Annotated in this window: 39 protein-coding genes; 32 read left to right on the top strand and 7 right to left on the bottom strand. The window is 33.2% G+C overall.

The annotated features are described in order from the left end of the window. The 6 genes from PBV87_RS05290 to PBV87_RS05265 all read left to right on the top strand — a co-directional run. Positions 1 to 1,690: YhgE/Pip family protein (locus PBV87_RS05290; protein ID WP_271011404.1), on the top strand; the 1,690-nt coding region annotated here is incomplete at its 5' end. A 157-nt stretch (positions 1,691 to 1,847) separates the two neighbouring features. Beyond that, positions 1,848 to 3,578, top strand: a complete 1,731-nt coding sequence (locus tag PBV87_RS05285) for an FUSC family protein (protein WP_271011403.1) — start codon at positions 1,848 to 1,850, stop codon at positions 3,576 to 3,578. Between the two features lie 127 nt (positions 3,579 to 3,705). Beyond that, complete coding sequence (locus PBV87_RS05280; protein WP_271011402.1) at positions 3,706 to 4,377, top strand: sortase; 672 nt, start codon at positions 3,706 to 3,708, stop codon at positions 4,375 to 4,377. A 120-nt stretch (positions 4,378 to 4,497) separates the two neighbouring features. Continuing rightward, the gene (locus tag PBV87_RS05275; protein ID WP_271011401.1) at positions 4,498 to 6,252 is read left to right on the top strand and encodes a metallophosphoesterase; all 1,755 of its coding nucleotides are present in this window, start codon (positions 4,498 to 4,500) and stop codon (positions 6,250 to 6,252) included. Positions 6,253 to 6,306: 54 nt separating this feature from the next. After that, positions 6,307 to 7,443, top strand: a complete 1,137-nt coding sequence (locus PBV87_RS05270) for a YibE/F family protein (protein ID WP_271011400.1) — start codon at positions 6,307 to 6,309, stop codon at positions 7,441 to 7,443. Positions 7,444 to 7,757: 314 nt separating this feature from the next. Further along, positions 7,758 to 9,353, top strand: a complete 1,596-nt coding sequence (locus PBV87_RS05265) for a GGDEF domain-containing protein (RefSeq protein ID WP_271011399.1) — start codon at positions 7,758 to 7,760, stop codon at positions 9,351 to 9,353. A 79-nt stretch (positions 9,354 to 9,432) separates the two neighbouring features. On the opposite strand, the gene PBV87_RS05260 is transcribed toward PBV87_RS05265, so the two are convergent. Beyond that, complete coding sequence (locus tag PBV87_RS05260) at positions 9,433 to 10,125, bottom strand: Crp/Fnr family transcriptional regulator (RefSeq protein ID WP_271011398.1); 693 nt, start codon at positions 10,123 to 10,125, stop codon at positions 9,433 to 9,435. A gap of 161 nt (positions 10,126 to 10,286) precedes the next feature. Between PBV87_RS05260 and PBV87_RS05255 the strand changes: the two genes are divergently transcribed. Then, positions 10,287 to 11,732 carry an SLC13 family permease gene (locus PBV87_RS05255; RefSeq protein WP_271011397.1) on the top strand — a complete coding sequence of 482 codons (1,446 nt, stop codon included), beginning with the start codon at positions 10,287 to 10,289 and terminating at the stop codon, positions 11,730 to 11,732. A 99-nt stretch (positions 11,733 to 11,831) separates the two neighbouring features. On the opposite strand, the gene PBV87_RS05250 is transcribed toward PBV87_RS05255, so the two are convergent. Further along, entirely contained in the window at positions 11,832 to 12,497 is a 666-nt protein-coding gene (locus PBV87_RS05250; RefSeq protein ID WP_053984464.1) for a GntR family transcriptional regulator, read from the bottom strand. Positions 12,498 to 12,682: 185 nt separating this feature from the next. On the opposite strand from PBV87_RS05250, the gene PBV87_RS05245 reads away from it, so the two are divergent. The 6 genes from PBV87_RS05245 to PBV87_RS05220 all read left to right on the top strand — a co-directional run bounded on the left by PBV87_RS05245 (position 12,683) and on the right by PBV87_RS05220 (position 19,827). After that, positions 12,683 to 13,807 carry an ABC transporter ATP-binding protein gene (locus PBV87_RS05245; RefSeq protein ID WP_271011396.1) on the top strand — a complete coding sequence of 375 codons (1,125 nt, stop codon included), beginning with the start codon at positions 12,683 to 12,685 and terminating at the stop codon, positions 13,805 to 13,807. Continuing rightward, positions 13,808 to 15,385 (top strand): ABC transporter permease/substrate-binding protein, encoded by a 1,578-nt coding sequence (locus PBV87_RS05240; protein ID WP_271011395.1) that lies wholly within the window; start codon positions 13,808 to 13,810, stop codon positions 15,383 to 15,385. It abuts the gene before it with no gap. A 458-nt stretch (positions 15,386 to 15,843) separates the two neighbouring features. Then, entirely contained in the window at positions 15,844 to 16,062 is a 219-nt protein-coding gene (locus PBV87_RS05235) for a DUF5348 domain-containing protein (protein ID WP_053984461.1), read from the top strand. Positions 16,063 to 16,202: 140 nt separating this feature from the next. Beyond that, positions 16,203 to 16,871 carry a sigma factor gene (locus PBV87_RS05230; RefSeq protein WP_271011394.1) on the top strand — a complete coding sequence of 223 codons (669 nt, stop codon included), beginning with the start codon at positions 16,203 to 16,205 and terminating at the stop codon, positions 16,869 to 16,871. Between the two features lie 7 nt (positions 16,872 to 16,878). Continuing rightward, the gene (locus PBV87_RS05225; RefSeq protein ID WP_271011393.1) at positions 16,879 to 18,087 is read left to right on the top strand and encodes an anti-sigma factor domain-containing protein; all 1,209 of its coding nucleotides are present in this window, start codon (positions 16,879 to 16,881) and stop codon (positions 18,085 to 18,087) included. 114 nt (positions 18,088 to 18,201) lie between these two features. After that, on the top strand, positions 18,202 to 19,827 hold the full coding sequence (locus PBV87_RS05220; protein WP_271011392.1) for a CehA/McbA family metallohydrolase domain-containing protein: 1,626 nt from the start codon (positions 18,202 to 18,204) through the stop codon (positions 19,825 to 19,827). Positions 19,828 to 19,896: 69 nt separating this feature from the next. Here the strand turns inward: PBV87_RS05220 and PBV87_RS05215 are convergent, their stop codons facing one another. Beyond that, positions 19,897 to 21,057 (bottom strand): sensor histidine kinase, encoded by a 1,161-nt coding sequence (locus PBV87_RS05215; protein ID WP_271011391.1) that lies wholly within the window; start codon positions 21,055 to 21,057, stop codon positions 19,897 to 19,899. A gap of 176 nt (positions 21,058 to 21,233) precedes the next feature. Between PBV87_RS05215 and PBV87_RS05210 the strand changes: the two genes are divergently transcribed. From PBV87_RS05210 to PBV87_RS05200, 3 genes are all read left to right on the top strand, one after another. Then, on the top strand, positions 21,234 to 21,413 hold the full coding sequence (locus PBV87_RS05210) for a (2Fe-2S)-binding protein (RefSeq protein ID WP_053984456.1): 180 nt from the start codon (positions 21,234 to 21,236) through the stop codon (positions 21,411 to 21,413). 198 nt (positions 21,414 to 21,611) lie between these two features. Then, the gene (locus tag PBV87_RS05205; RefSeq protein ID WP_271011390.1) at positions 21,612 to 23,378 is read left to right on the top strand and encodes a helicase-related protein; all 1,767 of its coding nucleotides are present in this window, start codon (positions 21,612 to 21,614) and stop codon (positions 23,376 to 23,378) included. A 110-nt stretch (positions 23,379 to 23,488) separates the two neighbouring features. Beyond that, positions 23,489 to 24,316, top strand: a complete 828-nt coding sequence (locus PBV87_RS05200; RefSeq protein WP_053984454.1) for a hypothetical protein — start codon at positions 23,489 to 23,491, stop codon at positions 24,314 to 24,316. 173 nt (positions 24,317 to 24,489) lie between these two features. On the opposite strand, the gene PBV87_RS05195 is transcribed toward PBV87_RS05200, so the two are convergent. Next, complete coding sequence (locus tag PBV87_RS05195) at positions 24,490 to 26,910, bottom strand: glycoside hydrolase family 94 protein (protein ID WP_271011389.1); 2,421 nt, start codon at positions 26,908 to 26,910, stop codon at positions 24,490 to 24,492. 233 nt (positions 26,911 to 27,143) lie between these two features. Between PBV87_RS05195 and PBV87_RS05190 the strand changes: the two genes are divergently transcribed. The 7 genes from PBV87_RS05190 (at position 27,144) to PBV87_RS05160 (ending at position 35,758) form a co-directional block, all read left to right on the top strand. After that, positions 27,144 to 28,151: a LacI family DNA-binding transcriptional regulator gene (locus PBV87_RS05190; RefSeq protein ID WP_271011388.1), complete on the top strand. Its 1,008-nt coding sequence runs from the start codon at positions 27,144 to 27,146 to the stop codon at positions 28,149 to 28,151. Positions 28,152 to 28,187: 36 nt separating this feature from the next. Continuing rightward, complete coding sequence (locus PBV87_RS05185) at positions 28,188 to 29,624, top strand: type 2 periplasmic-binding domain-containing protein (protein ID WP_271011387.1); 1,437 nt, start codon at positions 28,188 to 28,190, stop codon at positions 29,622 to 29,624. 61 nt (positions 29,625 to 29,685) lie between these two features. Next, complete coding sequence (locus tag PBV87_RS05180; protein ID WP_271011386.1) at positions 29,686 to 30,663, top strand: carbohydrate ABC transporter permease; 978 nt, start codon at positions 29,686 to 29,688, stop codon at positions 30,661 to 30,663. Next, complete coding sequence (locus tag PBV87_RS05175; RefSeq protein ID WP_053984449.1) at positions 30,660 to 31,526, top strand: carbohydrate ABC transporter permease; 867 nt, start codon at positions 30,660 to 30,662, stop codon at positions 31,524 to 31,526. Before PBV87_RS05180 ends, PBV87_RS05175 begins: the two co-directional genes overlap by 4 nt. 146 nt (positions 31,527 to 31,672) lie before the next feature. Beyond that, positions 31,673 to 32,020: a hypothetical protein gene (locus PBV87_RS05170; RefSeq protein WP_271011385.1), complete on the top strand. Its 348-nt coding sequence runs from the start codon at positions 31,673 to 31,675 to the stop codon at positions 32,018 to 32,020. Positions 32,021 to 32,889: 869 nt separating this feature from the next. After that, positions 32,890 to 34,599, top strand: coding sequence for a family 20 glycosylhydrolase (locus PBV87_RS05165; RefSeq protein ID WP_271011384.1), 1,710 nt, complete (start codon positions 32,890 to 32,892; stop codon positions 34,597 to 34,599). Between the two features lie 52 nt (positions 34,600 to 34,651). Beyond that, entirely contained in the window at positions 34,652 to 35,758 is a 1,107-nt protein-coding gene (locus PBV87_RS05160; protein WP_271011383.1) for an aminopeptidase, read from the top strand. A 118-nt stretch (positions 35,759 to 35,876) separates the two neighbouring features. Here PBV87_RS05160 and PBV87_RS05155 read toward each other — a convergent pair whose 3' ends face one another. After that, positions 35,877 to 36,692 (bottom strand): alpha/beta hydrolase, encoded by an 816-nt coding sequence (locus PBV87_RS05155; RefSeq protein WP_053984445.1) that lies wholly within the window; start codon positions 36,690 to 36,692, stop codon positions 35,877 to 35,879. Between the two features lie 309 nt (positions 36,693 to 37,001). Here PBV87_RS05155 and PBV87_RS05150 point away from each other — a divergent pair, with 309 nt between their 5' ends. The 3 genes from PBV87_RS05150 (at position 37,002) to PBV87_RS05140 (ending at position 41,284) form a co-directional block, all read left to right on the top strand. Beyond that, positions 37,002 to 38,075: a C45 family autoproteolytic acyltransferase/hydolase gene (locus PBV87_RS05150; RefSeq protein WP_271011382.1), complete on the top strand. Its 1,074-nt coding sequence runs from the start codon at positions 37,002 to 37,004 to the stop codon at positions 38,073 to 38,075. Between the two features lie 241 nt (positions 38,076 to 38,316). Continuing rightward, positions 38,317 to 39,636, top strand: coding sequence for an alkyl/aryl-sulfatase (locus tag PBV87_RS05145; RefSeq protein ID WP_271011381.1), 1,320 nt, complete (start codon positions 38,317 to 38,319; stop codon positions 39,634 to 39,636). Between the two features lie 121 nt (positions 39,637 to 39,757). Then, a complete protein-coding gene (locus PBV87_RS05140) occupies positions 39,758 to 41,284 on the top strand; it encodes a sulfatase-like hydrolase/transferase (protein ID WP_053984442.1) in 1,527 nt (508 codons plus the stop codon). A gap of 410 nt (positions 41,285 to 41,694) precedes the next feature. Here PBV87_RS05140 and gltS read toward each other — a convergent pair whose 3' ends face one another. Further along, a complete protein-coding gene (gene gltS / locus PBV87_RS05135) occupies positions 41,695 to 42,897 on the bottom strand; it encodes a sodium/glutamate symporter (protein ID WP_053986311.1) in 1,203 nt (400 codons plus the stop codon). A gap of 118 nt (positions 42,898 to 43,015) precedes the next feature. Continuing rightward, complete coding sequence (locus tag PBV87_RS05130; protein WP_271011380.1) at positions 43,016 to 44,854, bottom strand: glycoside hydrolase family 20 zincin-like fold domain-containing protein; 1,839 nt, start codon at positions 44,852 to 44,854, stop codon at positions 43,016 to 43,018. Positions 44,855 to 45,034: 180 nt separating this feature from the next. Between PBV87_RS05130 and PBV87_RS05125 the strand changes: the two genes are divergently transcribed. The 6 genes from PBV87_RS05125 (at position 45,035) to PBV87_RS05100 (ending at position 49,058) form a co-directional block, all read left to right on the top strand. Beyond that, the gene (locus tag PBV87_RS05125) at positions 45,035 to 45,286 is read left to right on the top strand and encodes a hypothetical protein (protein ID WP_271011379.1); all 252 of its coding nucleotides are present in this window, start codon (positions 45,035 to 45,037) and stop codon (positions 45,284 to 45,286) included. Positions 45,287 to 45,358: 72 nt separating this feature from the next. Beyond that, complete coding sequence (locus PBV87_RS05120) at positions 45,359 to 46,276, top strand: ParA family protein (RefSeq protein WP_271011378.1); 918 nt, start codon at positions 45,359 to 45,361, stop codon at positions 46,274 to 46,276. Continuing rightward, complete coding sequence (locus PBV87_RS05115; RefSeq protein WP_271011377.1) at positions 46,267 to 46,674, top strand: hypothetical protein; 408 nt, start codon at positions 46,267 to 46,269, stop codon at positions 46,672 to 46,674. Before PBV87_RS05120 ends, PBV87_RS05115 begins: the two co-directional genes overlap by 10 nt. A gap of 246 nt (positions 46,675 to 46,920) precedes the next feature. Beyond that, the gene (locus PBV87_RS05110; protein WP_271011376.1) at positions 46,921 to 47,610 is read left to right on the top strand and encodes a response regulator transcription factor; all 690 of its coding nucleotides are present in this window, start codon (positions 46,921 to 46,923) and stop codon (positions 47,608 to 47,610) included. Next, a complete protein-coding gene (locus PBV87_RS05105) occupies positions 47,603 to 48,646 on the top strand; it encodes a HAMP domain-containing sensor histidine kinase (protein WP_271011375.1) in 1,044 nt (347 codons plus the stop codon). The genes PBV87_RS05110 and PBV87_RS05105 overlap by 8 nt, the downstream gene beginning before the upstream one ends. Positions 48,647 to 48,737: 91 nt before the next feature. Further along, positions 48,738 to 49,058 (top strand): hypothetical protein, encoded by a 321-nt coding sequence (locus tag PBV87_RS05100; RefSeq protein ID WP_271011374.1) that lies wholly within the window; start codon positions 48,738 to 48,740, stop codon positions 49,056 to 49,058. Positions 49,059 to 49,181 lie beyond the last annotated feature (123 nt).

Genomic DNA, 49,181 nt, shown 5'->3' with positions numbered 1-49,181 from the left:
AGACAGTAATACCGGAGGAGGCAGTAATACTGGAGAAGACAGTAATACTGTAGGAGATAGCAATACAGATAGTGATAACAATGTAAGTGGCGATTTGGTAGATGGTGTCAATGAAAGTTTAGCTTTAGTACGTGAAGCTAAAGAAGATATAAGTAATAATGAAGAATTTTTAGGTGATACGAGATATGCTTTAGATGATATGGAAAGAAGCCTAAATGCAATAAATGCAGCTCCCAATAACCCAGATCGAGTAGAAGAAAACCTAAATAATCTAAGAGCTGAAAGTAGAAATTTAAGTAATACAATAGGGAATCTTCGCGTGCAGTTAAATATGTTAACTGACAATATTACAGGTAAGTTAACAGCAGCAGAACAACTTATGCGTGAAGTAGGAGCGGGTACAAATGGCATCAAAAATATTGTAGTCAGTGTATCTGAAGGTGCTCAAGTTAAAATAGATAAAATGCTTGTAAATATTGACAAGGTACAAGATAAAGTAGAAGAAATTTCAAAGAAAATGACAAAAGCTTCTCATAAAGAGTCTGAAAAGATTCAAGATAAGTTAGGAACTACAAGTAAGAACTTAGCTGAGTTAGAACGACGACTTGGTGAACTAGGAAATGTTATAGAAGATAAAGTGGTATTAGAAGAAATGTTACAAAATATTTCTCAGCTTACTTATAATATTCAAGCTTCCTTAGAACACACTATTGACTTATTAGATTCAGATTTAATTGCTAAGCTTAAAGAGCAAATAAACAGTGTCTCTGGATTTGTAGGAGATGTGACTGTATTACTTGATAATGTTAGAAATGAATTAGATTACTTAAGAGACTTTGGTACCCGTTTACAAGATAAGAGTGAAGTATTTGTTGATGATATTAATGAAGTTAAGGGACATATACCAAATGTTGAAGATAGCATTAATAAAATAGTAGATAAGTTAAAAGAACTTGATGAAAAGGTAGATATTAGAGAATTAATCAATGAACTTACAGGAGATAACAGTAATAAGAGTGATTTCTTAGCAGCGCCTGTTATTCTTAATACACATAAGCTTTATCCAATGGCAAACTATGGTGCAAGTATGACACCATTCTATACAACACTTTGCCTATGGGTAGGTGCATTATTACTTTGTGCACTATTAAGTACAAAAGCGAAAAATGCAGATTTTGAATATACACCGGTACAAGAATACTTTGGGAAATATCTCTTATTCACTACATTAGCCATACTACAAGGCTTTATTGCAGGTCTTGGTGATATAGTGGTACTAGGGGTAGAGGCACAGCATCCAGTATTATTTGTATGCTTGGCTATGTTCTATAGTATGGTGTTTACAGCTATTGTGTATACACTTGTGTCTCTCTTTGGAAATGTTGGTAAAGCAATAGGCGTTATTTTATTAGTATTACAGATTGCAGGATCTGGAGGTACATTCCCTATCCAAGTTACACCAGAATTCTTCCAAAGAATTCATGACCTCTTACCATTTACGTATGGTATTAGTGGGATGAGGGAAGCTGTTGCAGGCGTTTACTCCCCTACACTTGTAGCAGATATGATTGTACTTGCATTTTTCTTTGTTTTATCCTTATTTATGGGTGCATTATTAAAGAAAAAAGCCAACGCTTTCTTACAGCGATTCTCTAAACAATTAGGAAAATCAGGTGTAATAGAACATTAGAATAAGTAACTAATAAACCCTCATAGCTAGAAAAACTAGGTATGGGGGTTTTTAAACTAGAGGTTTAATGATAGATTAAAAAGTTTTTTATAACGAATAAGCTATATGTTTTCAAACCACACTAAGGAGTAAAATACAAAAAGTGGGAAGGAACAAGATGTTACAACAGTGGAAAGTAAAAGAAAAGATTAATTATAGAGATGTTTTTAGAAAAGGCACTGTGGGTCTAATCATTACTTTTATAGCAGGTCTTTTGTTTGGAAAAGAAAATATGATGATTGCTTTCGTCATTGTACTAGGTGCTAACATCTATGAAAAAGAAAACTTACGTGTTAAGACCGTACAAAAGATTTTGCGTCTGCTTGTACGAGATGTAATTATTGTATGTATGGCCTTTATAGCAAGCCAAAATATGTGGTGGGGTATTCCACTTAACCTAATAGCTATATTTATCATTATCTTTAGTTTAGTATCACCATATGATCAAATTTCTTATAAAACTTTTATGATGCTTTATGTCTTTTGCCAATATAGTTATATTACTTTAAGCGAACTTCCTGGTCGACTTTTTTTAGTTGTTTTCGCAATGGGATGTGTACTTATAAGTAGCCTTGTTTACCAATTGCGTAATAAGGCTCTTTTAGATTCTAATATTGGTAAGGGATGGGAGATGATTGATGAACAACTTCACAATATTTTAGAAAGACGTTTTGACCATGCATTAAGTGTAGCCTGTAGAACGGCAATGAATGAGGTTGCCCATACAATCTATAGAACAGGTTACAGGCGCTACTTTACAACTCAGCAAGGAAAAATACAGTTTCATTTTTATATGAATATTAGTTATTTTAATGTTCTATTAGAAAGTATTGATAGAGAGTACGCTAGAGGAGAGTTTGGAAAGAGGCAACTTTTAGCATTAATCAGTATTACAGAAACTATTAATAGATATTTTAAGTATGAGATTAAAAGAGATGAAATTATACAAGTACTTAAGAATGCTGTAGAGCTAGGGCCAATTCATTATGGCTTTGGAGCAGAAGTTATGGAAATTTTAGAAGCCTTATATAAGAACTTTGTAGAGTTAGATGAAATAGATTATAAAAAGAAAAATACAGTATATGGAGAATGGGAAAGAACGAGTCTAAATCAACTCTATGACGACTTCCAAAATGCACTTAATCCTAAGAGTATGCGTGTTAACTTTGCAGTACGACTTGCTATTATCTTGACCATTACGTTATTACTCGCACATCAATTAGGATTTTATAAAATTATTTGGGCAATTATCCCTATTATGTCTACAACAAGGCCTTACTATGAGGATACTATGCAACGTAAGTCGGATAGGGTGAAAAGTAATTTACTTGCCTGCCTTATCGTTGGAGTGATTATTAATATTGTTGATATCGAATGGATATCAGCACTTCTAGTTGTATTAGGGTTTTATGGGGTATACACATTTAAGGACTATTATCGTATGTCTTTCTTCTTAACAGTTATTTCGATGTGTCTATCCTCTTTCGGTACAGGTATAAATAGTCTAATCTTTTATAGATTAATCTATTTATTGGTAGGAATAGGGATTGTTGAACTTAGTGCAAGGGTTAAACCTTTCAAATTGAAAGATGGTATCAATGAACTGGTTGAGAAAATAGATAGACTTAATACTAAGTTAGAAAAAGAAGCACTTAGAAGCCTAAAGCATGAAGAAAACACTCATATTATCCGAGAAACAATCATTCATTCTGCCCTTCTTGGTCAACATTTATCTATACACAATAAAGTTTATAAGGATGAAAAGATAACAAAGTTAGTAGAAGACAATGCAGAATTTGTGATTAGATTAGGTCATCAGCTTTTAACACAAAGTGAAAGTAGAAGATAAGATAAAATGATATGGAGTATAGTCTAGAGTAAGAATAGAGCTATACTCTGTATTTTTGTATAGTTTTCTGATATAGTATAAAATTAGATATAATTAGAGTAAGGAATAGGTAAAGGAAATAAAGAATATGAATACAGGTAAGAAGTTATTAGGGATAGGATGCATTGCAGTGTTGATGGTATGTGGTTCTAGAAATTTAGAAACCAGGCAACAAAAAGTAGCTGCACAAGCACTTATAGACAATGAAGTAGAAAAAGATAATATAGTAGAGGTAGTGGAGCCTGTTGAACAAGAGTTAGAGGCTGAAGAGCTAGTAGCTTTTACGTTACCTTATGATCAACTTTTTATCACACCAACAAGGCAGGCATATGAAACAGAAACGATGCAATTGAAAATTCCTGTATTGGAGATAGATGAACCTGTCTATGATAAAACAGATGAGGATACATTAAAGAATGGTCCATGCTTATATGAATATGCACAATTGCCAAGTGAAGAAGGAGCAAATGTAAGTATTGCTTCACATCGTATTAAAAAAAGAGGAGGCTTTCTAGATATTGATCAGTTGAAGGAAGGGGATCTTCTATATCTTATATATGAGAATACAATTTATAAATACATATATGATACAACCCAAATGGTAGAAGAAAATGACTGGAGCGTTGTTTATCGTAAAGAAGGTCTATGTGTTACATTAACAAGTTGTGAGCCAGCGTTTAATCCAACTCATCGAATAGTAGTAACAGCGAAGTTATTAGAGACGTTACCTTATGATACAGAATATGTTTTTGAATATTAAAATTATGTTAAATGAGTTAAGGGTCCGTTAATTGCCTTGAAGTAAACACTGGGATGATTATAATAGGTTTTAGATAAAACGTATTATACAGATAAAGTGGTGCAAATACCGGGAGGCAATATGAGAAACTTAAAAACTAGAAAAAGACTAATCGCGTTCGCTTTAGTAACAGCAATGCTTGGAGGTGGAGCGGTTAATACATTTGCAGCAAGCAATGATGCTTGGACAGAAGCAACACAAACAGAAGCAGCTAAAAATGGTGCATGGGAACAATGGTGTAATGAATGGGAAAATATTAAAAATGATTGGACGCAAATGTCTTTAACACCAGGGAAAAATGAAACAGAACTTAACTTTGGTTGGTACAGCAAAATTGGGGATGCACAACTAAAGATTAAAATAGGTCAAAAAGCAGACTTAAGTGATGCAAAAGAGTTAAAGGTTACTACAACTTCAGCAGTTGAAGGGCATGAATCAAATAAAGCAATAGCAAAAGATTTAAAACCAAATTCAACTTACTACTATAGTTATACAAAAAATGGTGTATGGACAGAAGCTATTTCTTATAAAGCTCAAAATCCACAACAATTTAGCTTTATCTATGTAGGGGATCCACAAATTGGTTCTTCAAGTGGAAATGCAGCAACAGGCAGTGAAGAAGAACAAGGTCAAGATTTAGCAACAAGAAATGATAGCTTCAACTGGAGTAATACAATTAATAGTGCTTTAGCAATTCGTCCAAATGCAAGTTTTGTCCTATCAGCTGGGGATCAAATCCAAACAAGAGATAAGAAAAACAAAGATCCTCTTTACACAGGAAATGAAATTGAATATGCAGGTTACTTAAGTGCAGATGCTCTTAAATCTCTTCCAGTAGCAACAACTGTAGGGAACCATGACGCATTAAGCAGTAACTATACATATCACTTCAACAATCCAAATGCAAGTGATTTAGGCTTTACTCATGCAGGTGGAGATTACTACTTCTCTTACGGGGAAGCACTTTTTATTAATCTTAATACAAACAACTTAAATGTTGCAGAGCATCAAGCTTTTATTGAACAAGCTGTTAAAGAAAGTTCAGATACATCATGGCGTATTGTAACACTTCACCAAGATATTTATGGTTCTGGCGAACATTCGAATGAGCCAGAAATCGTTAACCTTCGTTATAGCTTAATTCCAATCTTTGAAGCCAATAATATTGATGTGGTTTTAACAGGGCATGACCATACGTATTCAAGAACTTTCCTTTTAGAAGGTGGGAAGTTAGATCAAAGTACTATGATTACAGAAGATGAATTTGATGCATACTTTGAAGGCGAAGTTGCTATTGATGATAAATACACTAACTATTTAGCAAGTGTTGAAGATGCTAAAGCGGTAAATGTAACGAATGCAAGTGGAGAAGTAGTGGATCCACAGGGAATTTTATATATGACTGCAAACTCATCAACAGGTAGTAAATACTATGGATTAGTAGAAAAGCAACAAGCATATGTAGCGGCTAGATGGCAAGAAAATGTGCCAACATTCTCTATTGTAGATATTACAAAAGACCGTTTTACAATTGATACTTACCGTACAGATACAATGGAAAAGATTGATAATACATTCTCCATTGTAAAAACACAAGCATCTAAAAAGGCAATAGCAACAGACAATAAGGCGAACAATGTATCAACAGTAAGTGGTACTGTAGCAGAGACAGCGGCGGCTGGTAATGAAGTTATATTTGTAGAAAAAGCTGAAGATGAAAAATTACCACAAACAGGTTATAGAGTAAGTGATTTATTACTTAGCTTAGTATCTATCCTTGGAATAGGTGCATTAGGTGTAATCTTTGTAAATAAAAAGAAAAGTGTAAGCAAATAAAGCATAAAATAAAACATGAAGGGGATGTTGCGAAACATTCCCTTTGTTTATGGGATGGACGAAGGAGATAGGATGAAGTATAGACAGTGGATTGTAGGTGTATTGATTATTATATTTGCTCTTTTTTTATATCAATTTAATCAAGCTGAAAAGGTAGAGTTATCTAATACATCAGGAAGAACATTTGAAAAGGCAAAGGTTGTTGAGGTTGTAAAAGATAATTTACAAGAAGATGGCTCCAGAATGGGGCAACAAATTGTAAAGCTTAAACTTCTAACAGGGGATAAAAAGGGAGATATTGTAGAAGCCACAAGTTTTTCAGGTTACTTATATGGCGCAGACTGTACAGTAGGCTTACGTGTTATTGCACAAGTAAGTGTATATCAAGATATAGTAGTGGCTTCAGTCTATAATTATGATAGAGAAAATATGCTGTATTTGATTGTGGTATTATTCATAGGAAGTATTTGGATTATTGGAGGACGCAGAGGGCTGAACTCTGTAATGGGATTAATTTTTACTTTTATATGTATTATTTTTCTTTATATACCTATGTTATATAAAGGTTATTCACCATTTTGGTCAGCGGTTATCGTTGTTATTTTAACCACAATAGTCAGCCTGTACTTAATAGGAGGTACAACGTATAAAACTTTATCGGCAATATTAGGAACGATAGGAGGTGTAGTAATAGCAGGCGTATTTGCTACACTCTTTGGAGCACTGACCCATATTTCAGGTAATAATGTAGGGGATATTGAAGAATTGGTGTTTATCAGTAGTGTGACAGATTTACAGGTATCAGGATTATTGTTTTCAGGTATACTTATTTCTTCTTTAGGCGCTGTTATGGATGTAAGTATGTCTATTGCTTCGACTATACAAGAGATTTATATTCAAAATCCTATATTAGATAGGAAAGAACTTTTTAAATCAGGGATGCGTGTAGGAAGAGATATGATGGGAACCATGTCTAATACACTTATCCTTGCCTTTACAGGTGGCTCTATTAATACATTGATCTTTATTTATGCCTATAGTATGCAGTATCACCAAGTAATGAATATGTACGATATAGGTATTGAAATCTTACAAGGAGTCACAGGAAGTTTGGGTGTTATTCTAACAGTACCAATGGTATCCTTAATTGCAGCTTGTTTGATTCCAAAAGAAAAACAAGAGAGTATCTAAATAAAAGTAGCAAGGTGGATCACAAATAAGTGATGGACCTTGCTACTTTTTTATATAACATTTTTATTTAAGATGTATTTGTTATATAGGTAGTATTAGAGCTACTTGATTTTTATCCATTCTATAGACCTTCTTTCTATGAAAGATACATTACTTAACTACAATAATATAAATATAGAGATGAAGTGATAGGACTTTGGATTTATAGAAGATTATTTTAAAAGATAATAATTATTATGGACTATTTACTCATTAAGGTATATAATTTTTTATTGCGATTAACGATAGGCAATTCCACCTAGGGAGAACAATAAATGAATAAAAAATATCTTAAATATATAGGTATCAATATTATAATATTAGCAATTATTGTAGGCGCTTTTGAAGTTAAAATAAGGATAAATCAATTCCAAGATGAGAAGATTTTGGCTAAGGAGACAGCATATTTGTCACTAGCTACAAAAGAGGAAAGAGTTCAAGAAAGAGAACGATTAATTGGCTTACTAAATGAATTAGTCTATATAGGTGAAGAGAGTAAGGCTAGGCTTTTAAATCAAATATCTCTGATTTATTTTCAAGACTATGAATATAATATAGGCTTAGAATATGCAGTGCAATCACTTAAAGTATCAGAGCATAATAAAGATAAGTTTAGGATAGCTAAAAGTCTTATAGATATAGCCAATGTATGTGCTGAACTTGGAGGGACAGAATTTGCGGAAAATCTTATTGTACAAGCGTTAGAAATGCCGATTACAGACCCAATTAAAGATGCAAGAGTGAAAGAGTATGGTTATATTAATTTAGCAGATATTTATTCTAAAGTTAATAGAAGTGATGAAGCTATTGAATGTATCAATAAATCCTATGAGTTTGTAAATAGGAATGACAATGAATATGAAATGAAAATGTTGATAAGAAAAATAGTAACATCAAGAGCACTTTTTTATCAGGAGAAGGTAGAAGAAACAAAGAGAATCTTAGATGAAATACAACTTGACATAGAAAAGAATACAGATATTTCCAATTTGCTTATACCTTACTTAGGGATGAGAATTAAAGTTGACTTATATGAAGGTTATTTAGATGAAGCGTTGGATATGGGATATAGGCTTTTTGAAATTTGTGAACAAGAAGGAGCTACAGATATTCAAATTAATCATATGACACATATTATAGAACAAATTCACTCGCTTTATGTAGAAGAAGATCAAGAAGAGACAAAAGAAATATTAGATAATCTAGAAAAGATATTGCTTAGAAAATATGATGAACTTATAAAAAGCAAAAATGAAAAAACAGTAAAGTTTATTCTAAGTAGATATGAAGATAATTTTAGATACTTAGAATATGCAGATAGACTGCGTACTAACATGTTTAAAAATATTATTATAGGTATTGTAGCGGTTGTTGCAACAGGTATTATAGGGGTTATTCTTAAACGTTTAGCTAGACAAAATGCAAGAGATAGTTTAACGCAAATTTATAATAGAGGTAAATTTGATGAAACCTACAAGAAAATGTTAGATAAGAAGGGCTTGATAGGTATTTTGGTTATTGATATTGATTATTTTAAAATGATTAATGATAACTATGGACATGCCTATGGCGATCATGTCTTAAAGACAGTTGCACAGCTGTTAGAAAAAAACTTGATACCTGGAACACAAGTCTTTAGATATGGTGGAGAGGAATTTTGTATATTAAGTAGAAATGTGGATCACAATAAAATAATACAACTAGGGCATGAGTTAAGAGAGAAAGTAGAAGCCCTCAGATGGGATCAATCATTAAATGTAACCATAAGTATAGGTATTAGTTTTAATGATAAAGCGCAAAATTTATTTAAAAGTGCAGATGAAAAAATGTATCAATCCAAACAAAAGGGTAGAAATCGTGTAACGTATTAAGAGTATAAAATAATTAGAAAGCCCCCTATATTTTCGATTAAAATATAGGGGGCTTTTTTTATAACAGGAGGTCTTAGAGTTATAATATAATATTTTCAGAACCTTGATTAGCAGGACTTGCCATAGTAGTCAATGTTTTTATATCTTCAATAATTGTATTATGACCGGATTTTGTAATAAGGCCAAGTTGTTTGAAGTTAGCCATAATACGCGAAACAGTAACATAATGAACGCCCAGGTATTTAGCCATTTCTACATAAGTAAAGTGTTTATCGACGATATAAGCGCCGTTTTTATAAATAGCTAACTCAATGAGAAGATGGGCAAGACGCTCAGTTGTATCACATTCTTTAGAAGAATGTAGATGGTTGAGGATAGAGAGATAATGATTAGATAAGGAAAAATTAAAATAGCGAGCAATTTCTATATTAGAATCCATAAGCTCAGCAACTTTATTGAAACTCAATCTAGAAATAGTGCAATCTGTTTTAGCATAGACATGATAATTAACAGTATGGTGAATAGGTTGGTCTTGTTTGCTTTCAACAGCATGAAAACGTACACATCCGATAATATCACCTTCTTGAAAGTAATAATAAATAATTTCTTTACCACATTTGGTATAGCGAATGAGTGCACAGATACCATCTAGAAGACAATAAACAGAATTAGTACCATAGCTTTCTGTTGTAAAGCAATGTCCTTTAGGGATTTCCATAATTGTACCGCTTGAATAAAGTTGCTTAAAGCATTCCTTGGATAATGAACTCATGATGTATGCTCCTTAGTTGAAAAATATCGGACTTTATAAATAAATTATATCAAATATAATCTATAAAAGTATAGCATATGCTATATTTCTCTTGTTGTAAGAGTGTTATATTTATAACAAAGAAATGTTATAAATATAACAAACAAGGAAAGGGAAGAAATATGAGCAGTCAAAAGATAAAAAGTACTTATGGTTTACATGTAATAATCAGCGCAATCATTCTTTTAGTATTTTGGTTAATGCCACCTATTGCACCGGTAACGCCATTGGGGATGAGAATTCTAGGGATTTTGTTCAGTGTTATTTATGCATGGATGTTTATTGATACCATATGGCCTAGTTTAATCGGGATTATTTTACTAGGTATATCAGGTTACATGCCAGTTGATAAAGCTATTACTACAGCTTTAGGTAATCCGCTGGTAAATATGATTCTTTATATTATGATTTTAACAGGGGCTATCTCAGAAGCAGGACTTTGTGATTATGTTGCAAAGTGGTTCCTTACACGTAAAATCAATAATGGAAGACCTTGGGTATTTACAACAATGATTTTAGTAGCCTCTTATGTTTTAAGTGTAATGACTCTTGTAACCTCATCATTATTCTTATTGTATCCAATTCTTTATAGTATGTTTGAACAATTCAAACTAAAAAAGGAAGATGCGTACGTAAAGATTTTATTAATAAGTGTAGCAATGGCAGGGACACTTGGGTTTGCAACAACTCCTTATAAAGGAGCTTTGCCAGCCATGTTCAATAACTATGCAAATATAACTGGAACAAGCATCGACTACTTTCCATATATGGTAGTTGCAGTGATTCTTTCGTTGGTCTCTATTTTAGCCATGGTTGTTGTAATTAAATATATTTTAAGACCAGATATTTCAGCTATTAAAAATATTAATTATGAGCAACTTAATAAAGAGCCACTACAACCTCTTACAAAGAAACAAATGATTCTTCTTGGTGCATTAGTTTTCTATATGATATGGGTACTTATGCCATCTATTTTACCACAAGGTGTCGTGCGTGACTTCATGAATAATATGCAAAATGGTATAGCGATTTTACTTGTAGCACTTGGGTGCGCATTAAAAATAGAGGGAGAACCCATTATTCATTTTCAAAAGGTTATCTCTAAGTATGCAGCATGGTCAGTTATACTCATTGTAGCATCAGCTATTTGTATAGGAAATGCATTAACAGCAGAAGGCACGGGAATCATTCCATTACTCGAACAAATTACTCAACCTATTTTTGAAGGCAAGAGTATATTAGTCTTTACAATTTTAATGATTGTGATAAGCTTTGTACTTACAAATCTTTGCAACAACATGGTAATTGGTATGCTTATGATACCAATATTCTATCTCTTTACACAGCAAATGAATACATCAAGTTTACCAATTGCTATTCTTGTATTCTTTATCACGTGTATTGCAATGATTACACCATCAAGTTCACCAGTAGGTGCAATTTTGCATGGGAATAGCCAGTGGCTATCTGCCAAAGATATTTATAAGTATGCGACCGTATTTTGTATAGTTACATTACTTGTAACTATTATTGTAGGTTTACCAGTTGTAAGCCTCATTGTAGGATAATGTATTGAAAAGAGAACATAAAATATTTTAAGTTAGAATAGGATTAAAGACAAAAAGAGTAATAGATGCAATAAAAGGCATCTATTACTCTTTTTGTCTTTAATTACATGTATGTGGACCGAATTTTATAAAAGATTTAGCAACTTCAATATGTGTTTCATCACAGACGATATTAAGAATATCATTTGGTTGGAATACATGAAATGGACCTGGTGAGAGAATACGTTCATTTTGTTTAGTAATAGATACAATAGTAGCATGAGTATATTTGAAAAATTGAGTTTCACTAATGCTTTTACCAATTACAAAATCTTCCTCACTTAATGTTAATTTAATTGTATCAATATGATCACTTAAATCTTCAGGAGCATTTAAAGAGAGGGTGCGTTCGTATTTAAGGGTATATTCTAAAATTGTATTAAGGTGCAAATTAATTTGTAATTCTAACTCATTTTTTTGTTTTTGAAGATCGAGTATCTTTTGATGAAGTAAATTAATATTAATTTGTGTATCATACTTTTCAATAAACATATAAGCCATATCTTTAGACTTAATAACAATTCCACTTTTCTCATTTACTTCTACTACATCCATATCTCTTAAAAGAAAAATAGATTTTCTAATAGTTTCAGGAGATACGCTGTATTTGCTAGACAGGGTAGAACGGCCCTTGATTTTCTCACCTACAGCATAAGTATCATTCAAGATATTATGTGCGATATCAATAGCGATACTAGTATATCTAGGTATATTTGGTTTACTCATAAAAATTCCTCTTTTAAATTATATATATTTATTTATAAGTAGTATAGCATATTTTGTGGAGAATACTATAGGTGACGTATCTAAGAGCGGGAAATGATTTGACAAACTGACAACTTTAGATTAACATTAAATTGTTAAAACTGAAAACTTAACAAAAATATAAAGTTGTAAGAAGGGGGATATGAATGATAGAATTTATAGATGTATGTAAAAAGTACAAAGGAACAACGGTTATTGATGGATTTAATTTAAAAATTGAAAAAGGAAATATTGTTGCATTAATTGGTGAAAGTGGATCAGGAAAAACAACACTTCTTAAGATGATTAACAGATTAATAAAGTTATCTGAAGGACAAATACTCGTTAATGGGACAGATATAGGAACTTGGGATCCAATTGAATTAAGAAGAAAGATAGGATATGTAATTCAGCAACATGGTTTATTTCCACATATGACTATAAAAGAAAATATACAGATTATTCCTCAATTGTTGGGGAAGAGGGGAGAATTTTTAGAAGCTAAAACTAAAGCGTTATTAGAATTAGTAGGATTAGATCCAAAGATATTTATAGATAGATATCCAGCTCAGCTATCGGGAGGCCAGCAACAAAGAGTAGGAGTAGCTAGAGCTTTGATTACGGATCCAGAAATTATTTTAATGGATGAACCATTTTCTGCCCTAGACCCTATGACCAGGTCAGATTTACAAGATCAATTATTAAATATACAAGAAGAATTTAATAAGACAATTGTATTTGTAACTCATGACATGGATGAAGCCATTAAGTTGGCAGACAAAATATGTATTTTAAGAAATGGGAAGATTCTACAGTATGATACACCTGAAAATATATTAAAACATCCTAATGGAGAATATGTTGAGCAATTTATAGGAAAAGGAAAAATATGGAACAATCCAGCGCTTATAAAACCTATTGATGCCGCAATTGCAAATCCAGGTACCATTAGTAAAAAAAGAACAGTTCTACAGGCTATGGAAACTATGAGAGAAAAGAAAATAGATGGATTATTAGTGGTGGATAAAGATAAAGTTCTATTAGGCTATGTAGGTCTAAGTAAAATGAAGAAAATAGAACATGGGCAATTAACTATAGAACAAGTAATGAGTAGTGATGTTCCCACTATAGATGAGAACGGTACGCTAATAGATGTAGTAGATCAGTTTAGTAATACACAATTGGGGTATTTGGCTATTGTTGATGAGGAGGATAGATTGAAAGGACTTATTACAAGAAGTAGTTTGCTGTCACTGCTTGGTTCACAATTTATAGAAAAGGGAGATGAGTAGATGCAAGAATTTATAAATACATTAATTATGAAGAAAGAAGAGCTATTTTTATTATGTATAGAGCATATTCAACTAACAGCTGTTGCAATTATAATGAGTGTACTTATAGGTGTTTGTTTAGGGATTTTTATTACTAAAAATAAAAAAATGGCTAGCATAGTTATAGGAGTAGCGAATCTGATGCAATCTATACCTTCATTGGCGATTTTAGGTTTTCTAATACCCATAGTGGGTATTGGTGCAAAGCCAGCTATTATAATGGTTATTTTATACTCTATCTTACCAATTGTAAAAAATACGTATACTGCATTGATGAATATTAATCCTGATACTATAGAAGCAGCAAAAGGAATTGGAATGACACCTAGACAAATTTTAATAAAAATAAAAATTCCTTTGGCAATGCCAGTTATTATGGCTGGGGTTAGAATTGCATCTGTTACAGCTGTAGGGCTGATGACTATTGCGGCATTTGTTGGTGCAGGTGGTCTTGGTTATTTAGTATTTTCAGGAATTCAAACGGTTAACAATCATTTAATTTTATTAGGAGCTATACCAGCAGCTATTCTAGCATTACTTATGGATTATGTAATTGGAGTAATAGAAAAAAGTGTAACACCTAATGGAATTAAAGGAAGCAATGGAGAGTTGATTATTAAAAATTCAAAGAAAACTCCTAAAACCGTAATAGTAATATTAATAATTATAGGATTAAGTGTAGGAATACTAGGTAAGGTAAATTTTGTAAAAACAACAGGAAAAGATACAATAGTAATAGGTTCTAAAAACTTTACGGAACAACTTATAGTTGGTTCTATGTTAGCTTATCTGATTGAAGAAGAAACGGATTTGAATGTAGAGACTAAATTAAATTTAGGAGGTACCCAGGTAGCATTCGGAGCTCTAAAAAAGGGGGATATAGATCTCTATGTAGATTATACAGGGACGATGCTACTTAATGTATTAGGTGAAGAAAATATTTATAACACACCTGAAGAAATGTATACTAGAGTTAAAGAACAATATAGAGAGAAGTTTGGAATAGAAACTTTACCAACGTTAGGATTTAATAATACTTATACACTTGCAGTTAGACCAGATACTAAGGAAAAATATAATTTAAAAACTATATCAGATTTGAAAGCTATTGAGAAAGAGTTAATAGCAGGAACAACTATTGAATTTGCAAATAGAATAGATGGTTTAATAGGAGTTCAAGAAGTTTATGATTTAAATTTTAAAGAAGTTAAAGCAGTAGATGGTGCTTTAAGATATAGTGCTATTGATAGTGGAGAGAGTGATGTTATAGATGTCTTTAAAACGGATGGGCTAGTTGAAGAGTTTGATTTAGTAGTATTAGAAGATGACAAAAACTTTTTTGCTCCGTATTATGCAGTACCTTTAGTGAGAGAGGATACACTTATAAAATATCCTGAACTTGAAAAAGTCCTAGAGACCTTAACAGGTCAAATTACAGATCAGGATATGATGCAGCTTAACTATAGGGTAGATGTACAAGGAAAGGCACCAGAAAAGGTTGCACATGATTTCTTAGTAGAAAGAGGATATATTAAATAGATAGAAAAAGGACAGTTGTGTAGCGAACTCAATAGATTAGTTCACAACTGCCCTTTTTGCGTTTACACATTCAATTTAGAATAGCATGCTATTTCAATAATAATAGAGCTTTTTATGCTATAATAATTTAAAAATTATTTATAGAGTATATAATGCAAAGATACAAGTTAATAGTTAGATATACAAAAGTGAGAGGAATTCATAGAGGAGAGATTTGTCAAATATAATTATTTGAAAGTGAATAAGCAGTTTTGTTTAAATATGAAAAAGACTAAACATACTGTTTTTAGATAGATAATGAAAGAAGTTAGTGAAAGGACTTTGGCAAGAAGCTAAGAAACCTTGGTGAAAATAGTTCAGACAAGTTGTTATATAAGTTAAGAAATTTAGATATAGCCAAAAGGGCACTCTAGTATTATAATAGCTTTAGCTATTTATACTATAAATGAGGTGACAAAATGAAAGAAGGTATGCTTTTCAGAAATGATCAAGGGTACTTTGGGTTAGATCAAGAGACTTATTGGGTTGGTGGTGAAGATATTACTATTTTTGAAGAAGATGAACAAGAATGGTTAGAAGGAAAAGTTGAGGAAGATGAATTTGGAGAATACTATTTTACAGATGGTTTCTTAGTTATCTACCTATATGAAGGTCTGCCAGCAAGAGCAGACAAATAGAGCAAAGGCCTGAAGTACTCATGGAAGGGTATTTCAGGCTTTTTTATATATTTAAGAAAAAAGAGTACCAAATGACAAAATACGAAATGTATTTTATAGTATAAGGGAGATATTTTATTCTTGAAGAAGTGAGGAAGTTTATGCAGATCAATATTAGTGTACATAATAAAATTTATACTGATGCAGATGATTTGATTGAAGATTATATCCCCTTTATTGTTAAGGTTATATCCTCAATTACACATCGCTATGTATCTATAGAAAATGATGAAGAATTTAGTATTGGATTAAGTTCTTTTTATGAGGCCATTTGTAAATATGATGCTCATAAAGGAGACTTTCTTCCATTTGCTCAATTGGTTATTAGAAGTCGTCTTTTAAATTACTTAAATAGCGAAAAGAAGCATGCAATTTTGGATTCACTAGATACAGAACAAGCTATTAATATAGAACAATTAAAAGTGGAGTATTTAGAGACAACTTTAGATGGTGTAGATCTAGTAGCTGAAGAAGTGCAGGTGCTTACAACAGTTTTACAAGATTTTAAGTTTGATTTAGTTTCATTATGTACAGAAGCGCCTAAGCATGAAAAGACGCGTACGAATGCTATTGATATTAGCGAAAAAGTAAGTAAAGATCAACCTCTTGTAGATTTGATGTACCTAAAAAAACGGCTACCCATAACAAGGATTTCTCTTAAATACAATATTACTCAGAAAATCCTTAAAGGAAGTAAAAAATTTATTATTACGGTGATTATTATTTTTGATAAAAATCTTCGTAATCTAAAATTATGGATAAGAAAGTAGGTGTATTATGTTAAAAAAAGGTGTTATTATGTCTATTTTCTCATCCTATGCGGTTGTTATGGAAAAGGGAGGGCAATTCCATCGTATTCAATTAAAAGAAGATATGCAGGTTGGACAAGGAATCTTTTTTATAGATGAAGATATTATTACTTATACATCTCCGCGTATTTGTAAGCCAAGTACATTAGTCGCATTGGCAGCAGCTTTTCTTCTTGTACTCCTTCCTATTTTTTATACCATTCAGGTTCCAGTTGCAGTTGTATCATTGGATATCAATCCAAGTATTGAGCTTTTAATTAATAAACAAGGAGTAGTTAAGAAAATCATTGATAAAAATCAAGATAGTATGAAGTTAGAATTAAAAGGGTTAAAGGGACAGCCTTTAGAGCGTGCACTTAATACATTAAGTGAGGAGTTGGAACGCAAAGGGTTTAAATCAGTAGAAGACTTTATTCTTGTAAGCTATGCGGACTTAAAAGGCAACTCACTTGATCTAGGTGGACTTCTTTCAGTCTATATGGAAGAAAGCTTTAAAAATGCTCATATTGTTTACTTGCCTAGTGATAAACAAGTGTATACACTTTCACAAAAGGACTCAATAAGTCTAGGGCGCTATAGCGCAGGTATTTTGTTAGAGGAAAAATCAGAAGATGTTGATTTTAGAAATATGGATATACCAAGTCTAATCCAGTACATTGAAGAGATGGATGAGGAGAGTCAGACTGATGACTGGGATGATGAGAGAGATGATGTAGAGCATGATGTAGAAGAAGAAGATGATATAGAAAAAAATGATGTAGTTGATGCAATGAATAATCTTAATCATTTAGGTAATGGAGCAAGTACGAACATAAAAGATAAGATAAATAATCAGAATAAAGACAAGGATAAAGATAAAGAAGATGATGATAAGGAAGATGAAATAAAGGACAAGGATAAAGATAAAGAAGATGATGATAAGGAAGATGAAATAAAGGATAAGGATAAAGATAAAGAAGATAATGATAAGGAAGATGAAATAAAGGACAAGGATAAAGATAAAGAAGATGATGATAAGGAAGATGTAATAAAGGAAAAGGATAAAGATAAAGAAGATAATGACAAGGAAGATGTAATAAAAGACAAAGATAAAGAAGATGATGAGATAGAGGAAAAGGATAAAGATAATGGCAATGAAGAAGAAGAAGGTGATGATAGTAATGAAGAAGATGACTAAACTTTAACTTGTGCTTAACGTAAGTTTAACCTAATTCCTATAAATTCTTAACTTAGATATCATATTATACACCCAGACAAAATAAGACTAGAATGATTTACTGGAGGAATTAATATGACTAAAAATAGAAAGTTTGTTGTAGCAATGTCACTAGCAACAATGATGATTATGCAAGGCGCAGTGTCACTATTTGCAAAAGGTACAGATGGGCAATGGATGAGTGGAGAATATCATCTTCATACAACTCAATCCAAAGATGCAGGCGAGAAGGTTACACTAACAGAACATATACTAGATGCAGCATTTAAGGAGATTGATCTTGAAGCAGAAGGTTGGAGCAAGGCAGCAGCTTGGGAACTTCCAACACAAACAACAGATGCAGAGGGAGCAGCTTTTGATTACTTAGTACTTGCAGATCACTTAAGACCATCTTTTAGAAATCCAGATGGTAGGGCGCAAGATCTTGCATTTTATCAAGGTTTACAGCAACAGATTGCTAAGATCAAGGAACTTCAAGCAACAGGAAAATATGAAGGTAAATTAATCTTTACAGGATTTGAATGGGATATGCTAGGACTTGATCATGCTGCAGTAGGGATTGTTGCAGCGAACGAAGAAGAAATGATAGAGGGGATTAAAGCCTTTGAATATTTCTTTAGTAAAGAAACAAAAGATACTTATTTTACAAGTGAAGATGTAGAAAAATATGGTGAGCGCCATAATGAAAATACAAAAGAAAATACATTTAGAGCAGTACAATGGTTAAAAGATAACTATCCAAACAGCTATGTACTTATTAATCACCCTGCACGTAAAGATGGTGGAGAAGCAGAACTTAAAATAGAGGATATCCGTAAAATGAACGATATTGCGCCAAATATTGTATTTGGTTTTGAAGGTATTTTAGGAAATCAAATGTCTAATGATGGTAGAGGTGAAAGTAAAGAAGTATACGGTGGTGCAGATGGTATGTTAGCTGAAGTAGGTGGTATGTGGGATGCATTACTTGGAGAAGGAAGAAGATTCTTCACTTTTGCTAATTCAGATTTCCATTTTAAAGTGAGAAAAGATCCTACAGGTGGATCATATAGTGGATATTGGCCAGGCGAATACTCAAGAAACTACACATGGGTAGAAGGTGATACAATGAACGACCTTGCAGATGCTTTACGTTCAGGTAAATCATTTTCAGTCACAGGTGACTTAATTGATACTTTAGACTTTACTGCAAAGGGAAAAACAGAAAAAGTGGAGATGGGTAGTACCTTAAAAGTTCAAAAAGGTGAAGAAGTGACTATTACAGTTCGTTTCAAAAGTCCAGAGGTAAACAACTATCAAACTATTTTTGGAACAGATACAGAAACAACCAATAAGGTGGCTGTAGACCATATTGATCTTATTTCCGGTGAAGTAACAGGGAAAGTGAGTCAAAGTAGCAAAGACTACACAAATCCTACCAATGAAACTACAAGAGTCATTCAAACATTTACAAGTGAAGATTGGACTACAGATGAAGAAGGATATAATACGCTTACATTTACAGTAAAAGCTGATAAAGATCGTTATTACAGATTAAGAGGTACCAATTTAGACATAAATGTAGAAGGCCAAACTGATGAAATGGGGAATCCATTAAGAGATGAAGTAAAAGAAAGACCATCTGCAGATTCTATCAACGACCATAACTATTCAGATTTATGGTTCTACAGTAATCCTATTTTTGTTGATGTACAAGGTTAATACATATTGAGCATAATAAAAAGGCAAGATGTGTTTCTAATTAGAAACGCTTCTTGCCTTTTAAAATGTCTAAAAAGTATGATTGGGAACTTGGATCTTGAAAGAAGTACCATTTGTAGAATCACTATTAATAATAAGTTTTCCATCAAGTTCTGCAATACGTGTAGAGATATTACTAAGTCCATAAGATTTGTTGGCAATATGAAAAGTATCTAGATTATCTGGGACAGCAAAACCAATTCCATTATCCATTAAGTTAATATAAATAAAATCATTAGCAGTATAAATACGAAGTATGATTTGTGTAGCTTTGGAGTGTTTTTTTATATTATTAATCAGTTCTTGCATTATGCGATAGAGTGTTTTTTGCATATTAAGTGAAATCATATTGGAGTCAATATTATAGAAAAAACTGATGTTCATAGTTTCAATATCTAAAATAGAATAAATCATATTTTCTAATGCATCTTTAAAATCCATCTTCTCTAGAGGGGCAGGATTTAAGTCAAAAAGAATTTGGCGTACTTCTATAAGTGTTTGAGATAAATCTCTTTTTAAATTAGAAAGGAATTTTAGGCCTTGGTGCAAATCTTTGGTTATTACTGATTCACATATATCTATGTGCATTTTTGCACTAGCAATTTGTTGAGCGGGTCCATCATGTAAATCTCTTGCAATACGAAGTTTTTCGTTTTCGATACAAGTAATAAAGGAGATATATTGCTTAAAAGATCCATCTATACTATATTGATTATCAGTCTTATTTTCTTCATTAATAGTGATTAAGCTTGTCTGTAAATAAGATAGAGAAGCCATTAGTTGTCTTGCAACATTTTCGGCATTTTCAATAGTTGAGAGATTACGTTTAATATCTAATTCTAAGGAGTCACGTCGTCTTACTAAAGTGGACTCGGATTCCTCAGCTTTTAGAAGTTGAGCATGAATTTCACTAGCTTGTAGAAAAATAGCATGTAACTTTTTATGACCTTCAATAGAAAAATCTGAAGAAAGTACAGAGAGTTGGTTGCGTAATTGTCGATCTGCAAGTCTAAGTTTTTTTGTATATTGAAATAGGGAGGGGAGTTCTTTTTGTAGAGTAGTAAGTTCTTGTTTTTTTTGTTCATATTCAGTTTTTAAAGTTTCTGAAATAGAAAGAATAGAATTTTTATTTTCCATAAGTGTATCGATAGTTTTTTGTAGTATTTCTAATATATAATCATTATTTATCATTTAGTTCTCCTGATAGCTTGTAAAGGCAAATTTAAAGTGGGAAATATAATAACATGTAGATAAAAGATAGTCAAGAGATATACTATCAAAATTAGCAAATAATAAATATTTAATGTATAATACAATAAATATGTAATAAAATAAAGGAGAAATAAGATACTAATAGGAGGTTTAAAATGGCTAACGTATGTTTATGTAAAGGTGTTTCAGAAGAAACGATTATAAAAGCTATTAAAGAAGGTGCTATAACCTTTGAGGCAGTAGGTGAAAAAACAGGTGCTGGTACAGGTGTTTGTCATGGTGCAAGATGTAAACAAACGATTGAAAGATTAATTGAAGAACATAAACAAAAATAATAAATCAGATGAAAATAAAAAAAGGAGATTACTTAGGTAATCTCTTTTTTTATTGGAATACCTACGTCAATTAAGGAATATGTTTTAAGACAAGCAACTTTTTAAATATTGGGTTTAATTGATAGAACTATTTATAAATAAAAAGCATATATAAGTTTAAAATAATCTTTATAAGGACAATGAACAGGGGTTGTTTTTATGAAAAAGAACAAGCAGGCAGACAAGGAATTTAAAATTCTAAAACAACAATTAGGTCAAATTAAAGAAATTGTGGCATATACAAGAGTTTCTCAGCTTTGGAGCCATGAAGCAGCAGTCCGTAAAAAATTAAAAGTTCTAGGGCAGATGAGGGGCAGTGGTATAAAAGAAATTGATGATATTTATGAAGGTTATAGAGAACTTTTAGATGATCTTTCAGAAAGATTACTACAAGATTATAATGTGAAAAATAAGCAAGATTATAAGCTTGCTGAAATCATAGCAGATAATCCGGAAGGGTATTTGAATTCAGGCATTATTACAATTCTGATGAAGACCCATATTCCTAAAAAAGTTGCAAAAGCTTTTGAAACACATTTTCCAGCCAATCCAAAGGATGAATATGTACTGACACGTACCATTAAGAGAAAAGTATATCTTCATTTAGGAGAGACAAATACAGGTAAAACTTATCATGCTCTACAAAGGCTTATGGAAAGTAAAAAAGGTATTTATCTTGCACCACTTCGTATATTAGCGTTAGAGATTTATGAACGCCTTAATGATGAGGGGGTAAAGTGCAATTTGCTTACTGGTGAAGAAGAGATTGACGTTGAAGGTGCAAATCATATTAGTTCAACAATTGAAAAGCTGCATATAGAAGAACGATATGATGTAGCTGTTATAGATGAGATTCAGATGATAGGAGATGCTCAGCGTGGTGCAGCATGGACAAGAGCATTACTTGGATTACAATGTAAAGAACTGCATGTATGTGGTGCAAAAAATGCTGAAGCAATCCTTGTTAAAATACTAGAAGATTGTCTAGATGATATAGAAATTAAGACTTATGTAAGAAATGTACCCCTTGAAGTGGAAGAACAGTATTTTGATTTGCAAGGGGTTATGCCAGGAGATGCCCTTATTACTTTTTCTAAAAAACGTGTATTAGAACTTGCCAAAAGATATAAAGATCGTGGAATGAAGACCAGTATCATTTATGGAGATTTGCCACCAGAAGTGAGGAAGCTTCAGTATCAAGACTTTATTAGCAAAACAAATCAGCTCTTAGTTTCAACAGATGCTATAGGCATGGGTGTTAATTTACCTATTAGACGCATTGTATTTATGGATATTAAGAAGTTTGACGGTGATGAAGTTAGGTATTTAACTTCTCAGGAGGTCAAACAAATAGCAGGAAGAGCAGGGCGAAAAGGCATTTATGAAGTAGGTTATGTCAGTGCATCATGTGGTAGAAATGCTTTTGTTAAGGAGAGAATACAATGCGAAGATGAACCAATACGAGAGGCTGTTATTGGTCCGAGTGAGGCTTTGCTTAAAATAGAAGAGTTACCACTTAAGGAAAAGTTAGCACTATGGGCAACGAGAGAGGAAAAGTCAAATCTTTATGGTAAGATGGATGTAAGGGATTATTTGATTATATTAGAGTTAGTCAAAAAATATCAACTTAGTGAACGTAAACAGTGGCGGCTTATGAAATTACCTTTTGATGTGGGCAATGAAGCATTATGTGATACTTTCCTTGATTTTGTAGAAGAGTATTTTATTAGAAAGGAGACATCACTTACAAAACCATCAGAGGGCGAAAGAGGCCTTAATTCTTTAGAAACTTATTATCAGAAAGTAAATCTTTATTATTCCTTTTCAAAAAGTTTTAAGCTAGATTTTGATGAAAAATGGGTATACGAAGAGCGTAGACGAATTAGTGAAAAAATTAATCAATTACTAGTAAATATAAGAATATGACTAAAGTCATACGAAGAAGGTGACTTTTAACACTAAAATAAGAAAGCTGATTTCTTTATACTTAACTTATAAATAAATTGATTTTAAATAGAAGTTAAGGGGAGATCAGAATGAAGCAAAATTTAAAGTTTATTGGAAAAGTAACAGCGATACATGTGATCACATACATTTTGTGTGGAATGTTTTTTTCTACAATATTTAATTATGAAGGGTTATTTGAATTAGGTAATGCAAAGTACTTTATGCGACCAGCATATGGGATAGGTGCAGTTATAGGACCTTTGGTACAGATAGTGAGAGGAGCTTTGTTTGGGTGTGTTTTGCTTTTAGTCAAAGATAGTTTTATAGGGAAGAAATATGGTGCTTTAAAATTATGGGCAGTCCTTGCTATTGTAGGTATTATTAATACACCTGGACCTGCGCCTTGTTCCATAGAAGGAATCATTTACACACAACTTCCTCTAGAATTCCACTTAAAAGGAGCACCAGAGATTCTCATACAAACTTTGTTATTTTCTTATTTTGTTACAAGAACTCAAAAGGCTACTAAGAAAAGTTTCGTGTCAGATAAGTATAAAACAGCTTGTCTAGCAATGATGATAACAGGCATAGGCTTTTCTTTATCAGGCATTGTATTAGCGCTTATTTTAAAAGTAGATATTATGGCAGGTATGGAAGATAAAATGGCTTTTGGAGTTATGGGGATCGCTATGATAATAGCTTTTGTTGCAACACAGTGGTATGTTCAAAATCAAAATACTTTTAATAAGGTGATTCATTTAATCATCTGTTATAGTGTATTAGCGATTCTTCCAACAGTATATAATTATATAGTAGATTCACCTTTTAAATCATCACTTGCTTTAGTAATAGGTGTCATTCCGACCATGATTATTGGTATTGTAGTATACAAACGTAATAAAGAGGTTATAAGTTAAAAAATGGAGGTTTATGGGACCTCCGTTTTTGTATTATTGAGCTATTTAATTGGTAGTACTAGTCACTGTGATTTTGGGTTAGTAAGAGAAATGACTGTATCATTGTTAATTATAATTCACCTATTAGAGTCAATACCATCTCCTTTACTACCTTTTCATGTGTAGTAATCAGATTAAACCATAACAGTAACATGACAAAGTTCTTTGCCTTGTGGAAGAGGGAGTATATTACCCTCTATTTTTTTGCCATCAGCAGTTAAACTATACTCACCTACTGGGGAAGTAAGAACTTCTATTTGATAAGTGCAACCTTGGAAATGACGGGTAGCTATATAGCCTTTGAGACATTGAGGGAGGCAAGGAGCAATTTGAAGGCCATCAAAGGTTGGGCGTATACCAAGGATATATTGGCTGACATTGACAAAGGTCCAAGCAGCAGTACCAGTGAGCCAGCTATTTTTTGCCTGCCCTAAATCGTAAGAAGCTATACCCGCTATGGTTTGGCTATACACATAAGGTTCTGTAGCATGGATGTCACTTATTTCTTCTAGGTAAGCGGGACATATTCTCTTGTAAGCATCAAAGGCTTCTTCATTATTACCAACTAAAGTATGGGCGATACTTACCCAAGGATTGTTATGGCAGAAGATAGAACCGTTTTCTTTGTATCCTGGTGGATAGCTTGAGATTTCCCCAAGTTCTTTGTAATACTTTGAGTAGCAAGGTGTAAGGAGTACGATACCATATGGCGTAGCTAAATGTTTTTCTACACTTTCGAGGGCCTTTTTTGCATAGCCATTTTCTAAACCTACACCTGCCATTACACAGAAACCTTGTGGTTCAATGAAAATTTTGCCTTCATCACAGCTGTTACTGCCAACAGGATTAAGGAAAGCATCATATGCTCTTAAGTACCACTCACCATCCCAGCCATAGGTTAAGAGTGCTTGCTCCATTTGACTCACACTATCAAGAACATAGGCTACATCATTAGGTTTGCCAAAGCGTTTACAAAGTTCAGCATATTCTTTGCCGTATTTTACGAACATGGCTCCAATAAAGATACTTTCTGCCTTACCACTTTCAAAGTTGGAGCAAGTTTGGAAGCTTTCTCCAGGTTCTTCAGAAAAACAGTTTAAGTTAAGACAGTCATTCCAATCTGCTCTGCCAATGAGAGGAAGTCCATGTGGGCCTAAGTGGGTAAGGGTATAGGAAATGCTTTTTTCAAGGTGAGTAAATAACGTTTGTTCGCTACCTGGAACATTATTAAAAGGGAGCAGCTCATCTAAGATAGTTTGGTCTCCTGTTTCTTTGATATAGGCACTGGTACAAGCAACAAGCCAGAGGGGATCATCATTGAAACCACTTCCTACATCACTATTCCCACGCTTAGTAAGGGGTTGATATTGATGATAGGTACTGCCATCTTCAAATTGAATAGAAGCAATATCCAGTATTCTTTTCCTTGCGCGAGAAGGGATAAGATGAACGAAACCTAACAAGTCTTGGCAACTATCTCTAAAACCCATACCACGCCCGGTACCACTTTCAAAATAGCTTGCACTACGACTCATATTAAAAGTAACCATGCATTGATATTGGTTCCAGATATTAACCATACGATTAAGTTTTTCATCACTGCTATGAATAGAGAAGTTAGCAAGAAGATTTTCCCAGTAAGTGGCAAGTTCTTGCAGTGCAGTATCTACTTGAGCATCTGTTTCGAAGGCGCTCATAAGAGCTTTTGCAGGTACTTTGTTAATGATACCATCACTTTCCCATTTATTTAATTCTTCGTTTTCAATATAACCTAACATAAAGATAAAGCTTTTACTTTCATAAGGAGATAAAGTTATTTCAATCTGATGACTTGCCATAGGAGACCAACCTATTCCTAAGCTATTGCTACATCCTTGATTAAGAGCTACAGGTGTATCCCAACTATTAAAAGAACCTAAGAAACAGTCACGATTAGTATCAAAACCAGTAATAGGGCTATTCACAGTATAAAAGGCATAGTGATTTCTACGTTCTCTGTACTCTGTTTTATGATAAATAGTACTGCCATCTACTTCAAGCTCTCCAGTATTCAAGTTACGTTGGAAGTTTTGAGCATCATCAATAGTATTCCAAAGGCACCACTCAATCCCACTAAAGAGCTTGAAAGTTTTAGGGGTGTCACTTTGATTCATTAATTTGAGTTGATTAATTTCGCAAGTCTTGCCTAAAGGTACGAAACAAGTTAGTTCAGCTAAGAGATCATTTTTTGTCCCACTTATGATTGTGTATCCAAGCCCATGACGACAGCTATAGGCGTCTAGAGGTGTCTTTGCAGGGAGAAAGCTAGGACTCCAAACCACATCGTTTTCTTTAATATAGTAGTGTCTGCCATCGGTATCTTTTGGTACATTATTATAGCGGTATCTTGTAATACGGCGTAGCTTGGCATCTTTATAGAAACTATAGCCACCACAAGTATTAGAGATTAAGCTAAAGAATCCATCATTACCTAAGTAGTTGATCCAAGGAAGTGGGGTATAGGGAGTAGTGATTACATATTCTTTACGGACATCATCAAAAAAGCCAAATTTCATAACGATCACTCCATTCGATAATAAATTTTACGAAAACGATTGAGTAAAATCAAACGTATTATATTTGTATATATATTAAGAAGAACTGTGTATGAGTACCTAAAAATATTAAATTAGAGATAAAAAATTATTTAAAGTTCATAAAATTGTCATTATAAAAAAGCATACTGCATAAATTATGAGTATAGAAAGTTACTCAAACGATTAAGGAAAGGAGCAAGGAGAGGAGGCGTATGGTATCACTTAAAGATATTGCAAAAGCATGCGGAGTTTCCACATCTTCAGTGAGCAAGGCACTAAATGGGCACAAAGATATTAGTGAGAAAAAGAAAGAAGAGATTATTCAAGTAGCGCGTGATATGGGATATATGCCTAATGCAGCAGCAAGAAGTTTAAAAACTAACCGAACGTATAATCTAGGTGTATTATTTACCGACAAAACACAAAGAGGATTAACTCATGAGTACTTCTCTTGTGTACTTGAAAGTTTTAGAGTAGAAGCAGAAAAGCATGGATATGCTATTACTTTTATTAGCCAAAACATTGGAGGCAAACCAATGAGCTATTATCAACATTGCATGCACCGTGGCTATGACGGCATTGTTATAGCAAGCGTTGACTTTAGGGCGCCAGAGGTGATGGAGCTTATAGAAGGGAATATACCTGTTGTAACCATAGATCATCTTTTTAATGATAGAACCGCTATTCTTTCAGATAATGTAGATGGTATGAAACAACTTGTACAGTATATACACAAGTGTGGACATAGAAAAATTGCATTTATCCATGGAGAAGATACTTCAGTTACTCAAAAAAGGTTAGCAAGTTTTTATAAGACTTGCGAAGAGCTAAAAATGAAGATACCTGATGAATATATATGTGAGGCGATTTATCATGATCCAAAGGCAACAGCAATAAAGACAAAAGAACTTCTAGAACTTGCGATACCTCCTACTTGTATTATTTTTCCTGATGATTTTTCTAGCATTGGTGGTATCAATGTGATCAAGGACGCAGGACTTCGTATACCAGATGATATAAGTATTGTAGGGTATGATGGCATTTACTTATCTAGAGTATTAGAACCGTCACTTACAACCCTCAAACAAAATACAGATGAATTAGGAAGGCTAGCAGCACTTAGATTAATTGAACTGATCGAAAAACCAAAGACAGCAATCCCACAACAAGTCATTGTAAAAGGGGAGTTGCTATTAGGTAACTCAGTGAAAAAGTTATAGCAAGTAAAAGGAAGTTAAATTGAGGAGGGTATTTTAATGAAAAAACATATGTCTTTATTATTAGCACAGGTATTATTATTATCTACTTTAACAGCCTGTTCAGGGCAAACTGCAGATTCTTCAACATCTACTCCTTCAACATTAGATCAGCAAACATCTACAAATAGAGATACTAAGACTACAACTTCAGAGACAACACAACCAGATACGACAGATTCAGAGGAAGGAAAAACACTTGTTATTTATGCATGGAATGAAGAATTCCAAAGTCGTTTCAATGATTACTATGCAAGTAAACTTCCATCAGATATCAATGTTAAATGGGTTATCACGCCAAATCAAAATAATCAGTACCAAAATAAGTTAGATGAAGATTTATTAAAACAAGATGCCGCGACCAAAGATGATAAAATTGATATCTTTTTAGTAGAAGCCGACTACGCACTTAAATATGTAGATACAGAGTATACCTTAGATGTTAAAAAGGATATTGGCTTAACAGATGCTGATCTTGTAGATCAATATACCTATACCCAAAAAATTACAACAGATAGTAATGGTGCATTAAAGGGTGTATCTTGGCAAGCAACACCAGGACTTTTCGTATATCGTCGTTCCATTGCAAAAGATGTATTAGGAACAGATGATCCAGTAGAAGTTCAAGCTGCTTTATCTGATTGGGAGAAATTTGATGCTGTAGCTGAAAAGTCAGCAGCAAAAGGTTATAAGATGTTATCAGGATTTGATGATAGCTATCGTACTTTCTCAAATAATGTTTCAACACCTTGGGTAGGAAGCGATAATGTTATCAATATAGATGATAATTTGATGAAGTGGGTAGACCAAACTAAGACTTATACAGATAAGGGCTATAATAACAAAACCTCATTATGGAACGATGGTTGGGCAAAAGATCAAGGGCCAAGTGGTGATGTATTTGGATTCTTTTATTCAACATGGGGTATTAACTTTACATTGTTAGGTAACTCTCTTGAAACACCAATAGCAGAAGGTGGAAAAGAAGAAGTAGGGAATGGGATATTTGGCGACTATGCAGTATGTGAAGGACCACAAGCTTATTATTGGGGTGGAACTTGGATTTGTGCAGCAAAAGGTACAGATAACTTGGGCACAATAAAAGACGTTATGCTTACACTTACTTGTGATAGTGACACAATGAAACAAATTACATTAGATACACAAGACTACACTAATAATAAGGCTGCAATGGAAGAGATTGGAGCAAGTGATTTCCAATCTGCATTCTTAGGTGGTCAAAATCATATTAAGCTCTTTAATGCTTCTGCAAAAAACATTAGCATGGATAATATTTCTCCTTATGATCAAGGATTAAATGAATCTTTCCAACAAGCCTTTATGGATTACTTTAATGGCACAGTAACAAAAGACCAAGCGCTTGATAATTTCTACAAAGATGCACTTATTAAATATCCTGAACTTAAGAGGCCATAATAGATAAAGTTGAAAGTTTATAAAAATTGTTGCCCTACACTTATGAGAGAGTAGGGCAGCAATGATCACAAAGCGAGGGGAGATAATGACCACAAAAAGAACCAAAAAAAATAAAGGTGTGAGTTACTCTAAATGGGGATACTTTTTTCTAGCACCATTCTTTATTACTTTTTTTATTTTTTCATTCGTTCCTTTAGTATCAACTTTTTACAATAGTTTTTTTGAAAATTATCGAAGTGGGCTGAAAATAATAGGGCCTAATTTTGTAGGATTTCAAAACTATATCACCTTGTTTACATCAGGAGATTTGATAACCTATTTGGGGAATACAATGATTTTGTGGCTACTTGGATTTATCCCTCAAATTGTTATTTCATTACTACTTGCAGCATGGTTTACCAATTTAAGATTGAAGCTTAGAGGAACAGGCTTCTTTAAAACAGTAATTTATATGCCTAACTTGATTATGGCTTCAGCTTTTGCAATGTTATTCTTTGCTTTGTTTTCAGATATAGGTCCTGTCAATAGTAGCCTTATGTCTGCAGGAATCATCAAAGAGCCTATCAGGTTTTTAGCAAGTACTTGGGGGACTAGAGGACTGAGTGCTCTGATGAACTTTTTGATGTGGTTTGGTAACACAACCATTCTTTTGATGGCCGCTATAATGGGGATTGATACATCTACTTTTGAGGCTGCTGAAATGGATGGAGCAAAGGGATCTCAAATATTTTTTAAGATTACGCTTCCTTTAATACGTCCTATATTAGTGTATGTCATTATAACTTCTCTTATTGGTGGGTTACAAATGTTTGATGTACCACAAATATTAACCAATGGAACGGGGGCACCCAATAATACAAGTACAACGTTAATCATGTTCTTAAATAACCATCTATATAGTAAGAACTATGGTATGGCAGGGGCATTATCTGTAATTTTATTCATTATTGCTGCTGTACTTAGTTTAATTGTTTTTTATTTTACAGGAAATAGAGAGTCTAAAAGAACAAAAATTAAGGGAGGGGGAGGAAAGCTATGAGCCGTCAAAAAGACCAATCTAAAGAAAAAATGTCCACTCATTTTTACCGCATGGTTTGCTATATAGTACTTGCTCTGTTGACCTTCCTTTCTCTATTCTTCTTTTATATGTTAGTGATTAATGCAACAAGGTCAAATTCTTCTATTCAACAAGGTTTTAGTTTTGTGCCAGGTGGTTCTTTTATGGCAAACTTAAGAAATGTATTAGGTAATCAAAACCTACCTGTTTTATCTGGTATATTTAATAGTTTGTTTGTATCGGCAGTGTCAGCTATATGTAGTATTTATTTTTCAGCGATGACAGCATATGGTATTCATGCTTATGAATTTAAAGGTCGTAATAAAGCATTTACTTTTATATTACTTATTATGATGATCCCTACACAGGTATCGGCACTAGGGTTTGTAAGGCTGGTGAATGATATGGGGCTACGTGATACTTTCTGGCCATTGATATTACCGGCTATTGCAGCGCCTGTTGTTGTATTCTTTATGAGGCAGTATATGGCAAGTAATCTCCCCATAGAGTTAATCGAAGCTGCACGTGTAGATGGTGGAGGAGAATTTTATACGTTTAATAAAATAGTATTACCTATCTTAAAGCCTGCCATGGCAGTTCAAGCTATTTTTACTTTTGTAGGCAGTTGGAATAATTACTTTATACCAGCTTTGATTATTGATAGTAGTAACAAAAAGACGTTACCTATTTTAATTGCTCAACTACGTAGTGCAGATTTCTTGAAATTTGATTTAGGCCAGGTTTATATGCTTATTACCATTGCGATTATGCCAGTTGTCATTATGTATTTATGTTTATCTAAATTTATTGTAAGAGGCGTGGCGCTTGGAGGGGTTAAAGAATAGACAATAGAGTGTATAGAATAGATAGAGAGACTATTATGAAATCTAGTTATAATGATTTCATAATAGTCCCTTATTGTTGTAGAGTAAGAAGTCATGTTATAGTGAAAGTGTTAATAATCAATGAGCTTAAGAAAAGAGGAAATCAAATGGAACTAGTACAAGTTTATGACCAATATAAAAATATAAATAAGACTTTAGAAGCTTTTTTAGAGAAGTATATAGAAACAGAAGAGACTATGAGTGCACAAAGCTTACAGGAAATTTTCCAAGATACTCAAGGTGGAATTGAAAAATTATTAAATGATGCAGCAGAAGTTCAAGTAGATTGTGAACATGAAAATGATTTAAAGGACCTTAAATACCTTATGACAGATACATTATTTTTATTGATGGATCTTAGTAACTTCTGCGCTCACAATGAAATGGGTAGATGTAAAATGCGTGCAATTAATTATTTAGGTAAGAGAAAACGTGTAGAAGTATTTGGACAATAAAACAGAATGGGACCTCGGTGGAGGTCCCATTTTAATTAAATAAATATTTGTTTAAGTGAGGGGGTACTTATATTTAGTCTACTTACGTGAGCTGGCTAGTTGGATTCTCCTTCACCTGCTTCACTTGGCTTTCAGAGAAATGTAACTCATTCAAAAATAATAACGGTGTGAACTCACTTCGTTCAGACAGCACACCTAAAATCACTATTTTCTCATTTCGAACATTTCTTATCTGAAAGCTACGTAGGCAGGTTCCGGAGAACACACCTATCCAGCTCACTGAGTCAAGTCTACTAAATATGTACGCCCTGACTTTGTGAGCTGCACCCGTAGGGAGGTTACTAAACTGCATAAATATTTCCTAAATCTTCTTATATGAAAGGACTTTCCTAGCCTCACCTACTGCCCATCACATCATAACCCTTCCGGTAGAAAGATAGCAAAACTACATGACTCATTTTCTAAACATCCTTCATGTGAAAGTGCCTAATCATTCCCGAGTTTAGATCAAAAGTACTATCAATTTTACAAAGCGTATCTTACTTAATTGAATGCCAAGGACATTGAAATCTGCAAGGTTTTGCCTTCCAAAGAAGAGATGTTTGCTCTTCTTTCCTCTCCACGGCGTGTCACTGGGAGTGAAAACTTAACTTTCTGAGTAGAAAAGGGAGAGCACACACGTAGTGCTGACCGGTCTATCTCAACTACTAAGTTTTCACTCCATCAAATATTTATTATGTCAGAAATGGAAATGATAAAGCTTAGTGAAAATATATAAAAATTAAAAAATTATTTAGTAAATAGAGAATTAAAATATAAAGTTTTAATATGTTAAAATAATATAGAAATATATTGTATAAGGGGAAAATATGATAACTATAAAAAAACAACTTGAAGAAGTAGTGCAAAATTTAAAAGTTAGAATGATTGGTCCAAACCAGCATAAAATTTTAATGCCCTACGTTCCAAAAGGATTTGAGATAGAATTTTTAGGTTCAGATTATAAGCAAATTATTGATGATGTAGGTAATATTTATGCACCATTTATAGATATGAAGGTTATTGTAGATTTTAAAGTGTCTTATGGGCAGGAAGTTATGTGGACCAAAGGTTTAGAAGTAGTTGTTCCAGGAAAATATGGTACACCATTAGCTATAAATACTAAGCCTTATGTTATTCCGGAGGTACAAGAATGGATAGGCTTAGAGGGGAAATACTTAATTACGAAGAATTCTATCATAAGAATTTCTGAAAATGTTAAAGAGAAGTTAATAGTAAGTGCTCAGATATTAAAACAGGATTTAAATGAAGAAATAGGTTTGGATTTAGAAATAGTAATAGGTGGTATAGTTAAGGAAGGTGACATATTACTTGTATTAAGTAATGAAGATAAAATTATAGGAGATGAAGGATATAATTTATGTATTAATAACTTTGTGAAGATAAGTGCTTGTCATACAAGAGGAATATTTTACGGAACAAGAACGCTTCTTCAAATGCTAAAACGTCAAAAAGGAAAATTAGAGCAGGGGATGATTAGAGATTATCCTAGATATAAAAAAAGAGGATTTATGTTGGATGTAGGTAGAAGATTTTCCTCTATGGATGCATTAAGAACATATGTAAAGCTTATGGCATGGTATAAGATGAATGATTTTCATATTCACTTAAATGACAATGAGATTCATATCGATGAAGCAAACTGGGAGAAGGCTTATTCAGCATTTAGACTAGAGTGTGATACATATCAAGGATTAACGGCGAAAGATGGTCATTATACAAAGCGCGCATTTGGAGAATTAATAGATTTTGCAGATAAATATGGTATAGATATAGTGCCAGAGATCGATACACCTGCACATTGTTTAGCATTGACTCAATATAATAAAGATTTAACATTAGGAACTGGAAAGGGAAGAGACCATCTTAATGTTATGAAAGAAGAAGCGTATGAATTTATAGATAAGCTATGGAATGAATATTTACAAGGAGATATGCCTGTCTTTAGATGTAAGGAAGTACATATTGGAGCAGATGAATATTTTGGAAGTGATGAAGTATTAGAACATTTTAGAGCTTATACAGACTACTATTTGAAATGGATTAAAGCAAAAGGTAAGACACCAAGATTATGGGGGAATTTAAGTAGTTTCAAGGGACAGACACCTATTATAAGTGAAGGTGTTACAATCAATATATGGAGCTTAGACTGGGTGGATGCTATAGAAATGATTGAAGCGGGCTATCAGATTATTAATTCTGATGATACCAGGTTATATATTGTACCTCATGCAAATTACTATAGACAACACTTAGATAAAGAAAATTTATTTAATACATGGGAGCCAAATATGTTCAGAGAGGCATATACAATCCCGGCAGGACATCCTCAGCTATTAGGAGGTGCTTTTTCTATTTGGAATGATATGATAAATGTACCTGTTTCAGAAGAAGATATCTATGATAGAGCTAAAGAAGGTATTCAAGTATTAGCGCAAAAACTATGGAATAATAAGTTTTCAGGAGATTATATTATATTTGATAAAATCTGTAAAGAAGTACATAATTGCAACTTATAATAATAAATATGATATGTTATAGTAAGAGAGACGAACAAACTAGGAGGCAGCAATGAGAGATCCAAGAATAACTAAACTTGCACAAAACTTAATTCAGTATTCCGTACAGTTACAAGCGGGGGAAAAACTTTTAATCGACCTTCCTAATGGAGGAGAAGAAATTGCTACAGCACTTGTAGAAGAAGCCTATCGTGTAGGAGGTATTCCTTTTGTTAACCTTGAATCAGAAGTGATTCGTAAAGCACTTCTTTTGGGAGCGACAAAAGAGCAATATGAGTATCAACTTAAATACGATTTAGAGCGTATGAAAGATATGGATGCCTATATAGGAGTAAGAAAAGTAGATAATCTCTATCAAATGTCAGATGTCCCATCAGATAAGATGAAGATTTATACAGAGTATAGTGGGCCACTTCATGCTAAGGAACGCTGTCAAAATACTAAATGGTGTATCTTAGGTTATCCAACCAATAGCTTTGCACAAACAGCGCATATGAGTACACAGGCTTTTGAAGATTATTACTTCAATGTATGTGCATTAGACTATGCCAAGTTCCATGAACTTATGAAACCTTTACATGATCTTATGGATAAAACAGATAAGGTGCATATTATAGCGCCTGGAACAGATTTAACATTTTCTATTAAAGATTGTTGGACAAGTATATGTAGTGGAAGATGGAATATTCCAGATGGAGAAGTAGGGATGGCCGGTGTTGTAACGGATTCAGTAAATGGAACTATTGCTTATAACGTACCATCTAACTATCAAGGAACTATTTTTACAGATGTTAAATTTAAGTTTAAAGATGGTAAGATTGTTGAGGCAACAGCTAATGAAACAGAAAAGCTTAATGCTATTTTAGATACAGATGAGGGAGCACGCTATATTTGTGAATTCTCTCTTGGAACAAATCCATTTATGGAACAACCCATTTATAATACACTTTTTGATGAGAAAATGATTGGTACAATGCATTTTACACCAGGACATAATTCGGCAATTCACTGGGACCTTATTCAATCTCATAAACCACAAGATGGTGGAGGGGAGATTTGGTTTGATGGTGTGCTCATTAGAAAAGATGGAGAGTTTGTAGTTAAAGAATTATTACATCTTAATAAAGAGGCATTGAAAAAAGCTTTAAGTATGGAGTAATTTGATAGAGCCATCAGTACTATTGGTGTGCAAAGAAGACTTTATAAATATAATAAAAGCAGGTATTACATAGAAATAATGTAATACCTGCTTTTATTATATTTTAGAAAGATGTTATTTAGAGATTATGAGCCCAAGTACAAGCGAGCCTAATCCAATTTTGACATTCTTTTTGAATGCTACCAGGATATCCGTTAGCCATTGTTTCTTGGGAGGCTAAAGCTAGACCATGCCCTCCAACTGGATAGATATGGAGTTCGTATGAAACATTTACTTTTTGTAAGGCAGTCGCAAACATTAGTGTTCCTTCTACAGGTACGGCATTATCTGTTTGGGTATGCCAAATGAAAGTAGGAGGAACATACTCAGTTACTTGAGTTTCTAAGCTAAGCATGGCTTTAAGTTCTTCGGTATAAGAAGAACCAAGGAGGTTTGTAAAGCTTCCTTGATGCCCTTTTTCACCTGATGTGAGAACAGGATAGCATAAGAGTAGGCCATTAGGCTTATAGTTTGACATAGGTTCCTGCATTAAAGTTTGCAACCAATCTTGATGCCAAAATACACCAAGGCTTCCAGCTAAGTGCCCGCCTGCAGAAAAACCGGAAATAATAATTTTATCTGGGTCAATGTGATATTGTTCTGCATTTTGACGCAGATGTGACACAGTCTTTGCAAGTTCTAGTAAGGCAGTTGGGTACTCTGCTGGTGCACAATGATATTTAAGTACACAAGCGTGAAGGCCACGGGCATTATATTGAATAGCAATAGCCTCAGCTTCACGTTCAGAAGTATATCCATAGGCGCCACCAGGGCAGATGATGACAACAGGCCTTTTTCTTGCAAGATCAATTTCTTGATAGTTATCTAAAAAATAAGTATAGAGTTGTGCCTTTTCACATTCTCTTGAATCAATTTCTATTATTTGATGTAGCATAAGTAAACTCCTTTAGGATATAAGTTGATGATAAAAGCTATAAATAATGAGTTAAAAGGTAAAAATGGTAGTGAAAAATTACTGATATACAAGTAAATTTAACATGTAATTCTGTGTTATTCAAGTATATTTGAATTTAAGTGTAGAATATACAAAAACTTATTGATTATTAAATAAGTAAAATTATAAAGAGATAGTTTGATGGTGAAATAGTTTTAAGTTGAAATAGTTTGAAATAAAAATAATTTGATTATCAAGATAATCTGTTTTATAATAAGTTCATAAATAATAAATACAGGGAGATCAGTTATGAAAAAAGCATTAAAAATTACGGGCATAAGTATTGTCAGTGTACTTCTTCTAGTGGTAATAGGAGTAGGAACTTTATTCTTTGGAGAAATTCGTACATTACTTAGCTTTAAAGAATTAAATGGACATCCATTTTATGAAATGACTTACCATGCAGATTATGGACTAGATGAATTTTTAGAAAAGGGTGCAGCAACAGATGATGAGCTTGTAGGCTTTGTGACTCAAAAAATATTAAAAGGCATACCGTTTGAAGTCAATCCAGATGGTGCATGCAGTACATTTATAGCAACATCACCAGAAGGGGACAATTTATTTGGTAGAAACTTTGATTATGTACCTTCTATAGGAATGATTGTACGTACGACACCTAAAGATGATTATGAGTCTATATCTGTTGTTAACTTAAATCATTTAGGATTAAGTGCAGAGAATATGCCAGATAAAAATCTTTTAAATCGTGTGATTACTTTAGCAGCACCTTATGCACCATTAGATGGGATTAATGAAAAAGGACTAGCGATAGGTGTACTTGTTATTAATAAAGGGATTGTTCATCAATCAACAGGCAAAGTACCTATTACAACAACGTCAGCTATTCGTATGATCTTAGACAAAGCAGCAACAGTAAAGGAAGCTATAGCTTTACTTGAACAATATGATATGAACTCAAGTGGGGATACAGGATACCATTTCCAAATTGCTGATGCAACAGGAGATACTGCAATTATTGAATACATAGATGATGAAATGCATGTGCTAACCAAAGAAGAAGGCTATACAGCTGCAACAAACTTTGTGCTTTATAATGATATGAACGAAGGAAGTGGCCAAGATCGTTATGAGGTTATTAAAGCGAAGCAAGAAGAAACAGGTGGCATTATGAATGAAGAGGAAGCTATGGAATTATTACTTAGCGTTCCATCACAAGGCACACGTGTGATTGAGGGGCTAAATGAAACGATACCATCAGATACACAATGGTCATGTGTTTATAATTTAGATGATTTAACTTTACAGATTTGTACGGGTAGAGATCAAGCGAGAACATATTATTACAAAATAGATAAATAAGTAAGGGAGTGCGTAATAGCACTCCTTTTTTACATATAAGTTATAGAAAGTAAAGTAATATTTTCAGTTATAAGATGTATCTATAATATACTACCTATATTGGTTCAAACTTTTTAAACGAGAAAATAAATAAAAAATAATGCATTGAGGCAGGGGTTGCAGTTGCTTGGATATCAAAGTATAATGAAAGAGAATGATTTGGTATCCAAGTATTTTATTAAAATGAAGAAAGAGGTATACAATGACAAGATTCATAGGGGAAGAAAAACTTATTAAGCAAGCACAGATAGGATTTCCTAAAGGTATTACAAAAATTACGGAACGTGTTTATTTTGCATTGGGATATGGTGCAAGTACAGCAACTTTAATCGAAGGTGAAAGTACATGTATACTCATTGATACTTTAAATGGAACTACAGTGGCGAAGGAAGTATTAGAAGCGTTTAAGAAGATAACTAATAAGCCGATTAAAACTATTATCTATACACATTATCATCATTTTGACCATACATGTGGAGCAGGTGTTTTTGCAGATGAAGATTGTGAAATTATAGGACGTATACCTGCCTATCCTCAGTATGGAAAGAGTCATTTGTTAAAGGATATTTTTGCAAAACGTACAGCTATGCAATTTGGTACGGGTCTTTCAAATGAAGAAATATTATCATTAGGCATTGCACCAATTAATGATAATAACGGAGAAAAAAGTAATTTATCACCTAATAAACTTTTTAGTGAAGAAAAGTTAGTATTAACTATAGATGGTATTGAGTTAGAGTTAGTTGCAGCCCCTGGAGAAACAGATGATCAGATTTTTGTATGGTTACCACAAGAAAAAGTTATATGCTGTGGGGATAATTATTATGAATCATGGCCAAATCTTTATGCCATAAGAGGAGGACAATATCGTGATGTAAGTAGCTGGGTAGATGCTTTAACTCATATGATTAGCTATGAAGCAGAATATTTATTACCAGGACATACAAGAGCTGTTGTAGGGAAAGAGAAGATTAAACAGAGCCTAACAAATTATCGTGATGCAATCGAGTATGTATTAGTAGAAACACTAAAAGGAATGAATGAAGGTATGACGATTGATGAATTAGTTGAACAGATCAAATTACCGCAGGAACTTGAAAAACTTCCATATTTGCAAGAATACTATGGCACAGTAGAGTGGACAGTAAGAAGCATCTTTACAGGCTATTTGGGATGGTTTGATGGGAATCCAACTCATTTAGGTTCTATGCAAAAAATGAAAAAGGCACAAAAAACATTAAAATTAATGGGTGGAGCAAAAAAGGTAATAGAAGAAATTGAAGAGGCATTGAAACAAGAAGAGGAACAATGGGCAGTAGAGCTTTGTGATATTTTACTAGCTGCTGGAGAAGAAGTTGAAATTGCCAAAGAACTTAAAGCACAGGGACTTGTTGTACTTGCAAGGATACAGACTAGTGCCAATGCTAGACACTACTATTTAGCAAGTGCAAAACAATTACGTGGGCAGCTTAAACCTCAAAGCATGAATGGTGCTTCATTAGATTTATCTAAGAAAAAATAAAAATTTACTAAAAAGTTAACAAACATTTACTATATTATAAATTTATGAGATAATAATCTGTGAATATAATTAAATACATCAAGAGAAGAAGGTTATTTTATATAGTAAATAGAGGTGGAAAATGGAAGGTAATATTAGAAAAGTTGTATTTATAATGACAGATAGTCAACGCAAAGATATGGTAGGATGCTATGGTAATCCTCATATGCGTACCCCTAATATTGATAGGCTAGCAGAAGAGGGGATCCGATTTGAAAAGGCTTATACAGCACAACCTGTTTGTCAGCCAGCAAGGGCAGGGTTATTTACAGGTCAATATCCACGTTCTACAGGTGGATGGACAAATTCAATGGGGATCGGGCAAGATGTGCAACATATTGGACAAAGATTAAATGATCATGGCATACATACAGCTTTTATTGGAAAGTGGCATTTAGATGGGGGAGATTACTTCGGGATGGGCAGATGCCCAGAAGGCTGGGATAAAGAATACTGGTATGATATGAGAAATTATTTAGAAGAGCTTACCCCAGAAGAAAGGGTTTTATCAAGAGACCAAAACATTATTTTTAAACAAGGTGTAGAAGAGGCATTTACTTATGGACATAGATGTAGTAATAGAGCTGTTGACTTTTTAGAAAAACATCATGACGAAGATTTCTTCTTAGTTGTTTCTTATGATGAGCCACATCAACCATTTTTAGCACCAACACATTATGCGGAGAGCTATAATGATTACTTTATACCTATTACCGAAGGACACTATGATACTTTAGAAAATAAGCCACAACATCATAAAGTATGGGCAGGTTTGAAAAAAGATCAAGCAAGGCGTAGTGAAGAAGCAATAACTAATCAGACAAAAAGTGGTAAACTAGGAAGAGATCCTATTTACTTTGGATGTAATAGTTTTGCAGATGCTCAAATTGGCAGAGTTGTTGATGCAGTCAAAAAACATGCGCCAGATGCTTTAATTATCTATACAAGCGATCATGGTATATTCTTTGGAGAACACGGACTTTGGTGTAAAGGGCCAGCAATGTATGATGAGATTACAAATATTCCATTGATTATGAGCTGTAAGCAGTGGGAAGAAAAGGGTATTGTGGACAACAATCCTGTCTCACATATTGATTTAGCACCTACTATCTTTGAATTTATGGGTGTACCTATTCCGAAAATGTTTATGGGATCAAGTATTAAGGATCAAATTCTTACTAAAAAACGTGTGAAAGATTATGTTTTCATGGAATTTGGTAGATATGAAGTGGATCATGATGGCTTTGGAGGTATGCAACTTATTCGAGCAATTTTTGATGGACGCCATAAGTTAGTGCTTAACTTACTTACATCAGATGAGCTATATGATTTAGAAAAAGATCCTAGTGAAATAAACAACTTAATAGAAGATGAAGCATACAAAGAAATTCGTAATAAACTACATAATGCATTATTAGATGAGATGAATCGTTCACGAGACCCATTCCGTGGCTATTACTGGGAAAATAGAAGTTGGAGAGAAGATGCAACTGAGCCAACTTGGGACTATACAGGTATGACAAGGCAAAAAGAAAATGAAGAGTATGAGCCAAGACAGTTAGATTATATGACTGGATTAGAAATGGCTCAGGCTGTAAGAGGTAAATAAATAGAGAAAACCATGTAAGAACTGACGTCAGGGGCTAGTTCTTACATGGTTTTTGTTGTTTAAAGAATAAATATTTGTTTAGGTGTGAGGGCATGTAGGCAAGCTTATTGTATTCCAACTTCTAGTCCTCGTCTTTTAAGAGAGGCTAAGTTCACTTCATCAAACTAACGGTCAAAACTCAGAAAAGAAGTTCACTTTTCTTCAAACATTTTCCTAAAACCAGTTTGATTCTACTCACTAAGCCTCTCTAAAAAGTCTGTGGAGAAAGTTTCCATACAATAACTCACCTTACAGCCCATCACATTATAGACCTTTTCAGTGGAGAGAAAGAGAGCTAGACTACATGGATTGATAATCTAAAATCTACCTCATCATTTCTAAGCTTAGGATTACACAACAAAAAGGACTTATTAAGCGATGATGTTAATGAAAATAGTGATCACAGCAGAGTTAACAAAATCTATAAAGAGACAACCTACAATAGGAACAACGAAGTAAGGTGTAGGAACAAAACCGTAGCGATTAGTGAGCTCGTCCATATTGGCAATAGCATTTGGGGTAGCACCCATACCAAAACCACACATTGCAGACGCAAATACAGCAGCTTCATAATTTTTGCCCATTACACGATAGGTGATTATATAAGCAAAAAGTCCAACTAGAAGTACTTGAGCAATAAGCATAATAATAAGTGGTAATGCCAAATCAAAAAGTTCCCAAAGTTTTAATCCCATTAAGGCCATTGTTAAGAAAAATGATAGACTTAAGCCACCTAATGTCTCAATCTCTTTTTCTACTAACTCTTTATGAGTAAAATCATAAATATTTCTAATAACAGCTGCAACAAGCATAGCACCTATATAAGAAGGAAAAGCTAAGCCAAGATTTTGAATAAGTTTAGAAACTACAGAACCAATTCCCATTGCAATAAATAAAAGGCATGCCCCTGACATGAGGCGTTTAAAGGAAAGGATATTGTGGTTTTCTTCATTATAATCCCCAACTTCTTCTGGGGGGATAGTAGAGTTTTCATCATGGGGTGTCTTAAGCTTATGGCCTAAAATGAGATTACGTGCAACAAGGCCTCCAATAATACTGCCCATAATAAGCCCAAAAGTAGCAGAAGCTACAGAAATTGTAGTGGCACCAGAAATACCCATATCTTCTAAAATTGGTCCAAAGGAGCCTGCTGTACCGTGGCCACCAACCATTGGAATAGAGCCAGTACAAAGACCAAGGAGAGGGGTAAGTCTAAAGAGGGTAGCGAGTGTAACCCCGACGATATTTTGGAGAATAACAAGAGAGGTAGCAAGGATTAATAAAGTTGCAACCTTTATTCCACCTTGTTTAAGTATTTTCAAGCTAGCAGTGAATCCTATACTTGTAAAGAAAGCAGTCATAAAAATATTTTGAAGTGTTGTATCAAGATTAATTGTAGCAATACCTGTAAGATTAAAGAAAAGAATTAACAAGGCAAAAATAAAACCACCTACAACTGAAGGGGGAATACAATACTTTGTTAAAATAGAAATTTTATTTCGGAGATATTTACCGAGATAAAATATAAGAGAAACCAAGGCCATTGTTTCGTAAAGATCAAAATTTAATGTCATTACCATGTTGTCCTTTCTAAATGAAACTTCTACTTCATATTAGTATATATAAAAATGGAGTAGAGTATACAATATATAATAAAATGTCCTCTAAGTAAAGCTTAGAGGACATTTTATTTTAGCCTTGGAAAACGTGATGGGCTAAGTTTTTATTAAAATCTTTATCATTTGCCATATGTCTAGCAAGACGAGTAAGCTCATCTTTTAAATCAAGATAAAGCATATCTACATAGTTCCAGTCAGACAAGCGATTTGTATCAAACCAAACTTTTTCATGATATTGACGTACTGTTTCAAGTTCTGCAGCAAGTTCTAAGATATCTGTGATATAAGCTTTTGCTTCTTCACGATTTTTAGGTTGTTGCCAAGGAAGCATAGTGATTTTTTTTGCTGTAAAGAGAATACGTTTTGCACTTAAGTATAAGGCATCTATTACAGTTTTTTCTTCTACTTTTGTTTTGAAAACTTTAATAGCTGCTAAAGCTTTTTCCATTTCTGGAATAAGAAGATGTGCTTTTTCACGAGCTTGGAAAGTAATTGGTTGTAAAGCACATTTATACATTTCATTTTTGAAAATAAAGTCATCTTCTAAGCCTAATACACGATCATAGTGATATACAGAATATAAAGATGCAGCTTCTTCGTGATTTAATCCTAAGAATACAGCATGATAGATATCATAAAATTGTTCAAAAGTATAGTTCGTTTGGGTAGCCCAAGAACAGTTTGCACCAATAAGTAATCCTGGCCAGTTCAGTTCGCGAGAACAGTCTCCACCATCTCCCCAACAAGACATAATCATATGTGTAGAGTTACCGTTAGCGGCACGAAGAAGTCCCGCAGTATTGTCCCAACATACTTTCATATCACAAGCAAAGCGATTCCATGACCAAGTACCAGGAGACACACTTACTGTAAGACCAATTTCATGTAATTTTTCTACATAAGGGTAGCTTGTACGTGGTGCATAATCCCAGAATACAAAGTTAATCCCTTTTGGAAGTTCAAGAGCACGATCAAGCCCTACTGCATAGTCACCCCATGGTGGCGCAAAGAAGTCAGCATACATCATCATAGAGCAGCCACGCTTTTTAAGCTCATCATGAATCCATGTAAAGTGGTCAATGAAAAGTTGTCCACCTCTTTCTTTGCCATAAACTTCAGTAATAGCACATGGCTCATCACCACCTACGTGGATTACACCAGGACCAAAAGCTTCAATGACTTCGTCTAAAATATTTTGAATAAGTGGTTTAACATCTGGATTTAATGGATCAATAACGCTGGTTGGCATACCTTTTTCGTTGTGAATAGTAATCGGTTGAAGTGACGCAATGGCAGCATTTTTATCAAAGTGACCAAGTAAATTAATAATTGGGCGTACACTGATATTATACTTTTTAGCATATTGAGAGATTGCATACCATTCATCACCTGTTAAGCCGTCGGAGTATTTACCCCAGTCAGGGCAGCATTTAAGCTTGAAAACATCTTCAATATATGGCATATACACATTATATTTGTAACGTGCTAAGCGTCTGATAATGGTTTTGAAATGTTCAAAAGTAGAAACTTGACCACGAGAAATATCATCAGAGAGAGAGCGATAATCCATATCTGGATAATCTTCGATCACTCCGGATGTAAGTGTGCCATGATTTAGACGATCTAGTTCAGATAATGTCATTAGACCATAAAATACACCGCCCAAAGAAGAGGCTTCAATTGTAATGCTTTCTTCAGTAAGTGTTAAAATATAACCTTCTTCATGAGCGTAAGTTACTATTTTGTAGACAATAGGTTTAGTACCTGTACCGGTATAAGAACCTGCTTGAAGCACTTCTTCACAGACAGGAATAAAGGTTTTAAGTTCGTCTGTAAGTATGTAGTCGTTTAAAGTTATAGACTGATTAGTAAGTGATACTTTTTTGAGTTCAGGAATAATATTATAGTTCATAAAAATCTCCTTGAATTATGTAATAAAGTAAGTACTTATTTAGTATATAAGAAAACATTGATAAATTCATTAAAAATACACTAAAATTATAGTAAAATATTTTGAGAAGGTACTTGGATATAAGAGAGAAGTTATTTTATTTATACTATAGGTGAATGTAATAAAAAGAGGAGGAAGAATATGTTTGGAAATAAAATAAAAAGACAAATTAAAATTCAGATAGAAACACAAATAAGAGATTTAAAGCTTTACTTAGAAAATAATTATAAAGATTTAGCCATTGAAGCAAGAAAAGAGGCAATTAGCCTGATAGAAGAACATTATAAAAAAGGTAATCTAAAAGAAAAAGATTATATGAAATATCAAAAGATATTAGGCGAATACACAGAACTTATGAAAGACTATAATCACCAACAATTTTATAGAACTTAAAGATTACACATATTTCCCTTTTATGTAGCCATATATATAGAAGAAGAGAGGCAAATTAAAGGGGGAATGTTATTGGAAGTTATTTCAGTTGTTAATTATAAAGGTGGTGTGGGAAAAACAAGTGTTGTAGCTAATCTTACTGTAGGATTAGCTATGAAAGGCTATAGGGTGTTAGTAATAGATTTGGATCCACAAGCTAGCCTTACATTTTCCTTTGTTTCTGTATCAGAATGGGCTAATAAGTATAAGGAACAGCGTACAATTAAGAATTGGTATGATAATTATTTGAATAGCAAATATATGTCTTTTAAAAATCTTTTTATAAGAGATTTGGAAGTAAATAAGTACTTAAAAGTACCGGTAACGATAGTTTCTTCACATACAGATTTATTTAAGGTAGAAATTGAACTAGCACAAGGGCTGTTAGGTAGAAATAGAAGGAAAGAAGCTGGTAATAAGCTTGCAACATTATATTTGCTAGATGATGGGTTGGAATCACTGAAGAAAGAATTTGATATTATTCTTATTGACTGTCAGCCTAGTTTTGGAATTATTACTCAAAGTGCTATTGTGGCAAGTGATTATTATTTAGTACCAACTAGGCTAGATCATTTGTCTAGTTTGGGAGGACTTACATTAAAAGGGCATATAGAAGAATTAATGAAAGAGTCCAATGAGAATATTGCTTACTTTAATTTACCATATCATCCAGTTAAGACCCTGTTGATGGGGACGGTAGCAACAATGGTACAAAGTAATGGGGATGAGTTAATTACTGTGAATAGACAGTATGAAAAAAGTATTAAGGAACAAGGATTAAAGTATTTTAAGACACGTATACGTTTTAACCAAACGGTTATGGGGCAAGAAAGTAAAATTCCTGTTATTGTAAGAGAAAAAACAATGCCTGTAGAGAAGAAACTTGCTGATGAGTTTAAGGATTTAGTTAACGAAGTAATTGAACGTATGGGGGATCTATCATGTCAATAAGTCATCAAGAGACACTACAAGGGTGTCGAATGACACTTGAATTTATAGAGGGCTTAGATGAGACTACGTTCAAAAGGTGGTTAGCAGGAGAGTATATACTTACATTACAACCGAGCTTATCAGCTAAAAAGGTAAAAAAAGAAAATAAAAAAGAAATTATTTGGCAAGAAATGTATAAATCTTACGAGCAAAAACTAAAGATAATGGATTCTTATGAAGAAGCAATTGAGTACTTGCAAAGTTTAAAGTTTAATAAACAGCAACTCAAAGATTTAGGAAGTGCATGGAGTATTTACATACAAAGTCGAGATACTAAAGAGAAAATTATATATAAGATAGTTGAAGAAGTAGTAGGAAATAAGTTAAAAATACAAGTACTAGGCAATAAAGGAAAATAAATCTAGAAGTGTGGAAGAAGCTAAAAATTAAGCTTCTAAGTATATTTAAGTAAAGAAAAGTAAGAAAGTCATATGAGTAAATACTTTGCTGGTATATTTGCTCATATGACTTCCTTATATTATAGAAGGTTGATGCTGCTATAATATCTAAGTATGAGTAGGCTGGTGAATGTTGCTAAGAAAACAAAGGATGTGTATACTCAGATTAAGAGAAGAAGTAGAACTCTTGTGTAGAAAGGAAAATATATGAACAAGAATAATACTATACTAGTAGCAGATGATGATCAGGAAATTAGAGAAATTCTTAATATACTATTAACGGGTGAGGGATTCGATGTCATCGTAGCATGTGATGGCATAGAGGTAGTGGAAAAGGCAGATGAAAATATTAATCTCATTATTTTAGATGTAAGTATGCCACGTAAATCAGGATTTATTGCGGCTTCAGAAATACGTAAAAAGACGTTTGCACCTATCTTATTCTTAACAGCCCACTCCCAAGAATCAGATAAAACAATGGGGTTTTCAGCAGGCGGTGATGATTATATTACAAAGCCATTTTCTAATTCAGAGCTACTCTTAAGAGTAAAGGCATTACTTAGACGCTATAATGTTTACCAACCACAAGTTGAAAGGAATCATTCTCATATTCAAATAGAGGAGTTAGAAGTTAATCTGGATACAGAATCTATTTTAATAAGTGGACAACCTGTTATACTGACCCATACAGAATATAAAATTCTAGAACTACTTATTACCCATCGTAAAAAAATCTTCTCGATAGATAATATTTTTGCAAGTGTATGGGGGGAAGATGCAGTAGGAGATAATGCTGTGATGGTTCATATTAAAAACTTAAGAAAGAAGATAGAAAAGGATAATAGAAATCCAAGATATATTAAAACAGCATGGGGAAAGGGGTATTATATTGATTAAGAATTATAGAATACCAAAGCTTTCGTTAATGTTTATAGGCCATTTGATTTTATCTTTAATCATTGCTTTTTTCTCTTTTGGATTTTTACACACTATGTCCTATTCACTTGTTATAAAGATAGAGATGTATGGATTCTATGGGGAGCATATTGGGATTAATGATAATATTTTGAGCGTCATAGATGGTGTAAGCTTGATAGGCGCAATTATAGTATTTCTTGGTATTTTCCTTTTTTTAATAGGACAAAGATTTGCGTATATTTTAGAAATTAATACAGCTATACAGAAATTAGAAGGTGGAGATTTATCATATAGAATAGATGTAACTGGAGAGGATGAGATATCAGATCTTGCTGATAGTCTTAATCATTTAGCATATACATTAGAAGTCTATATGAAAAAGGAGGAAGAACTTAAAAAGGAAAGGATAGAGTTGATACAGTCACTATCTCATGATATAAGAACGCCACTTACTGCAATTATTTCATATTCGGATTTTATTCAAAATAAAAGGTACGATAGCATAGAAAAACTAGAAGATTATATAGGGATTATTCAAAGTAAGGCGTTTCAAATAAAGGAATTGACAGAGTTGCTATTTGATACGGATAAGTCTACAAGTGTATTAACTACAGAAGAAGTTTTTGATGGTTATCTATTAGTAGAACAACTTCTACAAGAATATGAAGATATTTTAGAAGATGAGGGATTCAAAGTAGAAGTTTCACTTAATCTATTAGGTGAGTTTAAGACTAGGCTTCATCCACAAGATATGGTGCGGATATTTGATAATTTAAGTTCTAATATTATAAAATACGCTGAGCCAATACAGCCAGTAGTATTAGTCGTGACAAGAAACAATGATGTTTTGGAACTTGTAGAGAGAAATACCATGCGTATGGAAGCGAATAGCACTGTAGAAAGTCATGGAATAGGAATTAAAAGTATAGAGCAATTGGCTAAGAAATATGAGGGAACAGTCAATATTCTAGAAGAAGAGGGTATTTATGAAATAACCATAGCATTACACCTGTAATCTTCAGAATTCTTCAGAATTAGATAGGGGAAAAATACAGAAGTTTTTCCTATAATGAATCTATCATTAATAAAGATTAGGAGCGATTATCATGGAATTATTACTTATTATGTTTACAGTACTGGCTGTTATGTCAGGGCTATCTATTACTTTTTTATTTCTTTCTAAAAAGCCACAAGTACAAAATATCTTTTTCTACATTGCAGCAGTATTAGGCATGTTTATTGCTTTTCTAAGTGCAACTAGCCTACCAAGTAATTATATTGGAGAGATTATTGTTAGTTGGGGCTTTGGAATTTTAGCAGTTGCTGGGATTATTGTAAAAGTAAAAAACCCACAAAAAGCTAAAATAGCTAAATATCTTGTTACAGTATCTGTAATTTTAGGATTACTAAAATTATTTTTCTTTTAAAATTGCTATAATATACAAATAAAAAGCATTAAAAAGGGTCAATATAATATTATAGCTTAATAATTTGGTTGTTATAAGATTAACCTAATCTCTTAAAATGTCAACTTATGTTGGATAAAGAGA

Origin of the sequence: Holtiella tumoricola (assembly GCF_027857615.1) — a bacterium.
Taxonomy (GTDB): domain Bacteria; phylum Bacillota; class Clostridia; order Lachnospirales; family Cellulosilyticaceae; genus Holtiella; species Holtiella tumoricola.
The sequence above is the reverse complement of the archived record's forward strand: the minus strand, read 5'-3'. Positions and strand labels throughout refer to the sequence as shown.

What these genes read in the sequence shown, in the direction of transcription:
- PBV87_RS05150 (WP_271011382.1), top strand. Translation starts at nt 37,002, where the DNA reads ATGAAAAAAGCATTAAAAATTACGGGCATAAGTATTGTCAGTGTACTT.
- PBV87_RS05100 (WP_271011374.1), top strand. Translation starts at nt 48,738, where the DNA reads ATGGAATTATTACTTATTATGTTTACAGTACTGGCTGTTATGTCAGGG.
- PBV87_RS05210 (WP_053984456.1), top strand. Translation starts at nt 21,234, where the DNA reads ATGGCTAACGTATGTTTATGTAAAGGTGTTTCAGAAGAAACGATTATA.
- PBV87_RS05215 (WP_271011391.1), bottom strand. Translation starts at nt 21,057, where the DNA reads ATGATAAATAATGATTATATATTAGAAATACTACAAAAAACTATCGAT.
- PBV87_RS05230 (WP_271011394.1), top strand. Translation starts at nt 16,203, where the DNA reads ATGCAGATCAATATTAGTGTACATAATAAAATTTATACTGATGCAGAT.
- PBV87_RS05280 (WP_271011402.1), top strand. Translation starts at nt 3,706, where the DNA reads ATGAATACAGGTAAGAAGTTATTAGGGATAGGATGCATTGCAGTGTTG.
- PBV87_RS05270 (WP_271011400.1), top strand. Translation starts at nt 6,307, where the DNA reads ATGGACGAAGGAGATAGGATGAAGTATAGACAGTGGATTGTAGGTGTA.
- PBV87_RS05260 (WP_271011398.1), bottom strand. Translation starts at nt 10,125, where the DNA reads ATGAGTTCATTATCCAAGGAATGCTTTAAGCAACTTTATTCAAGCGGT.
- PBV87_RS05250 (WP_053984464.1), bottom strand. Translation starts at nt 12,497, where the DNA reads ATGAGTAAACCAAATATACCTAGATATACTAGTATCGCTATTGATATC.
- PBV87_RS05285 (WP_271011403.1), top strand. Translation starts at nt 1,848, where the DNA reads ATGTTACAACAGTGGAAAGTAAAAGAAAAGATTAATTATAGAGATGTT.
- PBV87_RS05185 (WP_271011387.1), top strand. Translation starts at nt 28,188, where the DNA reads ATGAAAAAACATATGTCTTTATTATTAGCACAGGTATTATTATTATCT.
- PBV87_RS05180 (WP_271011386.1), top strand. Translation starts at nt 29,686, where the DNA reads ATGATCACAAAGCGAGGGGAGATAATGACCACAAAAAGAACCAAAAAA.
- PBV87_RS05125 (WP_271011379.1), top strand. Translation starts at nt 45,035, where the DNA reads ATGTTTGGAAATAAAATAAAAAGACAAATTAAAATTCAGATAGAAACA.
- PBV87_RS05170 (WP_271011385.1), top strand. Translation starts at nt 31,673, where the DNA reads ATGGAACTAGTACAAGTTTATGACCAATATAAAAATATAAATAAGACT.
- PBV87_RS05235 (WP_053984461.1), top strand. Translation starts at nt 15,844, where the DNA reads ATGAAAGAAGGTATGCTTTTCAGAAATGATCAAGGGTACTTTGGGTTA.
- PBV87_RS05255 (WP_271011397.1), top strand. Translation starts at nt 10,287, where the DNA reads ATGAGCAGTCAAAAGATAAAAAGTACTTATGGTTTACATGTAATAATC.
- PBV87_RS05195 (WP_271011389.1), bottom strand. Translation starts at nt 26,910, where the DNA reads ATGAAATTTGGCTTTTTTGATGATGTCCGTAAAGAATATGTAATCACT.
- PBV87_RS05160 (WP_271011383.1), top strand. Translation starts at nt 34,652, where the DNA reads ATGAGAGATCCAAGAATAACTAAACTTGCACAAAACTTAATTCAGTAT.
- PBV87_RS05205 (WP_271011390.1), top strand. Translation starts at nt 21,612, where the DNA reads ATGAAAAAGAACAAGCAGGCAGACAAGGAATTTAAAATTCTAAAACAA.
- PBV87_RS05115 (WP_271011377.1), top strand. Translation starts at nt 46,267, where the DNA reads ATGTCAATAAGTCATCAAGAGACACTACAAGGGTGTCGAATGACACTT.
- PBV87_RS05265 (WP_271011399.1), top strand. Translation starts at nt 7,758, where the DNA reads ATGAATAAAAAATATCTTAAATATATAGGTATCAATATTATAATATTA.
- PBV87_RS05190 (WP_271011388.1), top strand. Translation starts at nt 27,144, where the DNA reads ATGGTATCACTTAAAGATATTGCAAAAGCATGCGGAGTTTCCACATCT.
- PBV87_RS05165 (WP_271011384.1), top strand. Translation starts at nt 32,890, where the DNA reads ATGATAACTATAAAAAAACAACTTGAAGAAGTAGTGCAAAATTTAAAA.
- PBV87_RS05130 (WP_271011380.1), bottom strand. Translation starts at nt 44,854, where the DNA reads ATGAACTATAATATTATTCCTGAACTCAAAAAAGTATCACTTACTAAT.
- PBV87_RS05220 (WP_271011392.1), top strand. Translation starts at nt 18,202, where the DNA reads ATGACTAAAAATAGAAAGTTTGTTGTAGCAATGTCACTAGCAACAATG.
- PBV87_RS05200 (WP_053984454.1), top strand. Translation starts at nt 23,489, where the DNA reads ATGAAGCAAAATTTAAAGTTTATTGGAAAAGTAACAGCGATACATGTG.
- PBV87_RS05145 (WP_271011381.1), top strand. Translation starts at nt 38,317, where the DNA reads ATGACAAGATTCATAGGGGAAGAAAAACTTATTAAGCAAGCACAGATA.
- PBV87_RS05175 (WP_053984449.1), top strand. Translation starts at nt 30,660, where the DNA reads ATGAGCCGTCAAAAAGACCAATCTAAAGAAAAAATGTCCACTCATTTT.
- PBV87_RS05275 (WP_271011401.1), top strand. Translation starts at nt 4,498, where the DNA reads ATGAGAAACTTAAAAACTAGAAAAAGACTAATCGCGTTCGCTTTAGTA.
- PBV87_RS05245 (WP_271011396.1), top strand. Translation starts at nt 12,683, where the DNA reads ATGATAGAATTTATAGATGTATGTAAAAAGTACAAAGGAACAACGGTT.
- PBV87_RS05140 (WP_053984442.1), top strand. Translation starts at nt 39,758, where the DNA reads ATGGAAGGTAATATTAGAAAAGTTGTATTTATAATGACAGATAGTCAA.
- PBV87_RS05225 (WP_271011393.1), top strand. Translation starts at nt 16,879, where the DNA reads ATGTTAAAAAAAGGTGTTATTATGTCTATTTTCTCATCCTATGCGGTT.
- gltS (WP_053986311.1), bottom strand. Translation starts at nt 42,897, where the DNA reads ATGACATTAAATTTTGATCTTTACGAAACAATGGCCTTGGTTTCTCTT.
- PBV87_RS05110 (WP_271011376.1), top strand. Translation starts at nt 46,921, where the DNA reads ATGAACAAGAATAATACTATACTAGTAGCAGATGATGATCAGGAAATT.
- PBV87_RS05155 (WP_053984445.1), bottom strand. Translation starts at nt 36,692, where the DNA reads ATGCTACATCAAATAATAGAAATTGATTCAAGAGAATGTGAAAAGGCA.
- PBV87_RS05240 (WP_271011395.1), top strand. Translation starts at nt 13,808, where the DNA reads ATGCAAGAATTTATAAATACATTAATTATGAAGAAAGAAGAGCTATTT.